Origin of the sequence: Pseudomonas spartinae, assembly GCF_965197125.1 — a bacterium.
GTDB lineage: Bacteria > Pseudomonadota > Gammaproteobacteria > Pseudomonadales > Pseudomonadaceae > Aquipseudomonas > Aquipseudomonas composti_A.
Genome location: NZ_CBDAMB010000003.1, coordinates 167,268 through 222,211 on the forward strand (window position 1 = coordinate 167,268; position 54,944 = coordinate 222,211).

Consider the following 54,944-nt stretch of genomic DNA (forward strand, 5'->3'; position numbering starts at 1 on the left):
ATCTTCGTCAAAGGCAGCCACTACGGGATCACCAGTATCGCCGGGATCTTCTACCCCAGCGCGATTCGCGCCAATGGCGCTGGCTGGGCCGCCTCGGTGGGCAAGGTCGGTTCGATTCTCGGCCCCTTGCTGGGTGCCTATGTACTCAACAGCGGTCTGCCGGTGGTCAGAAGCTTCGCCATTCTGGCCCTGTGCCCGGCAGTGTTGGCGCTGTGTGCCTTCTGCGTGGCGCGCATCTACCCACATGGCGAGACCAGCATCGAGCCAGCCGACAACGGCAAGAGAGTCACCCCGGCCACCACGCGGTAGGGAGATGATGGCCCTTGTTCCGGCGAAGTGATGGAAGCGATCACGGTGTCCGGCATCGACTACATCATCTTTTTCTACAACCCCAACATCAACTCGCAGAAGGAATACCTGCTGCGCAAGGACGAGAACGTCCGTTTTACTGAGCAGCACGGTGTGCCGTTCAACCAGTCGCACGGCGCGATTTCCCAAGCAAAGCAAACAATAGAACCGGTTGGCGACGAGGCGCCCGCAATCATTCAGAACGTCAGAAAAACTCGCTCTAGCGTCACCCGGCGCTATGGGCGGGTTGTGGCGTATGCGCATACCGACATCTATCAGCGAGAAAGCCACTCGTTTATTCGCCTTGACGTTCTTAGGCAGGGCAAGCAGCCATAACCTCGCACAGTGAGAGCAAATCACGTTTTCGCCGTAATGGCATGAGCGCTTTAGCGACGCTTTTGATCATGAGGGCAGCTAATGATCGGGTGAAATAAGATCAGTTCTGTTCAAGCAGCGCGCTACCTAAAATGCAGTCCTCCCTGCTTCCAGCAGCACAGAAAAACCAATCTGAACCCTGAAGCGTCAAAACGAACTCAGGGCTGTATTGAATATTAGGTCGGTTCGAGATGAGTCAAGAATTTACATTTACCGTAAAAAGTATTCGCTTTGATGAGAACTACCAGCCATCAGACAGTACCCGCCTCACTACAAATTTTGCCAACCTGGCCCGCGGGCAGTACCGTCAAGATAACCTGCGCAACGCGCTAAGGATGATTGACAATCGTTTCAATGCCCTGGCGCAATGGGATAACTCTCAGGGTGATCGTTATTCCGTTGAGCTCGACATTATCTCCGTCGAAATGAATGTCAGCTCCGAGGGTAATGACAATACCTTTCCTGCGATTGAGGTATTGAAAACCAGCATTTTCGATAAAAAAACCAACAAGCGTATAGAGGGCGTTGTCGGCAACAACTTCTCCTCTTACGTTCGGGATTATGACTTTAGCGTGCTGTTGCTGGAGCACAACAAAAGCCAACCAACATTCGGCATTCCAGACGGCTTCGGTGACTTGCACGGAAAGCTTTTCAAGCATTTTGTTAATTCTGAAGCTTACAAGCAGAACTTCAGCAAGCCGCCTGTTATCTGCCTCAGCGTGTCGGACAATAAAGTCTATCGTCGCACTGAGAATCAGCACCCTGTACTTGGGTTTGAATATCAACCCAATGAGTCATCCTTGACGGAAAGCTACTTCAAGAAGATGGGCTTGCAGGTTCGTTACTTCATGCCTTCCGGCAGCGCTGCGCCATTAGCATTTTATTTCTTTGGTGATTTGCTCAATGACTACACCGCCCTTGAGTTGATCAGCACCATCAGCACTATGGAAACGTTCCAAAAAATTTACCGCCCAGAAATCTATAACGCCAATGCTCCAGCCGGACAACGCTATCAGCCGAACTTGAAGAACCTAGATCACTCGTTGACTCGCGTGGTTTACGACCGCGAAGAGCGTAGCCGACTGGCCATTGAGCAGGGCCGATTTACAGAAGAGCATTTCATCAAGCCTTACCAAGCCGTTCTTGAACAATGGTCCGCTAGCTGCGGCCTCTGATTTACCAGAATACAAGGTTGTCCATAATGAATAAATTATTGCCTACGTCGACTGCCGGCAGCTTGCCCAAACCCTCCTGGCTTGCGCAGCCAGAAACGCTTTGGTCTCCCTGGAAACTGCAAGATGAAGAACTGACTGAAGGTAAGCAGGACGCGCTGCGTTTGTCGCTGCAAGAGCAACAACAAGCAGGTATCGATATCGTCAGTGATGGTGAACAGTCTCGCCAACATTTCGTCACTACTTTTATTGAGCACCTCGACGGCGTCGATTTCGAGAAGCGTGAGACCGTTAGAATCCGCGACCGCTATGACGCGAGCGTGCCATCGGTTGTAGGAGCAGTCAGTCGCTCAAAACCTGTGTTTGTTGAAGATGCCAAGTTTTTGCGTCAGCAAACCAAGCAGCCCATCAAATGGGCTCTGCCTGGCCCCATGACCATGATCGACACGCTTTACGACGGGCATTACAAAAGCCGTGAAAAGCTGGCGTGGGAATTCGCCAAGATTCTCAATCAGGAGGCCAGGGAACTGGAAGCGGCAGGCGTTGACATCATCCAGTTCGACGAACCTGCATTCAATGTGTTCTTCGACGAGGTCAATGACTGGGGTATTGCTACGTTAGAACGAGCTATCGAAGGACTGAAGTGCGAGACGGCCGTGCATATTTGCTATGGCTACGGCATCAAGGCCAATACTGACTGGAAGAAGACGCTCGGCTCAGAGTGGCGCCAGTATGAAGAAATCTTCCCCAAACTGCAGAAGTCGAACATCGACATCATCTCGCTGGAGTGCCAGAACTCACGCGTGCCGATGGAGTTGCTCGAACTCATTCGCGGAAAGAAAGTGATGGTCGGTGCCATTGACGTGGCAACCAACACCATCGAGACACCTGAAGAAGTGGCCAACACTCTACGCAAAGCGCTTCAGTTCGTAGACGCCGACAAACTTTGTCCTTGCACCAACTGCGGCATGGCACCACTGCCTCGTCGAGTTGCCAGAGGCAAGCTGAATGCATTGAGTGCCGGCGCAGAGATCGTCCGCCGAGAGCTCTCCGCCTAACAGCTGAGCCAACACCGGAACACTGGATGAAATATGGCCTGTCGCAACTGATCGACAGGCCATACTTTCAAAGTAGCAACACTTGATAATAGCAAGTTACTTCAGGTTCTCCCCAGCACGTTCGAGTAGCACCTAATATTCAGGCTTTACCATGTCACTCCCTTGCAATGCAATCGAACCATTGCGCTTTCGCGAAGCGCTCGGACACTACGCATCCGGTATCACGGTCATTACATCGATTATCGACAATGAGCCGCTCGGTTTCACTTGCCAGTCGTTCTACAGCGTCTCGATGAACCCGCCACTGGTCTCATTCAGTGTAATGGCCAACTCATACAGCTACCCCAAAATTCGCCGGGCAGGTCGATTTGCAGTCAACATCCTGTCAGGCGAACAGGCCGAAATATCCAATACCTTCGCTCGACAAGGCGCTGACAAGTGGAACGACGTAGAGTGGCACGCATCACCACTGGGCAATCCAATCATTGGCGATAGTCTGCACTGGCTAGATTGCGAGATTCACGCCGAGCATGTTGCCGGCGATCATCTGATCGTGATTGGTGAAGTGAAAGCGTTGCACGTTCAAGAAAATGTGGCTGCACGTCCTTTACTGTATTTTAAAGGGCGATATTGTGATCTTTTGATGCCTACCGAATAAACTGCAGCCTCGGATAATAACGACGTCCCCATCGAGATAACACTGCAACTTCTATAGCAATTACCTCCCCGAGATATCACCACCTCAAAGTATTATTCAGCCCTGACCATGGCGGGGGCGTTCTCGTACATGTGGCTTTGCTAAGGCATGGGAATAGCATGTCCGCTACGATCAAAAATGACTTCTGGCAGGTCATGGCTCAGTGTCTCGAGCTCTTGATTCGGACGACAAGAGCCTGCTCAACGAAGCACCGCGCGACACTCTCAAGCTGTTGACCACTTATCGCTTGCAGTCCGTTCCGCAACTGAAGGTCGGTGGCGATGTGCGTTGGCAGGGTGAGGATTACTACTAGCGCTCCGGGCCGAACAACGCCCTTGACGAGCATTGCTACAGCGCCATAGGTGCGCGCGGCTGGTACGGCCCCCCGCGCAGCCTGACAACAACGTTGACACACCCTCGAAAACCTCTCCAGCCAAGATGGCTCCAGACTTCACTTGGTAGCGAGGCACGGCAACGTTATTTCTCAGCGATATCAGCTATCTCGTCTTGTATGTGCTTTTGGGGTTTTGCTTTTCTACGTTGTGCCTGTCCGCGCTGCCGTCTGGCTTGTTGCTTCGCATGTAGAGCCTGAGAAGCGCTCACCATACCAACTGCCTGGCCACTCAAGTCAAAGCGCGGAGCATTCTCCGTCATGCATGCCCAGTATCGACTTCCTCGACACCAGGTTGCGATACCTGCTTTGAGCTGGTCACTGGATATTCCGAGCAACTCCAGATGCTGTTCAGCATCCTTGAGGATTCCCTCTTTCAAGGGAACCTTGGGAGCAGGACTAACGGGGAAAGCCCCGGGAAAGTGCTTCTGCAATCGCCAGATTGCCTCCACCGAAGGATCATGCTCACGAGACGCGCTCTGGGGAGTTGGCTTCTGTACACGCGTTTTTTTGCTATCGGTCTTTACCGATTCACTTTCGGCACGCAGTCGGTCGCGTAGCTCAGCTAGTTGCTCAAAACCCATCGTTCAATTCACTGCTTCATAGTTGATTAGTGGCCCAAGATTATCTCATACGATTTTTTGCTACATGCCAAACCCGCTCAGACTAGTTACCACCAGATGAAAAACTACTAGCCCACCTACAACGCTGATCACCTGCATGGCGCCTTCCTGGAGCTGCAGGGCACACAGCTCCAGACCAAGGTCATGAGCCACGACTTTAGAGCTATGCAGTGATCTGAGAACAGGACCTGGTCCTGATTCGCATCTGCGGCAAAAAGTGTTCTGCAGCGAAGGTGATTGGCTGTGGCAAAGGTTCAAATGCGCTGAACCTAGAGACGACAGTGGACAACCACAAACAAAAAAACCGGCCAAGAGTGCCGGTTTAGATGGGTTTCATAGACTTATACGAGACAGCTATAAACAGATGAATGGTGCCGAAGCCGGACTCGAACTGTTAGCCGAAAGCGCCGTATTTACTTGGATTGCCACTTACAAAACCCAAGCCATATACCTAAGCGTATACCTAAAACCGAAAGTACCCCCTGCTCGCCCTGCAAAATCGATCACTTTCTGACCACCCTTTTTTTAGCGTTCGTGGTCATCGTGAAAGCGCGCCTCAATACCTCTCCGACTTATCCCCTGGTCGTATAGTCAGAGCGACCATCATGGTGGCACTATGCAACCTTTTCAGGCATGGAGGTCGGAATGCATAACTCCCATCAGAACATCGCGTCACTCGCAACCAAGGCCCTGCTGGCACTGATCGCTGCCATTACGATTACCGGCTGTGCAACCAAGAAAGACTTCTATGCGATGGGCGGTAGCCGCGCCGACGGCACGGTCGACATGGCCTATGACTTCCGCCAGTTCGAATCCCCGGTGGTTAATCCCGCTCAGGCCCAATCAATCGCGAAGTCGAAGTGCCGAGTTTGGGGCTACAACGACGCCGAGGCATTCGGCGGCATGACACAGAACTGCCATCAGCGTGACGGATTCGGGACTTGCGTGGCTGGCCAGGTCGTCCACACCTACCAGTGCATCGGAAACCTCAACGAAGCCGCGCAGGCCAAACCCGTTAACACTCAAGCACCCGCCTCGCTATCGGGCGCCCTGTCAAAAGACCAATGGCAACAGCAACAACTTCAGCAACTCAAGAGCGAGACAGGCCTGTCCTATGAGGAGTACACCAGCCGGTATCGTCAGATCATGGGGCAGTGACGGACAGCCCTTCCCGCCCCCGACGTGCAAGGCGGCATAATGCGCAAATTTATCCTCCTCTCAGCTTTTCTATTCCGTTCCTGGGGCGCGCTCATTAGCGAGCATACGAAGAGCGCAAGCAGCACAAATTAGGGGAGCACGAAGCCTAAGCTCGCGACAGCGGGCTGTGGCATGACAAGGAACCGGTTGCGCCCGGTAGTGGAGGAAGAGATGGCGCTGTGCCATGCTTCTTTTCAGGAAAATGCCACAGACTGCGCCTGAGATGCAGGTAGCGCAGAAAGCTTCAATGAATACATCCAGATGAACCTCAAGGGAATTTCAAGCAGATGCAGCTGCTATCAGTAACGGATTGCGAATCCTTCCTTAGAGCACTCGACTTGATCGAGCATGGTCAAGATTCGGTCAGAATCTCTTTCGATGGATGGCCAAATTTCGATGTAAAGATCAACGGCGATCGCTACCACAGCACAATGACATCGAAGCTCATGCAGGGCTTCATCTCCTATCAGGAGGAGGTGCTAAGATCGTACGCAGAGATAAGGTACGGGACATCTTCGCTTCTGCGGCTCACAAATGAAGAGAAGGCATCCCTAGAGATTGTCTTTAAAATCGCTCAAGGAAGCACGGAGGGTGATGGGAATCTTGATGGCATTGCTAATCGTCTGCTGGACAAGATCCCGTTTCACAAGATGACGCCACGACAAGTCGCTCTTTGCTTAGCTCTTACCATTGGCTCGGTAGCTGGCTATTTCGTGTTCTCAGAATGGCAGGATACTGTACGAGAGCAGCAAAGGTTTGAATCCCAGGCGCAAACAGAATCCCACTACGAGCGTCTATTTGAGAGGTTCACGGAAGCACTGACATCGCCAGAAACGCCGACCGAAGCTCGTCGCGTACATGAGCATACCCAGGAGGGTTACAAAGCTATTTTTGCCGGCGCACCTGACGCAGACTCTGCGAGCATTCAAGGTAAGCGCTTTTCGCAAGATCAGATGCACGAGATCACCTCCAGAGAATCCCCATCAAGGCAACGGATTGAGCGGCGAGACGATCTGATCATTGAATCAATCAAGCGCACGCCTGAGTATCTGACACTGACCCTTAGGCTTCCGGAAGAAGAAGCAACATTCACTGGCCGTATTGATCTCATGTCGTTTACCCCAGAGTCACTGCCCGAAGTATTTGATGCGTTTCGGGACAGTACACCCATAAGGTTTTTCCACTTTGCGACCATGGAAGCCGGCGGGATAGTCAAGACTCAGGTACTCGCCATTGATCGGAATACAGAGTCAGCGCAGTTAGCTACTGAGCCATTGCAATCAGAACCATTTCTGACAAATTAGTAACAAGCCCGGCCAAGCGCTGGGCTTTTCGTTTCAGGTGCAATCGTTTGCACTATCCTCCCAAGGCTTGCCACAACGGTACACTGCTAGCCGTCCTGACATACCTCAAACATCCATACCGCACCGCATCTGCGCCATGGTCAGGGCCTGAGCTATCCACGTCTTCGATGCGCTTCTGATCGCGGGCAAGGGTTGGCAGCGTCTCCCAGAGGTAGCTGCAGGATCGGCTGATGTAGAGACCTGGCTTATCAACCTGGCCAGCATCGGCGAGTAGCCGGCGCATGATGTTCCAGCCGGTGATACGGTCGGCCTTCTTGGCAGGGTCGAAGCGCACCCCGCAGCGCGAGAACTCGTCCGCAATCGAGCCGGCCGCATGGCCTCCTTTCGCAAAGATCGCATCATCGGCAACGCCGGTGGGCTTGATCTGCCAGCGCTTGCACATCGAGATGATTTCCTCGGCCAGGATTGGCACCGTCCAGTTCAAACCAGCATTCGGGTTGTCTCGCTTGCAAGTAGCCAGCTCGTCGACCAGCACCAGGCTGTCGCGAGGGTAGAACTTGCCATCAGGCCCAACACCACCTGGCGACTTGGCAACCACATAGGTAGCGCTGGGCGCGCTGCTGCCGAAGTCGTGTGTGAGGTAAGTCGTCCACCCATGCGGAATGTGATCCCACGGGTCTACCGCGTTCCGGCTTTCGTCCAGGACACTCGCGAAGTAGGCGCCGCGGTTCACCGCCCAATCACCGGTTGACCATGCCCGCAGCAGCTCCGGGTCATCCGGGCATGCTGACTCCAGCTGATCCTTGTACTGCTCGGTATCGATAAAGCGGTTGCTGTCGAAGGTCGATGGCGCATAGACCCATTGGCGCTTGCTCTTGGGCTCGAGGAACGGTTTCCAAGGCGCTGTGGTGAAGACGTAGCGCTTGGCCAGCCAGTAATGTCCAGGGCCGCCAGGGTTGGCCGCGATGATCATGCGAATCGGCATGTCCTTCGGGCCGCGCAGGTTCGAGCGCATCAGATCAAGCAAGTCAGGGGTCGGGTACTGGCCGGCCTCGTCCACCAGCAGCAGCGTGAAAGATCGGCCCTGGTACTTGGTGTAGTCGGCGTGGCTTTCGAGCTGGCCAAGCTCCAAGTAACCGCCATTCGGGAAGCGCCAGACGTGCTCGGCGGCGTTATAGCGTGCCGCAGTGCTGTAGACCGTTCCGAACAGCTCACGACAGACCAGCTCGAAATCGGACAGGCCCTTGTAGGTGCGCCGCAAGTAGAGGATCCGCGCCTTTTCACCGTACTGCTCGACATGCCGTAAACACAGCAGCGCCAGCCCATAGGACTTGCCACCTCCCCGGCCGCCGCCACAGAAGACGTCCAGCTCCTCGGGCAGCAGCATCAAGCGCTCTTGGAAGCCATTGAACTCAATCATGCCCACGCTCCCCACCGCGAGGTGTTACGTCTTTCGTGAAGTCTTCCAGTTTCATCGCACCGGGCATCTCGAATACCACGCTGACGCGGTTGGCGATTTCCGCCTGGTCACCCTCGCGATAGCCGTGGCGGGCCTTCAGCAGGAATATCGCCGCAGCGACATTTCCGCCCTTGGTGGCACTGTCGAACAGAGCGGTGAACAGCGCGTTATGCTCACGCTCCCTCCCCTCGTCTATGGCCTGTTTCAGCTCAGGATAGAGTTCTAGCCATTTGTTCAGGGTTTCAACCGTGGTGCCCAGCCGATAGGCCAGGCCCTTCTTGTTGTACCCGGCTGCGGCCAGCTCGAGCAGCTTTTCAGCAGCATCGCGCGGCGGTTTCTTACGGGTTCCCGTGTACCCGCGAAGGTCTTTCTTCTCGCTCATCAGCGCTAGGCTCCCGGCTTGAATTGGCCCTGGTGCTTCTCTGCCAGCAGCCCCAGGATCACGGCGAAAGACTTCATGAGGGGCGTGTAAAGCTGCCCCCTCGCGTCGAATAGGTGCTTCAGGTATTCATCCCTCACTACCTGCAATTGACGGTCATCTAGCAGGCCTTCAGGCAGTTGAAAATTGCTCTGAACCTGCTGATCAATCCCCAAGTAGTAAGCGCCCAGCTCTTCGAGGATCGGCCCATGGTGGCGCTCTGCGACACCCTGAGCCCGCAGCATATCCACGAACCCAGGCCGGATAGCTCGCCATGACCTTTCGACGTTTCCTGGCATCGTCAGAACCTGGCCCATCACACGTACCTCGCCGACGATTGAACAGCCTGGGCGATCTGCCTGGCTGCTGTTGCAGTGGCTTGGCGGGCCTCCTTAGCATTGGTGATGCCAGGGAAATTCATCTGCTGGATGTTCACGGACGGGGCGCCCATCATTTTCGCCGTATCCTCTCTGCCCGTGATGTTTGCCGGCCCGCGTACCAGTTCAGGGCCGCGCTCGCCGACAATGCCCCAGCTATTGGCCGGCAAGAATCCGCCCTTGTCGAACTTGGGTAATGAGCTGAGCCAACTCGAATAGGCGCTTCCCGTGTAGCCAGATATTGAAGCGCCGGCCGCAGCGGATCCGGCAGGGCCGCCGAAGTAGGACGCTGCAGCGTTCAGACCCATACCCAGCAGACTGGAAAGTCCGCCTTTGCCATCACCGCCGCCGATGGCAAACGCTACAGCCTTGCGCGCTTCGATCCTGATCAGGTCAGCAATGACCGAGTTAGCAAACTCGGCAAAGCTGGCCTTGCCAGTGGTGACGAACTGAACAATCTGATCTTCCAGCCCCTGGAACGCGTTGCCTGCAGCATCAGCAAAGCCGGCGGACAGGTCATTGGCGCTGTCGATGTAATCCTCTGTCGCCTGCCTGATGCCGCTAACTGCGTCGCCACGCGCTACGGCTTTCTTCTTCTCGCCCTCTTCGACAATGGCGATTTCCTGCAGCATCGCAGCGCGCAGAGCATCGACGCGCGTTTGGTAGGCCTCAGCACTCAGCGCCGATGACGTGCCCTGCGCCCGGGCCAATTCTTCAAGCCGGCGGGCGTACTCAAACTCCAGTTGGTTCAGGTCGCGCAGTGTTTGCGCGCGGCGTCCACCTACGCCGATGGACTCAATTTCGATGTCTATCGCATTGCGTCGGGCGCTCACCTGATCGCGTAGCGCTGCTGTGTATTGCTCAGTACCTTGCGACTCCTGCTTAACCTTCTCGATCTGCTGGAGCCGGTCTAGCTCTTCCTGCAGGCTGATCAGATTTTCCTTTCGCGGGCCGGCCAGGGCTGCAAGTTCGCCGTTTTCCAGGTCGTAGCGAAGCTGAGCGGCGCCGGTCGTTTCGCCAAACAGCGCGATCTGACGTGCAAGGCCCTTCTCGGTGGTGTCGTACAGTTGCTGGAGGCGTTCGGCTGCTTGTGCGGCTTCCTTCGCGGCTTTGCTGGTACCGGTACCGCCGCCTAGCTCGATGTTGCGGCCTAGCAGGCGCTTGCGTAGCTCCTCGATTTCTTTCTCTGTTCGAGCGCGCTGCTCCTGCCTGGCCTTGCGTTCGTCCTCGAAACGCTTCTTTGCAGCCTCGCCGGCCTGAATCGAAGCGTCTCGCTCCTGAAAGATGGCGTCGATGGATTCCTGGCGGGTCTGCGCCAGAATTTCGACCTCTTGTCGCACGCCGCTGTATGCGCTTTTCACTGCGTCCAGACCATTGGGAATCGCCGCGATAGCGGCACCCAGGGCCTGTACCTGATTCACGTTGTTGTCGATCAGGCTGGCGATTTCTACGGTGGCCACGCGCACGGCTGCGCGCAGATCAGCCGGAATGTTCTTGAACTCGAAGACATAGGCAGACGCGGCCGACTTGCTGTCGTCTTCGAAGTCGCCCAACAGGTCGCTGATGATGTTGAAGGTGGCCGAAAAGTCGCCTGAGATGTTATCCAGCTCGCGCCCCCAAATCGCAGCGGATTGGATGATGGGCAACGTCAGCGCACCGGAGTCGATCAGATTGGATATGGAACTGATGGTGTTCGAAAAGGCCAGGCTAGAGCCGGTGGCCTTGTCGATTTCGCCTATGGCCTGGGTGAGGCTGTTCCCTAGTTGGGTCAGCGACTGTGAGGCGGTTTTGACCGAGCGGCCAAACAGTTGGTCTACGGCGTCGCCCTGCTTGATGATCGCTTGCGCGATTGCGTCAGCAGTCAGGAGCCCATCAGCCCCCAGCTTGCGCAGTTCGCCAACGGTCACACCCAGGCCGTCTGCGATGGCCTTGGCGAGAGGCGGCGCGGCCTCCAGAACGGCGTTCAGTTCCTCGCCGCGCAGCTGACCGGACGCGAAGGCCTGGCCCAACTGAACCAAGGCACCGGACGCCGCTGCCGCGCTGCTGCCACTGATGGCGAGAGTCTTGTTGACCGTATCCACGACGGACACGATCTCGTTCGCCGACAGCCCCAGCTCCTGCGAGTTTGCCGCGATGCGCTGGTAAAGCTCGGCGGTGGCGGCCAGGGGCTGGCGGGAGTCCTGCGCAATGTCGAAAACAGCAGCCTGCGCCGCTATCAGCGATTCGGTGTTGGTGGTCACCAGCCGGAGCCGGTTGGTCAGCGTCGTGTAGTTCTCAGACGCCTGGGCAATCTCCCTGGCACTGATCACAGCGGCCAGGGGACCGGCCAGGCGCCGGAACGCGCCAGTAAGCTGGTTTGTTGCCGATTCGGTGCGCCCAACAGTGCGCCCGAGCCGGTCAAGGTCACTATCCGTCGCCCGCACCTGGCGGCTGTCGACGCTGACCACTAATCGCGCGTATTCGCTCATATCAAAGCCTATTCCTGGAGACGGCCAGGTCGACTATGCGGCGCACCCTGGCGAAGTTACGCCGCACCATGCCGGCGGGAGATTGCATTGAACGCCCGTTTTCCAGGCCTTCGATGTAGGGCAGCGAGTTGGACAAGAAGACCTCACGGCCTGCTAGTTCTGGCGTCTCGGATATAACCTCAGCGATTGCCAATGAACCGTCTGGATCATCCCGTTCTATCTCTTCCTGAGCCGGCAAGCCGACTTGGGTAATCCAGTTTCCACGAGCGCGGCCGGTGTCGACGGGCGTGTCGCGGATCACGCCCGAGAACAGATCGATAGTGGCCGTCCGCACGATCTTGTTATGGGTTTCCTTGATCTTGCGAATGGCCGCTTCCATTTCGTCTTCGAAGCTCATGGCAGATCACCTATCGCTTGGGCTCGGTTTCCATGCGCTTACGCATCAGCGCCACCTGCTTGGAGTCAAAGCCGAAAATGTCGAAGCCATGGGCGACGGGCTCATATGGCGACCTGATCAGCGTTCGAAGTATCGCTTCGGCTTTCCAGCCAGAGACGCGCCCAGCGATGCCGGCAACATGAGCCAGGCCACGACGCGACGTTTCGACCAAACGCCGGTCGTTGTCGATGGTGTGGGCGGTGACAGGATCTGCAGCGCGCTTTGCCCCTTTCCAGGTTTCAGCGACGACCTTGGTTTGCCAGTCCAGCAATGCCAGCGGCGCAGGCGCGCGCATTAGAGCGATCATCAGGCGCTCATGCTTGCCAGGATCGGTCTTTACCTCATCCAGCAACTTGGTTTGCTTATCGATCTTCATGGAGCGCCACCAATCACGAATCTCGCGGTCTTCAATTGCAGCAACTGCGTTGCCCGGATCGATGGTTGGGAAGGCGTAAAGCCTCGCCTCCATGTTCGCGATGGTGCCCTCGAACATCCGCACCTGACCCGCTGCCGCAGCAATGCGGCTAACCATATCGGTCTTCACGGGCTCTGATTTTTGATCGATACCCAGCGCGGAAAGAGTCCCGTCTTGGCTGATGCTTTTCAGCTTGTCGAAATTCTCTGCAGCGAGAGAAATGGAGTTATTGAGGATCTGAATCGGGTAGGACGCAAAGTCATCATCAGAAATGGCTGGCAAACCAAAGCGGTGGCCGCCCTCGAATGCGACCTCGGTACCGTTGTCGTTTCGAACAATCTCAAAGCTCATGCGTAGGCTCCTGCAGGTGCGGGAAATAGCGGTTTGTTTTCGGCGAGCGCCACCAGCAAGGCCGTGGCCTGGATATCGCCTTGATCAGCAGCGGCACGTAGGCGTACCCAGGCTGCTTCCAGTTCGCGACGGGTTGGCCTGCATTGGCGCCCGCGTTGCGGTTTGTTCATCGTCGATATCTCCACTCGTGAAGATGGCGTTTCTGCCAGATTTGGCCAAATTAGCCTTAATTAGACCTAATATGTATATCCATACAGTATTTGTCACTACCGTACGTCGGAATCAGGCCAGCGCCATTGGGCGGCCTCCAAGGCTTCTTGGCGGCTCATGGGTTCACCGATCATCACGCAGATGACCTTCCCCTCCAGGAGCACGCGCCAATTACTCGAGCGCATCTGGCCGTCATTGGCGGCCAGCTCTGCGAGCAGCTCCAGGCGGTGCAACTTGATGTATTGGCGGTCGTCTTCGGTCAGCTTGCTGGCCGGGGAAACGACCAGGCGCTTCCCGGATACGCGGGCAGAAAATCCGTGTTCGGTGAGGTAATCGATGGCAGCCATCACACTACCTCCGAGTCGGATTCGTCGAAGACCGCCACTTCACCCCGAAGACCGCCATTCAAAACTGTGGCGGTCTTCGATGATTCTTGGCGGTCTTCGACCCCGAGTTGCCATACCCAGCCCTCTTTCATGCCGATCTTGACGGCATCAACCCCCAGGGACTTCTTGGCTCGTTCGATGGTGCGCCAGGCATACCCAGCACCATTTGCATCGGCTTTAACCTGTTTCACCGGCACAGGCCCACCGGCGAGAAGGTCGAGTAAGAAATGCTCGGCATCTTCATGCTCACTACGCTGCTCATCGCCGGCACTCTCGACTTCGGCCAGGATCTCCCGCGCACTACCTTCGATCCTGTCGCCCCAAAGCACGCGGGTCGTCTCGATGCCGTCGCCGACGGTGCAAGGCTCGATCACATACCCCACGCCGCCCTGGTCGTCGGCGATGTTGGATTTCGCCCGGGCCAGGACGCGAACGTCAGAATCCTCCTGCTTGGCAGCGACCAGCACTGCGCGAGCCAGGGCGCCAAACGCCTGGCTACCAATCACGCGATCAGCCGGTGACGAAGCGCCGCTGCCCTTGCTGAAGTGACTGATGCCCAGCACGGCGCACTGATGCGCTTCGGCGAAGTCGACCACCGATTGCAGGGAGCGGCGAACCTCATTGGCGCGGTGCATGTCGCCCTTGACCACGTTCACAACCGGGTCGAGCAGCAGCAGAGAAGCGCCGCCGATCTGCTCCACGGCATCACGCAACAGGTCGAAGTCTGCGGCCGGGTCGAAGGGCTCACGCTCACCGGCAGAGTTCACACGCCCTTCGATGATGTGGACGCGGGCCAGGTCGGCACCCGCTGCCATAAGTCGCGGCACCAGGGTGTCAGCCGGATCATCCTCGGACGACCAGATCAAGGCATTTCCTGGCTCTGAGCAAACCTCACCATCAGGCCAACGGCCGCAGTTCGTCACCGTGCCGATCAAGCCAATCGCCAATGTAGTCTTGCCGCTACCACCAGCACCGGCCAGAACGGTCAGCTTTCCTCGTGCGACCCAACCAGGCCAGAGCCAGCGAATGGCAACCGGCTTGATGGTCGATGCTGGTGTCAGCTCAGCTCGCCAGAGGCGCTTCATGGGTTCCGGTACCGGGAGGGTTACAACGCCCTCCCACTCTTTGGCAAACCGATCACCGCCGCTCATGCAGTCACCCCCAGGCGCTGCTTGGCCAGCTCGAAGCGAGCTTGATCGTCTGCGCTAAGCCGGCTGCCGCTCTGCTGCATCGACAGGCCGATCTGGTAAACGGTGCGCTCATGCTCAACCGCTGCCTTGCTTGGCCCTCGGCGAGTGGCTTTTTCACCAGGGAACAGATCACGCAGCTCAAGGCCAATGGCGGCGGTGATATCCGCAGAGCTGCAGCCAGCCCAGCAGTGCAGCAGCACCTTGCCGTCCTCAGCCTCGCGGATACTCAGACTCGGGTCTTTGTCCACATGGGCCGGGCAGCAAGCCTTCCACTTGTTGGCACCGGCAGGCCGCACCTTGTCGAGTCGAGGCAGTAGCTGATCAATTGGATTGGCCATCTTCAGCCTCCAGTTGCTCGCGCAGGGTCGTCGTGACGTGAACGATTTCCTTGTTCTGCTCGTGGTATTCCTCGATATCGATCAGGCCACTCAGCAGCAGTGCATCCGCGCAGCCGGCGCCGACGTAGGCGGCAAGAACCAGGTCATCGAGCGTCTTCGCGGCGCCGATCTGCTTCAGGCTTCGGCTGAAGATCTGGTTTGGAGTAAGCACTTTCTTAGGGCCGAGTTTGGCCACCGGCACATTGGCGCCGTTTTTCGTAGTCATGGTTTAGGCCCTCAGTTGTGCGAGGCGGTGACGCGCTTTGGCGTTATCCAGAGAAAGCGCTTTGCCACAGTCGCCCATCCAGCCACCTTTCTCGGTGTGAAAATGGGAGGTTGGGAAAGCAGCGATCACCCGAGTCATAGCTCGCTGCGCCTCTTCGGCAGTGGCGAAAGGGCCGCATACTCCATAGGGATACCGAGGGCTGCCGTCTTCCTGAACGTAGTGGAACAGCGTGAAGCCGTGATGCTTGGCGAAGTTCTTCATGGCTCAGCCCTCCGACTCGACGGGTTCGAAGCGAGTCGCGCCGTTACGCATGGCACGCAGCCCCAACATAGCAGCGCGGGCGACCGCATCAGCGAAACCAAGCTCCAGGCAAGTGACATGGCCGCCCATGTCTATGATTGCTGCCTTGATCGCTTCGAACGCCTCCGCTTCATCACAGGAAGCGAGTTGGGCAATTTCAACATCCATGAACGCGACGCCTTTTGCCCAATCACCAGCAGAGCCTGGGTTGCCGGCCGGCCAGTTGCTCATGCGACCACAGTCATCGCGCCCTGTGAAACTGAGGTCGTCTCGACTGGAGATCATCGGTTTTCCACCAGTCAGATCGATCAAGTGAAAACTGTGAAATGGGCTGTAGGTAGGACGAACGTGACGGGGTGATTGCTTATTGCGCATGGCGCACCTCCTGAGCTTCGAGGGCACGAGCGCGCTGCATGGCTTCGTTGTAGCGAGCCAGGCGGACAGACAGGGAGGAATTGCCGCGCAAAGCAGCGAAGGCACGAGCCTTCCAGGCAGCGGCATGAGACGCAGACGGATTGAGGGTGTGTTTCATGGGTGGGGCTCCAACTTGACTTGTGGAGCTGCCACGAACCGTCGCCAAACGATTATGGGTGGCAGCCGTGCGCAGGTTGGCGAACCGGGCAAGTTGGCACCCGGCAGACCCGAGGGTCTCCCACGCACGGCCACCATAGAGCGGCATTGCAGACACAAAAAATGCGCCAGCAATGGTCTTGGGGCGCATGTGCGCCAACTTGTAGTTCGGGTCGCCAAACCCGGCCACGGGATTTACCGTGACGGACAAACGATAGCCCTGAGTCGCGGGAAGCGCAAGCGCGATCATGCCGCGTCCCTCTCTGCCAGCTTTGCGTCTTGGTACGCGGCAATCTCTGTCGCGACGAAGAAGGTACGGGCAGAGCGAGCGCTGCCGTCTTTGACCGGTTTGGGGAAGTTGGGGTCGGATGCCATCAGCTTGTACAGCCCGGAGCGCGACTTGCGCAGCAGGCTGCATACCTCGCCGAAGGTCAGCAGTTGCGCCAGGCCGGCTGTCTGACGCTGGGGGTCTTGCATGGGAGTAGTTGTGTGCATCGCCGTGTCCTCAGATGTTCGACGATACTTACGGTATGCCTCAATTTCCCTGCCTTGAATTCCCGCTGCGCGCAGTGGGTACCTGCTGCGCGCAAGTAGGAGGAGGCGTATTGATCAGGGCATTTCTAGCTGCTTTGGGAGAACCAAATCCTAGGCCAGCCCACTCTTGCTCGGCGCAAATGTCTCTCGACTGGTACTTTCCAGTTGCCCAAATTTCTTGGATCTGCGCCTTCAGATCCCTGCTTCCGCCTGGCTTACTATGTCGAGCATCGGCGGCTTTCTTGGCGGAAGAACTGCGCACTTGCTGCTTGAGCTCATTGATCGCCTGGTCGATAGAGGCTGCATCATGCCTCGTGGTTATGGCCAACCGCGCTGAATCCAATCCCACCAAATACATTGCTACAAGGGACTGTCTAATAGCCTCTTCATCAAAGGTGCCGTCAGAATTCTTCCAACCGATCTGAAGTGTCCCTGCAACCATATTCAGGAGGTCTAGCGCTTGATTCTGGATCTCGCTGTCCCCTTGACTGGCCTCGATGACCTTTCCCGCCTGCAAACCGCATGACCTAAGCAACTCGCCAGGATTGCAGGATGGAGTTTCACTGCTGGTCAGCCACTCCAGAGGATCAAATCCCAATTTTGTCTGGTTATCTTCCGGATCCTTTTCCATCTTCATGCTCGCTTCATCCCTACCACATTCACGCCCTTCTCCTCAGGATGAGCGAAGTCATACGGCGTAACGTGCTGCTCCCTGTTGGCATCGAGGTAATCGGCCCACCACTGCACCATTAGCCGGCGCTCTTCCAGGTGTTCCGCCTTGTGAATGTAGGCGGCACGCACGCTGTTGCGCTCTTGGTGGCTCATCTGCCGCTCGACAGCCTCTCTACTCCACAAACCCGACTCAACCAACGCCGAGCACGCCATAGCGCGGAATCCATGGCCACAGACCTCGGTCTTGGTGTCGTAGCACATGCGGCGCAGTGCGGCGTTTACGGTGTTCTCGCTCATGGGCTTGTGGTGGTAGTGATCACCTGGGAACAACAGCTCATAGCGGCCGGACAGTTGGTCAACCTGGGCAAGCAGATCCAGGGCCTGGCGGCTCAGGGGTACGAGGTGCGGGGTACGCATCTTGGCGCCGCGGCTAGAGTGCTTCACGCCGTCGATAGCCTCACGCTCGGCCGGGATCGTCCACAGGCTGTTGCGTGAGTCAACCTCTTGGCGACGAGCAAAGCGCAGCTCACTGGAGCGGATGAAGACCAGCAGCGTTAGCCCTACGGCGAGCCGGGTCAGCGGGCGCCCCTTGTAGTCGTCGATACGCTGCAGCAGCTCGGGCAAGCGTTCCAGGGGCAATGCGGGCCTGTGAGCAGCCTTGCGCGTGGCAGTGACACCCTGCAGGTCACGGGCTGGGTTGCTATCGATATGCCCATGCTGGACCGCGTAGCGCATGATGCCGTCGATGTACTGACGCAGCCGGCCGGCTAGCTCGAGGTGGTCATTCTTCTCAGCGGTCTTCAGGGGCTGGATCAGGTCGCGAACCTTCAGATCGGCGACCGAGCGATCACCCAGCACCGGGAACAGGTGTTGCTCCAGGCGGGTCAGCACCTTGGCGGCGTGATCCTTCGACCACTTGCGGGCACCTGCTGCGTGCCACTCCAGGCCCACCGCCTTGAAGGTGTTGGTGGTTGCAGCGACTGCAGCAGCCCTCACCTGCCTGGCGTTCTCGATGGGGTCTACGCCATTGGCCAACAGCTCCAGCGCCTCAGCACGACGCACCCGGGCAGCCTTCAGGCTCAGGGCTGGATAGCTGCCGAAAGTGGCCAGCCCGCCCTTCCCGCTGGGCCTGGTGAACTTGAAGCGCCAGACCTTGCTGCCGTTGGCCTTGACTAGCAGGAACAGGCCCTGGCCATCGAACAAGGTGTAATCCTTCTCGCGCGGCTTGGCGGCCTCGCACTTGGCGTCAGAGAGCGGAGTTACGGTGCGTGCCATGGGTATACGATCCTCAATCGAACCGACGTATACCCAAACGTATACCTAAAATAGGTATATGTACAGACGCATGCGGGAACATACGGGCACAAAAAAACCGGCTACAGAGGCCGGTTTAATTGGGTTTCAGAGTCATATGGGAACATCTGAAATCATGTCAATGGTGCCCGAAGCCGGACTCGAACCGGCACGCCCTTGCGAGCGAGAGATTTTAAGTCTCCTGCGTCTACCGATTTCGCCATTCGGGCGGTAGCGCTGTGCGAAGGCCGGACTATATACAGCCCTCCACGTCCTCGCAAGGCATGCAAAGGCCGCCAGGGAGAATGAAAAAGGCCTCGTAAATCATGGATCTACGAGGCCTTTTAGATTGGAGGCTGAGGTCGGAATCGAACCGGCGTTCACGGATTTGCAATCCGGTGCATAACCACTCTGCAACTCAGCCATGAAGCAAACGAGCCGCCTTGGCGACTCGTGTAAATCTGGAGCGGGAAACGAGACTCGAACTCGCGACCCCGACCTTGGCAAGGTCGTGCTCTACCAACTGAGCTATTCCCGCTTGTCTTGTCGACGGGCGCCATTCTATAGAATCGAATCGCGCCGTCAACCCTTTGATTCAAAAATACTTATTTCTTTTCCGAGGTGGTGCTCAGGTGCGGCCAGGCGGCCAGCAGGTACTGCAGCATGGACCACAATGTCAGCACCGCGGCAACTACCAGCAGTACGTATCCGAATACGACCCAGAAGGTGAACACCGGCGGATTGCCCAGCAGGATGACCAGCGCCAGCATCTGCGCTGCGGTTTTCCACTTGCCAAGGTTGGACACGGCAACATGCGCCCGAGCGCCGATCTCGGCCATCCACTCACGCAGAGCGGATACGACGATCTCGCGACCGATGATGATCGCCGCAGCCAGCGTCAGCCAGAGATTGGAGTGCTCTGCCGCCAGCAGTACCAGCGCGACCGCCACCATCAGCTTGTCGGCCACCGGGTCGAGGAAGGCACCGAAAGGCGTACCCTGCTCCCAGCGACGCGCCAGGTAGCCGTCGAGCCAGTCGGTCACGGCGGCAACGGCGAAGACTCCGCTGGCAGCCCAGTAACTCCAGGAGAACGGCAAATAGAACAGCAGGATGAAGACCGGGATCAGTGCGACCCGGAGCACGGTAAGCAAGTTGGGGATGTTCATCGGCACAACTAGGCTGCGAGGTGAGCGGGCATTCTACTCGCTGTGCAGAGTGTCATAAATCAACTCGGCGAGCTTTTTACTGATTCCTGGTGCTTTGGCGATTTCTTCAGCACTGGCACGGGACAATTCCTGCAGACCGCCAAAGTGATTGAGAAGCTCGCGTCGCCGTTTCGGGCCGATCCCTGCCACTTCCTCGAGCGTCGAGGTGCGTCGTGTTTTGCCACGACGTGCTCGGTGCCCGGTAATCGCGAAACGGTGCGATTCGTCGCGTATCTGCTGAATCAGGTGCAATGCCGGCGAATTGCCTGGCAAGGTGAACTCGTGCTCGGCGTCATTCAGATAGAGCACTTCCAGGCCAGGCTTGCGCGTCGTCCCCTTGGCTACGCCAAGCAGAATCAGATCCGGCACCGCCAGCTCCTGCAGCACCTCACGAGCCATGGCCAGCTGCCCCTTGCCGCCATCCACCAGCAGCACGTCAGGCAGCTTGCCTTCACCATCCTTGATCTTGCTGAAGCGCCGGGTCAGCGCCTGGTGCATTGCAGCGTAATCGTCGCCAGCGGTAACGCCCTCGATATTGAAGCGGCGATAGTCGGACTTGAGCGGACCTTCAGGGCCGAATACCACGCACGAAGCCACCGTTGCCTCGCCACTGGAGTGACTGATATCGAAGCACTCCATGCGCTGCGGCGGTTCGTCCATTTCCAGCACGGTGGCCAGCGCATCGAAACGCTCGGCGAGGTGCTGCCGGTTGGCCAGGCGTGCCGCTAGCGCCTGCTCGGCGTTGGTCACGGCAAGTTGCTGCCAGCGGGCACGCGTGCCGCGTACGCGCAAACTGATGCTGAGGCTGCGACTGCGCAGCGACTCGATGGCCTCGATCAGCGTGGCGAAGTCCTCGTGCTGCACGTTGACGATCAGTTCGCTGGGCAGGTCGCGTTCGGCGTTGCCCAGGTAGTACTGGGCGAGGAAAGCCATCAGCACGTCACCACTCTCCTCTTCGATCGCCACCTGCGGGAAGAAATTCTTGCTGCCCAGCACGCGGCCGCCACGCACGCTGATCAGGTGCACGCATGCGCCGCCTGGAGTGAGCATCACCGCGACCACATCGACGTCGCCAGTGCCGCCTTCCATGCTTTGCTGGTCCTGTACCCGGCGCAGCATGGAAATCTGGTCACGCAGTTCAGCCGCGCGCTCGAACTCCAGGGCCATCGAGGCCTTCTCCATACTGACCGAGAGTTCTTCGCTCAGCGCATTGCTGCGGCCATCGAGGAACATCACCGAATGGCGCACGTCCTCGGCGTATTCTTCCGGACTGACCAAACCGACACAGGGACCCTTGCAGCGTTTGATCTGGTACTGCAGGCAGGGGCGCGTGCGGTTCTTGTAGTAGCTGTCCTCGCACTGGCGAACCAGGAAGGTCTTCTGCAGCAGGCTCAGGCTCTCGCGAATGGCCAGCGCACTGGGATAAGGCCCGAAATAGCGCCCCTTGGCCTTCTTCGCTCCCCGGTGAATGCCAAGGCGCGGAAAGTCACCGTCGGAGAGAAACACGTAGGGATAGGATTTATCGTCGCGCAGCAGAATGTTGTACGGCGGCCGCCACTCCTTGATCAAGGTCTGCTCGAGCAGCAGGGCCTCGGTCTCGTTGGCGGTGATGGTGGTTTCGATCTGCGCGATGCGCGCGACCAGGGCTGCGGTCTTCGGTGCCTGGCCGGTCTTGCGAAAATAACTGGAGAGACGCTTCTTGAGGTTCTTCGCCTTGCCCACGTAGAGCAGGCGGGCCTCGCTATCGAACATGCGATAGACGCCCGGGCGACCACTGCAGGTCGCCAGGAAGGCACTCGGATCGAATTGGTCGGACATTATCAGCTGACGGCGTCGACCATGCCGTGGCGAACCGCGAGCAGAGCCAACTCGACGTCGCTGGTGATGGAAAGCTTCTCGAAGATGCGGTAGCGGTAGGTATTGACCGTCTTCGGCGACAGGCACAGCTTGTCCGAGATGTTCTGCACCTTGTGGCAGTTGGCGATCATCAGAGCGATCTGGATCTCGCGCTCGGACAGCAGGTCGAATGGCGAGCCATTGCTCTGCGGCTGGAAGGATTTGAGCGCCAGTTGCTGAGCGATTTGCGGGTCGATATAGCGCTGCCCGGCAAATACGAGGCGAATGGCCTGCACCATTTCATCCAGCGCCGCGCCCTTGGTCAGGTATCCGGCAGCCCCGGCCTGCAAAAGGCGCGTCGGGAACGGATCTTCCTCGCACACAGTAACGGCAACGACCTTGATGTCGGGATGGCTGCGCATCAGCTTGCGGGTGGCTTCGAGGCCGCCGATGCCGGGCATCTTGACGTCCATCAGGACGACATCGGGCTTGAGTTCGCGGACCTTGAGCAGCGCTTCTTCGCCAGTGCAGGCTTCACCTACGACTTGCAGACCGTCGATATCGGCCAGCATGCGGGTGATGCCCGTGCGAACCAGATCGTGATCGTCGACCACCAGGACCCTAATCAATCGCCACCTCGTTGCACCTAATCAGCCACCGCGCAGTGACGGTGAGGTTGAACTTGCCGGTCACCTTAGCAAAAAGCCAGGGGCTGACCTAGCTTGGCGCACGGCAGTCAAAAAGCAAGCGCCAGATTAAGGTCAGAAATTGCGTCAAGGCAATTAGAGAATTGGCGGAAGCGGTGAGATTCGAACTCACGGATAGTTGCCCATCGACGGTTTTCAAGACCGTTGCCTTAAACCACTCGGCCACGCTTCCATATTCTTGAGTGCGGAGACTGCCTTACACAACCTCCGCAGCGGTGCGGGCGGCAATCTTACCGGAACGCAACACGCTGTCAAACTCTCTGTCTTGGCACCTCGCCTGGCTCTGTTATGATCGGGACCATTCGGATATCGGAAACCTTGTGCCACAGGAGCGTCGCCATGCAAGAGCAAGACTACGTACTAAATCATTCGCAGGCCGACCAGCTGGAAGTCAGCAAGGTTCTGCGCAATACCTATGGCCTGCTGGCCATCACCCTGGCCTTCAGCGGACTGGTCGCCTTCCTCAGCCAGCGCGCCAATGTGGCCTACCCGAACTTCTTCGTGGTGCTGATCGGTTTCTACGGCCTGTTCTTCCTCACCTACAAACTGCGCGACTCCGCCTGGGGCCTGGTCTCCACCCTCGCCCTGACCGGTTTCATGGGTTACACCCTCGGCCCGATCCTCAACCGCTACATGGGCATGGCCAACGGCGCTGAAGTAATCAGCTCGGCCTTCTCCATGACCGCGCTGGTGTTCTTTGGCCTGTCCGCCTACGTGCTGACGACCCGCAAGGACATGAGCTTCCTCAGCGGCTTCATCACCGCCGGTTTCTTCGTCCTGCTTGGCGCCGTTGTGGCCAGCTTCTTCTTCCAGATCAGCGGCCTGCAACTGGCGATCAGCGCTGGCTTCGTGCTGTTCTCCTCGGTCTGCATCCTGTTCCAGACCAGCGCCATCATCCATGGCGGCGAGCGCAACTACATCATGGCCACCATCAGCCTGTACGTATCGATCTACAACCTGTTCATCAGCCTGTTGCAGATCTTCGGCATCATGGGCGGCGACGACTGATAACGCTTCGTTCCCCTTAAGCCCGCTTCGGCGGGCTTTTTCTTGCCTGCGTGTTCACCTGCTCTGCAGTGATTCTTTGTCTGCCGCGCACCCTGGCCTTATCATTGGCCCAGTTTTGCCTCGTCGGACGCCCCATGAAGTTTGCCATTGCCCTGTTCGCCGCCCCTCACCTGCCCGCCTCGCGTCGCGCCTTGCGCTTTGCGCAGGCAACATTGGCCGGCGGTCACGAGATCGTCCGCCTGTTCTTCTATCAGGACGGCGTGCACAGTGCCGCCAGCAACGTGGTCAGCCCGCAGGACGAGCTGGATCTGCCGCGTGAGTGGCGCGAGTTCGTCACAGCCAACGAACTCGACGCTGTGGTCTGTATCGCTGCAGCCCTGCGTCGTGGCGTGCTCAATGCCGAAGAAGCGCAGCGTTATGCCAGACCGGCCGCCAACCTGGAGGCGCCTTGGGAGCTCTCCGGTCTGGGTCAACTGCATGAAGCCGCGCAACAGGCCGACCGCCTGATCTGCTTCGGAGGTCAGTGAATGAGCAAGTCGCTGTTGATCATCAGCCGCCAGGCGCCTTGGAGCGGCCCTGGTGCGCGCGAGGCGCTGGATATCGCGTTGGCCGGCGGCGCCTTCGACCTACCCATCGGCATGCTGTTTCTCGATGACGGCGTGTTCCAGCTCAGCACCGGCCAACAACCCGGCCAGCTGCAACAGAAAGATCTCGGAGCCAACCTGCAGGCTCTGCCGATGTTCGGTGTCGAGGCGCTGTATGCCAGCCAGCGCAGCCTGAGCGAACGCGGCCTTGGCAACAGTGAACTGAATCTGGCGGTACAGCGGCTCGACGACAGCGCGCTGACCGCCCTTCTCGACCGCTACGATCAGGTGATCACCCTCTGATGGCCACCCTGCATGTTCTCTCTCACTCGCCGTTCACCGATAGCCGCCTGGCCAGCTGCCTGCGCCTGCTGGGTGCAGGCGATGCGCTGCTGCTCACTGGCGATGCGGTCTACGCACTGCAGCCCGGCACCACCAATCTGCAGGCACTGCAACTGATGCCCGCCAGTGTCGCGCTCTATGCCCTTGACGAAGACCTTGCCGCGCGCGCCCTGCAGGCGCCCGAGCGCGCCGAGGTCGTCGGCTACCCGGAGTTCGTCGAGCTGTGCACCCGCTACGCCAAGGTCAACAGCTGGTTATGAGTGCCCTCAACGTCGCCGGACGTGACATCGCCCTGGACAAGGACGGCTATCTGGTCGACCTGCAGGACTGGTCGCGCCCCGTAGCCGAGGCCCTGGCCGCCGCAGAACAACTGCAGCTGAGCGATGAGCACTGGGAAATCCTCGACCTGCTGCGCGCCTTCTACGCGGAATTCCAGCTGTCACCGGCCAACCGCCCACTGATCAAGTACGCAGCCCTGAAACTCGGCACGGACAAAGGCAACAGCCTGCATCTCAATCGCCTGTTCAAGGGCACACCCGCCAAACTCGCGGCCAAGCTCGCCGGCCTGCCGAAACCGACCAATTGCCTATGAACCTGATCACCCCCGCCGAACACCCCTTCGCGCAGTTCGTGCGCATTCTCGGCAAGGGCAAGCGCGGCGCCCGCGGCCTGACGCGCGAGGAAGCCCGTGAAGCCATGGGCCTGCTGCTCGATGGCAAGGTCGAAGACACCCAGCTTGGAGCCTTTCTGATGCTGCTGCGGCACAAGGAAGAGAGTGCCGAGGAGCTTGCCGGCTTCACCGAAGCCATCCGCCCACGCCTCAAGGCCCCTTCCATTCAGGTCGACCTGGACTGGCCCAGCTATGCCGGCAAGAAACGTCACTTGCCCTGGTACCTGCTGGCCGTCAAGGCACTGGCCGCCAGCGGCGTGCGCATCTTCATGCATGGCGGTGGCGCCCATACTGCAGGGCGCATGTACACCGAACAGTTGCTGGAGCAACTGGACATTCCCTGCTGCCACGACTGGCAGGCGGTGGAACAATCGCTCGATGAACAGCACCTGGCCTACAGCTACCTGGGCGACTGGATGCCGGCGCTGCAGCGCATGATCGACCTGCGTAATACCCTGGGCCTACGCTCGCCGATCCATTCCCTGGCGAGGGTGATCAACCCGCTCGGCGCGCGCTGCGGGCTGCAAAGCATCTTCCATCCCGGTTATCAGGCCGTGCATCGCGAAGCCAGCCGCCTGCTGGGCGATCACGCCATCGTGATCAAGGGCGAAGGCGGCGAGATCGAGGCCAATCCGGACGGCACCTGCCACCTGCATGGCACGCTTGGCGGTGAAGACTGGGACGAAGAATGGCCAGCGCTTTCAGCGCAACGCCATGTCAAACCCGAACGACTCGAGCCGGCCATGCTGGGCGCCTTCTGGCGCGGCGAGCACGATGATGCCTACGGGCGCCTGGCGGTAATCGCCACCATGGCCATCGCACTGCGCGGGCTGGGCCTGGGTCGCGAAGAGGCGTTCCAGCAAGCCCAACTGCGTTGGGACGCGCGCCTTCAATCTAGTCAGCCGATTATTTGAGCCAGCATTTTCCACCTTTCAATCGAGTTCATAACGCTAGACTCCAGGTTCATTCAAAACGGAGGCAAGCGTTATGGGCTTGTTGATCGATGGACGCTGGCACGACCAGTGGTACGACACCGGCAACAGTGGCCGCTTCCAGCGCGAGAGCGCACAACGTCGTAACTGGGTGACTGCCGACGGCAGCGCCGGACCAAGCGGCGATGGCGGTTTCAAGGCCGAGGCCGGGCGCTACCATCTCTACGTTTCTCTGGCCTGCCCCTGGGCTCATCGCACGCTGATCCTGCGCACGCTCAAGGGGCTCGAACCTTTGATCGATGTATCGGTGGTGAGCTGGCTGATGCGTGAACAGGGCTGGACCTTCGACCGCGACTTCGGCTCCAGCGGTGACCACCTAGACAGCCTGAGCTACATGCATCAGCGCTATACCACCGATGACCGCCACTACACCGGCCGCGTCACCGTGCCCGTGCTGTGGGACAAGCAGACCGGTGGCATCGTCAGCAACGAATCGGCGGAAATCATCCGCATGTTCAACAGCGCGTTCGACGAACTCAGCGGTAACGGCCTGGACTTCTACCCCGAACCGCTACGCGAGCGTATCGACCAGTTGAACGAGCGCATCTATCCGGCGGTGAACAACGGCGTTTACCGTGCAGGCTTCGCCACCACCCAGCAAGCCTACGAAGAGGCCTTCGACGAACTGTTCGCCATGCTCGATGAGCTGGAAACCCTGCTGGGCGAAAACCGCTACCTGGCTGGCGAATACCTGACCGAGGCAGACATTCGCCTGTTCACCACATTGATTCGCTTCGATGCCGTCTATCACGGGCATTTCAAATGCAACCAGCAACGTATCGAGGACTACCCGAATCTGTCCAACTGGCTGCGCGAGCTGTATCAGTGGCCAGGCATCGCCGAGACGGTGGACTTCACCCATATCAAATCGCACTACTACGCCAGCCACGCCACCATCAACCCGACTGGCGTGATTCCCAAAGGGCCACAGCAGGATTTCACTCGCGCGCATGATCGCCAGCGCCTGCCGGGTAAAGGCGTGTTCCAACGCTAGCTAGATTGGCGGATATTCTGACTGAAGCCTCGACAAGGAGGCTTCAGCCGCTGGCCGTCAGATGCTGTTCTGAGCGCCTTCGAACCAGGCCAGCTTGTCGCGCAGGGTAACCACTTCGCCGACGATCACCAGGGTCGGTGCATGCACTTCGTGCTCGGCCACCAGCTGTGGCAGCGTCTCCAGGGTGCCGGTGAAGACACGCTGATTCTGCGTCGTGCCCTGCTGCACCAGTGCCGCTGGCGTGTCGCCCGAACGGCCGTGAGCAATCAACTGCTCGCAGATCCCCGGCAACCCCACCAGCCCCATGTAGAACACCAGGGTTTGCCCGGGCGCGACCAGATCCCGCCACGGCAGGTTGCTGCTGCCATCCTTGAGGTGGCCGGTGATAAAGCGCACCGATTGCGCGTGATCGCGATGGGTCAGCGGAATACCTGCGTAGGCTGCACAGCCGGAAGCGGCAGTAATGCCTGGCACGACCTGGAAGGGAATATCCTCGGCGGCCAGTTGCTCGATCTCCTCACCACCCCGACCGAAGATGAATGGGTCGCCCCCCTTCAGACGCAGCACACGCTTGCCCTCGCGAGCCAGGTCGACCAGCAACTGGTTGATCTGCTCCTGCGGCACCGCATGATCTGCGCGGCGCTTGCCGACGTAAATGCGTTCGGCATCACGACGGCACAGCTCGATGATGGAGGGCGCCACCAACCGGTCATAGAGCACCACGTCGGCTTGCTGCATCAGGCGCAGGGCCCGGAAAGTCAGCAGATCAGGATCACCCGGGCCGGCGCCGACCAGATACACTTCACCCAGCGCACGCGGCGCAGCGCCGGCCACACGGGCCTCCAGCAGACGCTCGGCCTCTTCCGGCTTGCCGGCAAATACGCTCTCGGCGATCTGCCCCTGAAAGACGTCCTCCCAGAACACACGGCGCTGCTGCACGTCGGGGAACAGCTGCTTGACCCGCTCCCGGAAACGCTTGCCCAGGTTGGCCAGTTGGCCGTAGGTAGCCGGAATCCAGGTTTCGATCTTGGCGCGGATCAGGCGTGCCAGCACCGGCGCGTCGCCGCCGCTGCTGACCGCGACGATCAGCGGCGAGCGATCGACGATGGCCGGGAAGATCACGCTGCACAGCGCCGGCGCGTCCACCACGTTGACGGGGATGCCCAACGCCTGGGCATCGCTGGAAATCTGCGCATTGAGCGGCACGTCGTCGGTCGCCGCGATGACCAGCGCCACGCCCTGCAAATCACTGCTCGCATAGCCACGCAGGAAGATGCCATCCGGGCCGGCCAGCGCCTGCAGCTCGCTGCGAATCTCCGGGGCGACCACGCGCAGACGAGCACCGGCATCGCTCAACAGGCGCGCCTTGCGCAGCGCGACCTCACCACCGCCGATCACCAGTACCGGGCGACCCTGCAGCTTGTGGAACAGCGGAAGGAATTGCATCAGATCAGCCTCATCAGAGGTCGGTCGCAGAGTGCGCATGTCGCACCCCGCACCCATTGAAACGGGGCAGTTGCCCGCGCCCCGTTTTATGCGTCGTGATGGCCTATCAGCCGATCACTTCGATGCCGCCCATATAGGGCTTCAGAACTTCGGGCACGCGAATGCTGCCGTCAGCCTGCTGGTAATTCTCCAGCACCGCCACCAGGGTACGACCCACCGCCAGACCGGAGCCGTTGAGCGTGTGCAGCAGCTCCGGCTTGTTGGTTTCCGGGTTGCGGTAGCGTGCCTGCATGCGGCGCGCCTGGAAGTCGCCGCAGTTGGAGCAGGAAGAAATCTCGCGGTACTTGTCCTGGCTCGGCACCCAGACTTCCAGGTCGTAGGTCTTCACCGCAGAGAAGCCCATGTCACCGGTGCACAGGGCCAGCTTGCGATACGGCAGTTCCAGCAGTTGCAGGACGCGCTCGGCGTTGGCCGTCATGCCTTCCAGGGCCTCGAAGGACGTGGATGGCTCGACGATCTGCACCATCTCGACCTTGTCGAACTGGTGCTGGCGGATCATGCCGCGCGTATCGCGACCGGAAGCGCCCGCCTCGCTGCGAAAGCACGGCGTGTGGGCGACGAACTTCAGCGGCAGCTGTTTGGCATCGAGAATTTCGCCCGCGACGATATTGGTCAGCGACACTTCGGCGGTCGGGATCAGGTACAGGTCGGCCTGGTCTTCACGGCCAATCTTGAACAGGTCTTCCTCGAACTTCGGCAGCTGGCCGGTGCCCTGCAGGGCCGGCGCCTGTACCAGGTAGGGGGTGTAGGCTTCTTCGTAACCGTGCTCGCCGGTGTGCAGGTTGATCATGAACTGCGCCAAGGCGCGATGCAGGCGAGCGATAGGCCCGCGCAGCAGGGCGAAACGCGCGCCGGAGAGCTTGGCAGCGGTTTCGAAATCCAGCCAGCCATGCTGCTCGCCGAGAGCGACGTGATCCTTGATCTCGAAATCGAAGCTACGCGGCGTGCCCCAGCGCGCCACCTCGACGTTACCGTCCTCATCAGCGCCGACCGGCACGGATTCGTGCGGCAGATTGGGAATGTTCAGCAGCAGGTTATCCAGTTCGTTCTGGATGGCGTCCAGCTCACGCTTGCCGGCCTCCAGATCGCTGCCCATCTGATCGACTTCCGCCAGCAGCGGTGCGATATCCTCGCCACGCGCCTTGGCCTGGCCGATGGACTTGGAGCGGCTGTTGCGCTCGGCCTGCAGTTGCTCGGTGCGCACCTGCACCGACTTGCGCTGACTCTCCAGGGCCTCGAAGCGGGCGACGTCGAGAGCGAAGCCACGGGTGGCAAGGCGCTCGGCGATTTCGGTGAGTTGCGTGCGGACGAGTTTGGAATCGAGCATGTTCAGGTCTCAATACATCGGCGAAAAAAGGTTGCGGCCACCAGCGTGACGCGGGTTGCCGAGTGTAAAGCTTTAGCGGGTCAGGATGCCAATCGGGCCAGGCTCAGACCGGCCCAGGCGGCCAGCAGCCCGCCAATGATACTGAATGCCAGGTAACCGAGGGCCTCGGGCGCGCGACCGCCTTCGATCAGTTTCATGATTTCCAGGCTGAAGGAGGAAAAGGTGGTGAAGCCACCCAGTACGCCGGTAATCAGCCCGGTACGCAGCTCCAGTGGCAGATCGGTACGGGTCAGGAACAGGCCTGACAACAGACCAATCAGCAGGCAACCGATGATGTTGACCGCAAAGGTGCCCAGGTAGAAATGCCGTGGCCAGTTACCGGCCACCCAACTGGCCACCAGAAAACGCATGACAGAGCCAGCCGCGCCCCCCAGGGCGACGGCAAGCGCTACACGAATCATGGCTTTCTCCTTTGCCTGGAGCTGCTGGCATCCAGGTTGCGCAAGTGCTGCAGCTTGTCGCGGATCTTCAGCTCGAGGCCACGCGGTACTGGCTCGTAATACTGGCGCGACTGCAGATTTTCAGGGAAGTAATCCTCGCCGGCAGCATAGGCATCGGGCTCGTCATGAGCGTAGCGGTATTCATCGCCGTAACCGAGCTGCTTCATCAGCTTGGTCGGGGCGTTGCGCAGGTGCAATGGCACCTCCTGCGAGCCTTGCTCGGCAGCATCACGCATGGCCGCCTTGAACGCGGTGTATACGGCATTGCTCTTCGGTGCGCAGGCGAGATAAACAATGGCTTGAGCCACGGCCAACTCGCCTTCCGGACTGCCCAGGCGCTCTTGCACATCCCAGGCATTGAGGCACAGCGTCAACGCGCGCGGATCGGCGTTGCCGATGTCCTCGCTGGCCATGCGCACCACACGACGGGCGATGTAAAGCGGGTCGCAACCACCGTCGAGCATGCGCGCATACCAGTACAGGGCGCCGTCAGGGCTGGAGCCACGTACCGACTTGTGCAGCGCGGAAATCTGGTCGTAGAAGGCTTCGCCACCCTTGTCGAAACGACGGCGGCTATCGCCCAAGAGGTTCTGCAGCAACTCCACGTCGATCTCGCCATCGTCCTCGGCCAGGTCGGCGGCGTTTTCGAGGAAGTTGAGCAAGCGACGGCCGTCGCCATCGGCAGCGGCCAGAAGAATCTGAAAGGCCTCGTCCGGCAGGCTCAGATGGCGCTCGCCCAGGCCTTTCGGGTCGCTCAACGCACGCTTGACCAGCTTGCGCATCGCCGCCTCGTCGAGGCTTTTGAGTACGTAGACACGCGCCCGCGACAGCAGCGCGTTGTTCAGTTCGAACGACGGATTCTCGGTGGTCGCACCGATGAAGATCAGCGTGCCGTCTTCCACATAGGGCAGAAAAGCGTCCTGCTGGCTCTTGTTGAAGCGGTGCACCTCATCCACGAAAAGAATCGTGCGCCGGCCGTATTGCGCCGCATGCTGCTGAGCCACCTCGACGGCCTGGCGGATCTCCTTGACCCCGGACAGCACTGCGGAGATGGTCTCGAAATGGGCGTCGGTGACCTTGGCCAGCAAGCGTGCCAGGGTGGTCTTGCCCACGCCTGGCGGCCCCCAGAAGATCATCGAGTGCAAAGCGCCCTGTTCCAGCGCCTCGCGCAGCGGCTTGCCTGGCCCGAGAACATGCTCCTGCCCGACGTACTCGTCCAGACTGGTTGCACGCAAACGCGCAGCCAGGGGCTGCGCGACGGGTTGGCGGCCGAACAGATCCACGCGTTACTCCTGGATGACGTCCGCGCCTTCCGGAATGTCGAAGGTGAACTGGTCGTTATCGACCGGCTCGTTCATCTTCACATTGAGGAACAGGATATTGGTGCGCTGGCCAATGCTGTCGATCAACTGCATGTCGTTGAGCACGCGGTTACGGAACGACAGGCGCAGGCTGTCGAACAGGCTGTCCTTGGCCTTGGGCTTGAGAATGAAGTCGACCACGTTACCGCCTTCCTTGTAGTCGATATCGAAGTTCTCGCGAATCTGCGATACGTCACCGGACAACAGCAGCGCCGGCGTGTGAGTCAGACGCTGGTCGAGGGTCTGAATGGTGACCTGCTCGAGATCCGGGTCATACAGCCAGACTTTCTCACCATTGGACACCAGCAGTTGCTCCATCGGCTGGTCGGTGTGCCAGCGGAACATGCCCGGACGCTTGAGCAACAGCTCCCCCGCGGTTTCCTGCAGCTGGGTGCCGCTGGCATCGAGGGTCAGCTGGGAAAAACGCGCACTGATGGTCTGCGCCTGGCTGAGCAGTTCGCTCAGTCGCTTGGTGGCCGCGTCTTCATCAGCCTGGGCAGTCAGCAGGGTAAAGCTCAGAGCAGCCAGCATCAGCAGGCGAATAACACGCATATAAACCCCTTGAGTCCGTATGAGAATGGCGAGGCGACTCCGCACCTCGCATTGCCCGGCAACGCTTGGTTGCCGTGAAGTTCTGTAGACCGCTAATTCAGCGTTTTGTCCGCGACGCAACCTCTTCAGTCGCGAGAAGAACCGGGCGCAAGCACTTCGCGTGAGCCGTTGGTATTCATCGAGCTGACCACGCCGGCCATTTCCATCGCCTCGATCATCCGCGCGGCGCGGTTGTAGCCGATCTTCAGCTTGCGCTGCACGGCGGAAATCGACGCGCGACGACTTTCCAGCACGAAGTTGACGGCTTCGTCGTACAGCGGATCTTCCTCGCTGCCCTCGCCGCCTTCACCACTACCGCCGCCTTCGAAGCCGCTACCGCTCTCCTCGACACCGGCAAGAATGTCTTCGTTGTAATCCGGCGCGCCACGCAGCTTCCAGGCTTCGACCACGCGATGCACTTCATCATCCGAGACGAACGCACCGTGAACACGAATCGGCAAGCTGGTGCCAGGCGGCATGTAGAGCATGTCACCGTGCCCAAGTAGCTGCTCGGCGCCACCCTGGTCGATGATGGTGCGCGAGTCGATCTTGCTCGATACCTGGAACGCCATGCGGGTCGGGATGTTGGCCTTGATCAGGCCCGTGATCACGTCCACCGAAGGGCGCTGGGTGGCGAGAATCAGGTGAATGCCCGCCGCACGTGCCTTCTGGGCGATACGCGCGATCAGCTCTTCGACCTTCTTGCCGACGATCATCATCATGTCGGCGAATTCGTCGACCACGACCACGATGGTCGGCAGCGGCTTGAGCAGCGGAGCTTCGTCTTCCATGCTTTCGCGACGGAACAGCGGGTCAGCCAGTGGCTCGCCAGCTTCGATGGCGTCCTTGACCTTGCGGTTGAAGCCCGCCAGGTTGCGCACGCCCATCTTCGACATCAGCTTGTAGCGGCGCTCCATCTCGGCAACGCTCCAACGCAGGGCATTGGCCGCCTCCTTCATGTCGGTGACCACCGGGCAAAGCAGGTGCGGAATGCCCTCGTAGATCGACAGCTCGAGCATTTTCGGGTCGATCATGATCAGCTTGGCGTCTTCCGGGCTCGACTTGAACAGAATCGACAGAATCATCGCATTGACGCCCACCGACTTACCGGAACCAGTGGTACCGGCCACCAGCAGGTGCGGCATCTTGGCCAGATCGGTGATAACCGGCTTGCCGCCAATGTCATGCCCCAGCGCCAGGGTGACCGGCGACTTGGCATCGTCATACTCGGGCGTCGACAGCACTTCGGAGAAACGCACGATCTGGCGGTTCTCGTTGGGAATCTCGATACCGACGGTGGTCTTGCCGGGAATTACCTCCACGACCCGCACGCTGGTCACGGCCAACGAACGCGCCAGATCCTTGGCCAGGTTGGCGATGCGACTGACCTTGACCCCGGCGGCTGGCTGGATTTCGTAGCGCGTGATCACCGGGCCCGGGTGGATCGAATCCACCGTGACCTCGACGCCGAACTCCTTGAGCTTGATTTCCAGCAGGTGGCCGACGCCCTTGAGCGACTCAGGCGAGTACTCGACCTTCTTGGCTTCCGCCGGGTCGAGCAGGGAAATCGGCGGCAAGGTGCCCTCCACCGCGCTGTCGACGAACAGCGGCGCCTGTTTTTCCTTCTGCACGCGCTTGCTCGGCTCTGGCGCCTTGGCCACCGGCGGCGGCGCGATGACCGGGGCCGGACGCTTCTCGCGTTCGCTCATGTGCTTGCTCAGCGACTCTTCGCGCTCGAGCAGACGCTCCTTCACCTTGGCCTGTTCACGGCGGTCGGAAACCACCGGCGCAGCCACCTCGGTCACCCGATCATCCAGCTCGCGCAGCTGAATCCTCATCTGCTTGCGCTCGCTGCGTGCATTCCACCAGCCGGTGATGGCGCCGTGAATCAGCTCGATCAGATCGAGGGTGATCTTGCCCGTCAGGTCCATCACGCGGAACCAGGACAGATCGGTGAAAACGGTCAAACCAAACAGGAACAACGCCAGGAACACCAACGTGCTGCCCTGCACGTTCAGCGCGTGCACGGCCAGGTCGCCCAGACTGGCACCAAGCATGCCTCCGCCCGAGCCCTGCATACCGGCGGCGGCGGCGAAATGGATGTCGCCCAGCGCAGCGCCGGAAAGAATCAGGAATACCAGGCCGATGCTGTGCCAGGAAAACAGCCAGCCGTTCCAATGCCAGGGCTCGTTGCGTGTGCGAAATACCTGCCAGGTCTTGGCTGCCAACAAAAGCGGGAAGATGTAGGCGAAGTAACCCAGCGCACCAAACAGCGCACTGGAGAGCCAGGCGCCAATGCTGCCGCCGGCGTTGATGATGCGCTCGACCTGCACACTGTTGTCCCACGCCGGATCGGCGACGTTATAGGTCAACAGTGCCATCAGCAGGTACAGGCACATAGCGCCCAGGGCGATCAATGCGCCTTCCTTCAGTCGATACTGAAGCTTCTGACGCCAGTCGGTGATCTGGGTGGTGGAATTCTTCAAAACAGCCATTTCCTGCGCCCTTGGCGCGTCCATCTGATGGTTAACCGCGAAGCGGCCTATTGTAGGGCCAGCCTGACGCCGAGGCCAATTGCCAAGCTCCCGCACCCACCCCGCTTCGGTGTAGCATAGCCGCCAGCAGCTTCCATGCGGCCCAATTGGAGCACGCATTCTCTTTTGTGACAAAGGCTTATGGGGTTTTTTTATGAGCGAAGTCAAGCATTCCCGCCTGATCATCCTGGGTTCCGGCCCTGCCGGTTACAGCGCCGCCGTTTATGCCGCGCGCGCCAACCTCAAACCCGTTGTCATCACCGGCATCCAGCCTGGCGGCCAGCTCACCACCACCACCGAAGTGGACAACTGGCCAGGTGACGTCGAAGGCCTCACCGGCCCGGCCTTGATGGAGCGCATGCAAAAGCATGCCGAGCGCTTCGATACCGAGATCATCTACGACCACATCCACACCGCCGAGTTGCAGAGCCGCCCCTTCGTGCTCAAGGGCGACAGCGGCACCTACAGCTGCGATGCACTGATCATCGCGACCGGCGCCAGCGCCCAGTACCTCGGCCTGCCATCGGAAGAGGCCTTCTCCGGCAAGGGCGTTTCCGCCTGTGCCACCTGCGACGGCTTTTTCTATCGCAACCAGGTGGTGGCCGTGATCGGTGGCGGCAATACCGCCGTGGAAGAAGCACTGTACCTGTCGAATATCGCCAAGGAAGTGCACCTGGTGCACCGCCGCGACAAACTGCGCTCGGAGAAGATCCTGCAGGACAAGCTGTTCGACAAGGTCGAGAACGGCAACATGCGCCTGCACTGGAACCACACCCTGGACGAAGTACTCGGCGACCAGACTGGCGTGACCGGCGTGCGCCTGAAAAGCACCCTCGATGGCAGCACCCAGGAACTGCCACTGGCAGGCGTATTCATCGCCATCGGCCACAAGCCCAACACCGAGCTGTTCGTCAATCAGCTGGAGATGCATGACGGCTACCTGAAGATCAAAGGCGGCAGCGAAGGCAATGCCACCGCCACCAGCATCGAAGGCGTTTTCGCCGCCGGCGACGTGGCCGACCACATCTATCGCCAGGCCATCACCTCGGCCGGCGCAGGCTGCATGGCGGCGCTGGATGTCGAGAAATTCCTCGACGGCAATTGATGGCATAAGGGCGAGCGCCATCGCTCGCCCTCCCCTCCTCCGCTGGACTAGCGCACATGCTGACCTGGCTGCAACGTGACTCACTGCAGTTCCCGCCCCTGGCGAAAGCCATGCGCGAACCCAATGGCCTGCTCGCCGCCGGCGGCGACCTGAGCGCCGATCGCTTGATCAGCGCCTACCGCCACGGCTGCTTCCCCTGGTTCGACGATGGCCAGCCGATTCTCTGGTGGTCACCCGATCCGCGCACGGTGCTGTTCCCCGAGGAACTGCACGTTTCTCGCAGCCTGGCGAAACTGCTCAGGCAAAACCGTTATCGCGTCACCTTCGACCAGAACTTTGCAGCCGTGATAAAGGCCTGCGCCGAGCCACGCGCTTACGCCGATGGCACCTGGATCACCCGCGACATGCAGGACGCCTACCTGCAACTGCATCAACGCGGCATCGCCCATTCCGTGGAGGTCTGGAACGAGGACGAGCTGGTTGGCGGACTCTACGGCCTGGCCATGGGCCAGCTGTTCTTCGGTGAATCCATGTTCAGCCGTGCAGACAACGCTTCGAAGGTCGGTTTTGCCACCCTCGCCGGCAAACTGCGAGCGTGGGGCTTCGTGCTTATCGACTGCCAGATGCCCACACAGCACCTGCATAGCTTCGGCGCCAGAGCCATAGCGCGTGCCACATTCGCCGAATACCTGCAGCGTCATCTCGATCAGCCCAGCGCGGCAGACTGGCTCGCCTAGTCGAGCGGCCAACCCTGACATACACTCTTAGTCAGGTTCTCGCGAGACACTGCCATGACCGAGCTGGCCCGCCTGAAGTTCTACGCCACTCAGCCCCATCCATGCAGCTATCTGCCGGAAGAGCAGGCCACCACCCTGTTTCTCGACCCCAGCCAGCCCATGGATGTGCTGGTCTATGCCGAATTGTCGGAACTCGGCTTCCGCCGCAGCGGCGATCATCTCTACCGCCCCCACTGCCAGCAATGCACCGCCTGCATTCCAGCACGCATCCCGGCCCCCCCCTTCAAGGCAAGTCGCCAGCAGCGCCGCATTCTCAAACGCAATGAAGACATTGCCGTGCGCTGCGTACGCCCGGCATTCACCGAGGAGTACTACGCGCTCTACGTGCGCTACATCGAGCAGCGCCACGCCGACGGAGACATGTACCCCCCGAGCCGCGACCAGTTCTCGACCTTCCTGGTACGGGACCTGCCATTTTCACGCTTCTATGAGTTCCGCCTGCAAGGCAGGCTGGTCGCCCTCGCCGTCACGGACCTTTTGCCCAACGGCCTTTCGGCCGTCTACACCTTCTACGACCCAGCCGAAGAGCGTCGCAGCCTCGGCCGCTTCGCCATCCTCTGGCAAATCGGCGAAACCGAGCGCCTGGGACTGGAGGCTGTCTATCTCGGCTACTGGATCAAGAACTGCCGCAAGATGAACTACAAGACCCAGTACCGCCCGATCGAACTCTTCGTCAATCAGCGCTGGACACGGCTTACCTAGGCACTCGGCCATCAGGCCAGACGCTCGACAATCCAAGACCCTTGGCGCAGCACCCTGTTTTCGGGCACAATGCACGCCGCTTTTGCCTGGCGCCAGTTGCACCGGGCCATTTCCTGGATACCGAGGGCTTTACTGCATGTCGAAAGAAGACAGCTTCGAAATGGAAGGCACTGTCGTCGACACCCTGCCCAACACCATGTTCCGCGTGGAGTTGGAAAACGGGCACGTCGTTACCGCGCACATCTCCGGCAAGATGCGCAAGAACTACATCCGCATTCTCACTGGTGACAAGGTGCGTGTTGAGCTGACACCTTATGACTTGAGCAAAGGCCGCATCACCTACCGCGCCCGTTAAGCCAAGCACCAAACGAAAACGCCCGGCATAAGCCGGGCGTTTTCGTTGGCTCACTGAAAGCCACCGGGGCCTTCAGTGATGCCTGAAGCATCCGATCAGGCGACCTCCGCCGCCGTCTCGAATTCGAAGCTGGGCTCGCCATCCTCGATGTCGACATGCACCACGCCGCCATGCTCGGCCAGCTCGCCGAAGAGAATTTCCTCTGCCAGCGGACGCTTGATCTTGTCCTGGATCAAACGTGCCATCGGCCGTGCACCCATCATTACATCGTAACCACGCTCGGCCAGCCAGCTGCGCGCCGCATCGCTGACCTCCAGCGTGACACGCTTGTCTTCCAGCTGCGCCTGCAGTTCGGTGAGGAACTTGTCGACGATGCTCTTGATGGTTTCGTGAGTCAGGCGACCGAACTGGATGATGGTATCCAGGCGGTTGCGGAACTCTGGCGTGAAACTCTTCTTGATGACTTCCATGGCATCGGTGGAGTGATCCTGCTGAGTGAAGCCGATCGAGGCACGCGAGGCAGTTTCCGCCCCGGCGTTGGTGGTCATGATCAGGATCACGTTGCGGAAATCCGCCTTGCGCCCGTTGTTGTCAGTCAGCGTGCCGTGGTCCATCACCTGCAGCAGCAGGTTGAAGACTTCCGGGTGCGCCTTCTCGATTTCATCGAGCAACAGCACGCAATGCGGTTGCTTGGTGATTGCTTCGGTCAGCAGGCCGCCCTGATCGAAACCGACATAACCGGGCGGGGCACCAATCAGACGCGAAACGGTATGGCGCTCCATGTACTCGGACATGTCGAAACGCACCAGCTCGATACCCATGGCCTTGGCCAGCTGCCGCGCCGCCTCGGTCTTGCCCACGCCAGTCGGGCCGGCGAACAGGAAGGAACCGACCGGCTTGTCCGGCGCCTTGAGACCGGCACGCGACAGCTTGATTGCAGTCGAGAGCGAGTCGATGGCCGCGTCCTGACCGAAGACGGTGAGCTTCAGGTCGCGCTCCAGGTTGCGCAGCAGCTCCTTGTCGGAACTGGAAACATGCTTCGGCGGAATACGCGCGATCTTGGCGACGATGTCTTCGACCTGGGCGACCTCGATACGCGACACCCGCTTGTCTTCCGGTTGCAGGCGCTGGTAGGCGCCCGCCTCGTCGATCACGTCAATGGCCTTGTCCGGCATGTGCCGGTCATTGATGTAGCGCGCAGCCAGCTCAGCCGCTGCGCGCAGGGCCTCGTCGCTGTACTCGATGTGGTGATGCTGCTCGAAGCGGGCCTTGAGCCCCTTGAGAATGCCGACGGTATCCTCTACCGAGGGCTCGACCACGTCGACTTTCTGGAAGCGTCGCGCCAGCGCGCGATCCTTCTCGAAGATGCCACGGAACTCCTGGAACGTAGTGGAGCCAATGCAGCGAATGTCGCCAGAGGACAGCATCGGCTTGAGCAGGTTGGACGCATCCATGACCCCGCCCGACGCGGCGCCAGCACCGATGATGGTGTGGATCTCGTCGATGAAGAGGATGGCATGGGGACGCTTGCGCAGCTCGTTGAGCAGCGCCTTGAGGCGCTTCTCGAAATCGCCGCGATACTTGGTGCCTGCCAGCAGCGCACCGAGATCCAGCGAATACACCACGCTGTCGGCCAGCAGATCCGGCACCTGCTCGTCGACGATGCGCTTGGCCAGGCCTTCGGCGATGGCGGTCTTGCCGACACCGGCCTCACCGACCAACAGTGGGTTGTTCTTGCGCCGACGGGCGAGAATCTGCGCAACGCGCTCGACTTCATGCTCACGCCCGACCAGCGGATCGATCCGCCCCTGACGAGCCAGTTCATTGAGGTTGCTGGCGTAGGCATCCAGCGGATTGCCGGACGCAGAGGACTCACCGCCCTCCTCATCCTGCATATCCTGATCGCTTTCATGCTGATCGCCATGCCCCGGCACCTTGGAGATACCGTGGGCGATGTAATTGACCACATCGATGCGAGCCACGCTCTGCTGCTTGAGCAGGAACACGGCCTGGCTTTCCTGCTCGCTGAAGATCGCGACCAGCACATTGGCGCCGGTCACTTCGCGCTTGCCGGAGCTCTGCACGTGGAATACCGCACGCTGCAGAACACGCTGAAAACCGAGCGTCGGCTGGGTTTCGCGTTCTTCATCGTGTTGGGGAATCAGTGGCGTGGTGGAGTCGATGAACTCCTGCAAATCATGGCGCAGCTTGTCGAGATTGGCCCCACAAGCCCTTAAAACGCTGGCCGCCGCTTCGTTATCCAGCAAGGCGAGCAGCAGGTGCTCGACCGTCATGAATTCATGACGCTTGGCACGGGCCTCCTTGAAAGCCAGATTGAGGGTGACTTCGAGCTCTCGGTTCAACATAGCTTCACCTCATACCCAAGTGGCCGGCGTTAACCGTCCTTCTCTATTTCACAGAGTAGCGGATGCTGGCTTTCTCGCGCGTACTGATTGACCTGCATCGCCTTGGTCTCCGCAATATCGCGAGTGTACACACCACACACCGCACGCCCCTCTGTATGGACGGCGAGCATGATCTTGGTCGCCAGCTCCCGATTCATGCCGAAAAACGTTTCAAGCACTTCGACGACGAAATCCATCGGCGTGTAGTCGTCATTGAATAGGACCACCTTGTACATCGGTGGTGCCTGCAATGCTGGCTTGGATTCCTGAACAGCAATACCAGAGGAGTCATCCTCATGCTCTGCCGGGTGATCCTGATTGAATGTTAGTCGAATCTGGCTGCTTGCATGCATGCTGAAATCAGAGGTTCAGGGCCGGGCGAACGGGGATGCTAGAGGGAGTTTGACTGAGTTCTCAGCCATCCGCCGTATAGCCTTGACTAACGGCAAAAGGGTGTTACAACAAATGAATACCCATAAGCGGGTATCAGGGATTCCACGCCTTCGCCCAGCCTGGTCGGTAAATGCGTGGAATCGAAGTGGATGATACTCCAGAGATGGAGTTCTTTGCAGAGGGATATCAGCATGCTCAGCGGTAAGGTCAAGTGGTTCAACAACGCCAAAGGCTATGGATTCATCCTGGCCGATGGCCGAGATGAGGACCTGTTCGCCCACTACTCGGCCATCCAGATGGAAGGTTATAAAACGCTCAAGGCCGGCCAGCCGGTCCGCTTCGAGATCGTGCAAGGCCCCAAAGGCCTGCATGCCGTCAATATCAGTGCGGTTACCGCCAATCAGAACGCCCCAGTGGCCGTACCCCAGGCGCAGAGCATCGCGAGCACTGTCGAAGTCTGAGCATCCTGGCAAATCGCCACGAAAAGGCCGGTCATATGACCGGCCTTTTTTTCATGCTGACGATCGGTCAACTGATCACATGTGGCTGATCATCGCATCGCCGAATTCGGAGCAGGACAGCAACTTCGCCCCCTCCATCAAGCGCTCGAAGTCATAGGTCACGGTCTTGGCCGCAATAGCCCCGTTGGTGCCCTTGATGATCAGGTCCGCAGCCTCGGCCCACCCCATGTGACGCAGCATCATCTCCGCCGAGAGAATGACCGAGCCTGGATTGACCTTGTCCTGACCGGCGTATTTCGGCGCCGTACCATGAGTTGCCTCGAACATTGCCACGGTGTCGGACAGGTTGGCGCCGGGCGCGATGCCGATGCCACCGACTTCGGCTGCCAGGGCGTCGGACAGATAGTCGCCATTGAGGTTGAGCGTGGCGATCACGTCATATTCGGCCGGGCGCAACAGGATCTGCTGCAGCATGGCGTCGGCGATCACGTCCTTGACCAGGATATTCTTGCCAGTGCGCGGATTCTTGAATTGCATCCACGGGCCGCCATCGAGCAGCTCGGCCGCGAATTCCTCACGAGCGATCTCGTACCCCCACTCCTTGAAGGCACCTTCGGTGAACTTCATGATGTTGCCTTTATGGACCAGGGTCACCGAGCTACGGTCATTGTCCACGGCGTACTGCAACGCCTTGCGTACCAGACGCTTGGTGCCCACCTCGGAAACCGGCTTGATGCCAATACCGCACATGTCCGTGAAGCGAATCTTCTTGACGCCCATTTCCTCGGTGAGGAACTTGATGACTTTCTCGGCCTCGGGGCTGCCAGCTTTCCACTCGACACCCGCATAAATGTCTTCGGAGTTCTCGCGGAAGATCACCATGTCGACGTCACCCGGCTTCTTCACCGGGCTCGGCACACCTTCGAACCAGCGTACCGGGCGCAGGCACACATAAAGGTCGAGCTCCTGGCGCAGGGCCACGTTGAGCGAGCGGATGCCACCACCCACGGGCGTGGTCAGCGGCCCCTTGATCGAGACGACGTAATCACGCACGGCCTCAAGGGTTTCCTTCGGCAACCAGGTGTCCTGATCGTAAACCTGGGTGGCCTTCTCGCCGGCATAAACCTCCATCCAGGAAATCTTGCGGGCGCCACCATAGGCCTTCTCCACCGCGGCATCGACCACCTTGATCATCACCGGGGAGATATCGGCACCGATACCGTCACCCTCGATGAACGGGATGACCGGATTGTCTGGAACGTTCAGCGACATATCGGCATTGACGGTGATTTTGTCACCGCTGGCTGGCACCTGGATCTTTTGGTATCCCATTGCTGGACTCCATCTTGTGGTTAGACAGTGCACTCCCGAGAGTAGCGCAAACCTCCAACCTCAGACACATCTGCAAAGGTCTTATTCAACTGGGCATTCTGCGACGAGGCGTCGCAGTGATATACTGCTTAGGTGACTAACGAGTCATAAGGGGCGGCCTGTCCGGAACCGGATAGCAGCCTCTTGAAGCCGGCGGTGAAACACCATCGTCCGCCGGTTCGAAACGTTCGACACTCTACGGGTGCATCCAACATCACCGCGGCGAGTCCTCGACCGGCTCCACCATCCTGGAGTTCGCGCCACACGCGCAGGTCGAGTTTCTATGCGCGCTCAGCAAAGAAGAGAGTTAACGCTAAATGTCCACCCCTTCGAAGATCATCTACACCTTCACCGACGAAGCCCCGGCCCTTGCCACTTATTCGCTTCTGCCCATCGTGGAAGCCTTTGCCGCCTCGGCTGACATCTCCGTTGAAACCCGCGACATCTCTCTTGCTGGACGGATCCTGGCAAGCTTTGCCGACCGCCTCGACGCTGACAAGCGCATCGATGACGACTTGGCCAAACTGGCCGAGCTGACCCTGCAGGCCGATGCCAACATCATCAAGCTGCCGAACATCAGTGCTTCCGTTCCTCAGCTCAAGGCCGCCATCGCCGAGCTGCAGGCTCAGGGCTACGGCATCCCCAACCTCCCGGAAGACCCGCAGAGCGAAGAAGACAAGGACGTTCGCGCCCGCTACGCCAAGATCCTCGGCAGCGCCGTGAACCCGGTTCTGCGCGAAGGCAACTCCGACCGTCGCGCCCCGGCCGCGGTCAAGGCCTACGCCCGCAAGCACCCGCACAGCATGGGCAAGTGGAGCATGGCTTCCCAATCCCACGCCGACTACATGCGCGGCGGCGACTTCTTCTCCAGCGAACAATCGATCACCATGGCCAATGCCGGTGACGTGCGCATCGAGTTCGTCGGCAAGGACGGCAAGGTCGAAGTCAAGAAGCAACTCGCCCTGCAGGAAGGCGAAGTCTTCGACAGCATGTTCATGAGCTGCAACAAGCTGCGCGCCTTCTTCGAGAAGACCCTGCAGGACTGCAAGGACACCGGCGTGATGTGGTCCCTGCACGTCAAGGCGACCATGATGAAGGTCTCCCACCCGATCGTCTTCGGCCACGCCGTCAGCGTTTACTACAAGGACGTGTTCGACAAGTACGGCGAGCTGTTCAAGGAACTGGGCGTCAACCCGAACAACGGCATCAGCAGCGTCTACGACAAGATCAAGTCGCTGCCGGCCTCGCAGCAGGAAGAAATCCTCCACGACATCCACGAGGTTTACGCCCATCGCCCGGAAATGGCCATGGTCGACTCGGTCAAGGGCATCACCAACCTGCACATCCCGAGCGACGTCATCGTCGACGCCTCGATGCCGGCGATGATCCGCAACTCCGGTCAGATGTGGGGCAAGGACGGCAAGCAGAAAGACACCAAGGCCGTCATGCCTGAGAGCACCTACGCTCGCATCTACCAGGAAATGATCAACTTCTGCAAAACCAACGGTGCGTTCGACCCGACCACCATGGGCACCGTGCCGAACGTTGGCCTGATGGCGCAGAAAGCCGAAGAGTACGGCTCCCACGACAAGACCTTCGAAATGACCGCTGACGGCACCATGCGCGTCGTGGCTGCCGACGGCACCGTGCTGATGCAGCACGAAGTCGAAGCCGGTGACATCTGGCGCGCCTGCCAGACCAAAGACGCCCCCATCCGCGACTGGGTCAAGCTGGCCGTCACCCGCGCCCGTCAGTCCGAAACCCCGGCCATCTTCTGGCTGGACCCTGAGCGCGCTCACGACCGCGAACTGCAGAAGAAGGTCGAGCTGTACCTCAAGGACCACGACCTGACCGGCCTGGACATCCGCATGATGGGCTACAACGAGGCCATCCGCGTATCCATGGAGCGCATGATTCGCGGCCAGGACACCATCTCGGTGACCGGTAACGTTCTGCGCGACTACCTGACCGACCTGTTCCCGATCATGGAGCTGGGCACCTCGGCCAAGATGCTGTCCATCGTTCCGCTGATGGCGGGCGGCGGCATGTACGAAACTGGCGCCGGCGGTTCGGCTCCCAAGCACGTACAACAGCTGGTCGAAGAGAACTACCTGCGCTGGGATTCCCTGGGCGAGTTCCTGGCCCTGGCCGTATCGCTGGAAGAAACCGGCATCAAGACCAATAACGCCAAGGCCAAGGTACTGGGCAAGACCCTGGACCAGGCCACTGGCAAGCTGCTGGACAACAACAAGTCCCCGGCACGCAAAGTCGGCGAGATCGACAACCGCGGCAGCCACTTCTACCTGGCCATGTACTGGGCGCAAGCCCTGGCCGAGCAGAATGACGACGCCGAGCTGAAAGCTCACTTCGCACCGCTGGCCAAGCAATTGACCGAGCAGGAAGCGACCATCGTTGGCGAACTGGCTGCCGTACAAGGCAAGCCGGCGGAAATCGGTGGCTACTACCGCTCCAACCCTGAGTTGACCAGCAAGGTGATGCGCCCGAGCGCCACCTTCAACGCCGCTCTGAACGCACTCAATGCCTGATAAGGCCTAGGTGCAACAACAACCCCGGCTTTATGCCGGGGTTGTTGTTTGTGGGGCGGCGCTTTCGCAAGCAGCGCCCGCGCCTACACAATCCTGCAACATGATTGTTTTTCTGGAGCAACCCAAATGCAGTGGCAACCCCACATCACCGTCGCCACGGTGATCGAAGACCAGGGCCGCTTTCTCTTCGTCGAAGAGCTCAAGGCCGGCCGCATGGTGCTCAACCAGCCGGCCGGACACCTGGAGGCCAATGAATCGCTGCGCGAAGCCGCGCTGCGCGAAACGCTCGAGGAAACCGGCTGGGAGGTGGAGCTCACCGCCCTGCTCGGCATCTATCTCTATACCGCACCGAGCAATGGCGTGACCTATCAGCGCGTCTGCTTCATCGCCCGCCCCGTGCATCACGACCCGGAGCGCGAGCTGGACAGCGATATCAGTGGCATCACCTGGCTGACCCGCGACGAGCTGGCCGCCCAACCCGAGCGCTGGCGTAGCGAGTTGGTGTTGCAGTGCGTGGATGACTACCTGGCCGGCATCAGCGGGCCGCTTCAGTTGCTACGTGACTGAGCGCTACCCATCGGCAACCCGGAAACGCCTTGCCACGCCGCGCGGGTTTTCATCGCGGCGACGGCCCCCGGCTTTCTGGTAAACTCGACGGCTTTTCAGGCTTCACTCGCAGATTCCCATGCAAGCACCTAGCACCCAACGCGTGATCGTCGGCATGTCCGGCGGCGTCGACTCGTCCGTTTCCGCCCTGCTGCTGATGGAACAGGGCTACCAGGTCGAAGGCCTGTTCATGAAGAACTGGGACGAAGACGACGGTACCGAGTACTGCACCGCCATGGATGACCTGGCCGACGCCCAGGCCGTATGCGATCGCATCGGCATCAAGCTGCACACCGCCAACTTCGCGGCAGAGTACTGGGACAACGTGTTCGAGCACTTCCTCGCCGAGTACAAGGCCGGACGCACGCCGAACCCGGACATCCTGTGCAACCGCGAAATCAAGTTCAAAGCCTTTCTCGACTATGCCCTGTCGCTCGGCGCCGACCTGATCGCCACCGGTCACTACGTGCGTCGCCGTGACATCGACGGTCGTACCGAGCTGCTCAAGGGCCTGGACCCGAACAAGGACCAGAGCTATTTCCTGCACGCCGTCGGCGGCGAGCAGATCGCCAAGACTCTGTTCCCGGTCGGCGAACTGGAAAAACCACAGGTGCGCGCCATTGCCGAGAAATACGAGCTGGCCACCGCAAAGAAAAAGGACTCGACCGGCATCTGCTTCATTGGCGAACGCCGCTTCAGCGACTTTCTCAAGCAGTACCTGCCGGCTCAGCCGGGCGACATCGAAACCACTGAAGGCCAGGTCATCGGCCGTCATCATGGCCTGATGTACCACACCATCGGCCAGCGCCAGGGGCTGGGTATCGGCGGCCTCAAGGACGCCAGCGATGATCCCTGGTACGTGCTGCGCAAGGACCTGAAGCGCAATGTGCTGATCGTCGGCCAGGGCAACGAACACCCCTGGCTGTTCTCCCGCGCCCTGCTCGCCTCGGACATCTACTGGGTCAACCCATTGGACCTGAGCGCCCCGCGGCGCCTGAGCGCCAAGGTGCGCTACCGCCAGAGCGACCAGCAATGCACCCTGGAGAAGACCGAGAACGGCTACCGCGCCGTGTTCGACGAGCCGCAGCGCGCCGTCACTCCCGGCCAGTCCGTGGTGTTCTACGACGGTGAAGTGTGCCTGGGTGGTGGCGTGATCGAAACCGCCGAGGCTTGGTACGAGGATGCCAGATGAGCCCGACACAGGAGCAACTGGTCGCACTTGGCGCCGTCTTCGAAGCCGCCTCGCTGGCAGACAAGATCGCCCGCACCGGCCAGATCAGCGAAGCCTCGATGGGCTGCATGCTCGGCAGCCTGCTGGTGCGCGACCCGAAAAGCACGCTGGATGTATACGGCGGCGACGACCTCAATCTGCGTGACGGCTACCGCGCGCTGATCAGCTCGCTGGAGCGCAACCCCTCAGCCCTGCAACGCGAGCCACTGCGTTATTCGCTGGCGATGATCGGCCTGGAGCGGCAACTGGACAAGCGCGACGACATGCTGCAGGTGATGGGCAGCCGACTCGACCAGATCCAGCAGCAGGTCGAACATTTCGGCCTGGTCCATGACAACGTCATCGCCGCCTGCGGCGGCCTGTATCAGGACACCATCAGCACCTTCCGCCAGCGCATTCAGGTGCATGGCGACATGCGCTTTCTGCAACAGCCGAACAATGCCGCGAAGATCCGTGCCTTGCTGCTCGCCGGCATCCGCTCGGCGCGCCTGTGGCGCCAGCTCGGTGGCCATCGCTGGCAACTGGTATTCAGCCGCAGCAAGCTGCTCAAAGAACTCTACGAGCTGACGCGAAGCTGACCATGGAACCCGCCAGCCGCAGCGTCAAACCCCTTCAGGGTGCCCTGCTGCTGGCGCTGTCGGCTTTGCTGTTCGCTTTTACCGGCGTCGGCATCCGCGAGATATCCACCAGCGTCAACAACGAGTCGGTGGTGTTCTTCCGCAACCTGGTCGGCGTGCTGTTCTTCCTGCCCTTGCTGCTGGTGCGTGGCGTTCGCCCCTTGCGCACGTCGCGCCTGAAATCACACCTGTGGCGCACCACTTATGGCCTGGCGGCGATGTACTGCTTCTTCTACGCCATTGCCCACCTGCCACTGGCCGATGCCATGCTGTTCACCTACTCGGCGCCGGTATTCACCCCTCTGATCGCACACTTATGGCTGAAGGAACCGCTGACCCGGCGCATGCTGGTCAGCAGCCTGATCGGCCTGTGCGGCGTGCTGCTGGTCGCCAAACCCAGTGCCGCGCTCTTCGAGGGAGCTGCACTCATCGGCCTGGCAGCCAGCCTGCTGGCCGCCTTTGCCTTCGTCTCCATCCGCGAAATGAGCGACAGCGAGCCGGCCACGCGCATCGTGTTCTATTTCTCGCTGTTCAGTGCGCTATTTTCGGCCATCCCGCTGACCTGGAGCTGGCAACCGCTGGACGCCCATCAGCTTGGCTGGTTGCTTGGCATCGGCCTGCTGGCCACCGCCAGCCAGATCATCATGTCGCGTGCCTACGGCCTGGCGCCGCCCGGGCTGATCGGCCCCGTCGCCTACCTGGCCATCGTCTTCGCCGGCCTCATCGCCTGGCTGCTCTGGCGTGAGACACCAGACACCCTGTCGCTGCTCGGTGCGGCGCTGATCTTTGCCGCCAGTCTGTTATCGGTCGCAAGGCGCAGGGCATAGGCGGCCAAACGCTGGTTTTCATGTATGATATGCGCCCTTTTCGTCAGAGGCCGTCCCGGCAACTGGGCGAGCGCCAGCCCCAATCGGAGCCGACGCGATGCACGGTGACCCAGGATGGCTTTTCAGCCCGACAGCCCGAGAACGCCTACATGCAGTTTTCCTCGCTCACCGCGGTTTCCCCCGTCGACGGCCGCTACGCCGGCAAAACCAGCGCCCTGCGCCCCATCTTCAGCGAATATGGTCTGATCCGTAGCCGCGTACTGGTCGAAGTGCGCTGGCTGCAGCGCCTGGCGGCCCACGAGGGCATTCCGGAAGTCGCGCCCTTCTCCGCCGAAGCCAACGCCGTGCTCAACGAGCTGGCCGAGAATTTCGCCGTCGAGCACGCCGAGCGCGTCAAGGAAATCGAGCGCACCACCAACCATGACGTCAAGGCCGTGGAGTACCTGCTCAAGGAGCAGGCCGCCAAACTGCCGGAGCTGGACAAGGTCAGCGAATTCATCCACTTCGCCTGCACCAGCGAGGACATCAACAACCTGTCCCACGCCCTGATGCTGCGCGAAGGCCGTGACAGCGTGCTGCTGCCGCTGATGAAGCAACTGGCCGATGCCATCCGTGAACTCGCAGTGAAATTCGCCGACGTACCGATGCTGTCGCGCACCCACGGCCAGCCGGCCTCGCCGACCACCCTGGGCAAGGAACTGGCCAACGTCGTCTACCGCCTGGAGCGCCAGATCGCGCAGGTCGCTGCCGTGCCGCTGTTGGGCAAGATCAACGGCGCCGTGGGCAACTACAACGCCCACCTGTCGGCCTACCCGAGCATCGACTGGGAAGCCAACGCCCGCCAGTTCATCGAAGGTGACCTGGGTCTGAGCTGGAACCCCTACACCACCCAGATCGAGCCGCACGACTACATCGCCGAGCTGTTCGATGCCATCGCCCGCTTCAACACCATCCTGATCGACTTCGACCGCGACGTGTGGGGCTACATCTCCCTCGGCTACTTCAAGCAGAAGACCGTGGCAGGCGAGATCGGCTCCTCGACCATGCCGCACAAGGTCAACCCGATCGACTTCGAAAACTCCGAAGGTAACCTGGGTATCGCCAACGCGATCTTCCAGCACCTGGCCAGCAAGCTGCCGATCTCCCGCTGGCAGCGGGATCTGACCGACTCCACCGTGCTGCGCAACCTGGGCGTCGGCTTCGCTCACAGCGTCATCGCTTACGAGGCAAGCCTCAAGGGAATCAGCAAGTTGGAGCTCAATGTTCAACGCATTGCTGAAGACCTGGACGCCTGCTGGGAAGTGCTCGCCGAGCCGATCCAGACCGTGATGCGCCGCTATGCCATCGAGAACCCGTACGAGAAGCTCAAGGAGCTCACTCGCGGCAAGGGCATCAGCCCCGAAGCCCTGCTGGCCTTCATCGACGGCCTGGACATGCCAGCCGCTGCCAAAGAAGAGCTCAAGCAACTGACCCCGGCGCGCTACATCGGTAACGCCGTGGCCCAGGCCAAACGCATCTGAGCGACACCAGCCTCGAGGACGCCCGGCTGAGCCGGGCGTTTTTGTTTTAAGGTTTTTATCTATTTCAAGGGCTTACTGATGAATCCTGATACTCCGCTGCAATTGCTGGGTGGCCTCACAGCCCGTGAATTCCTGCGCGACTACTGGCAGAAGAAGCCGTTGCTGGTGCGCCAGGCCATTACCGACTTCGAAAGCCCGATCAGCCCGGACGAACTGGCCGGCCTGGCCCTGGAAGAAGAAGTCGAATCGCGCCTGGTGATCGAGCACGGCGAACGCCCTTGGGAACTGCAGCGCGGCCCGTTCAACGAAGACACCTTCCAGGACCTGCCCGAGCGCGACTGGACGCTGCTGGTGCAAGCCGTCGACCAGTTCGTCCCGGAAGTGGCTGAACTGCTGGAAGACTTCAAGTTCCTGCCCAAGTGGCGCATCGACGACCTGATGATCAGCTTCGCCGCCCCCGGTGGCGGTGTTGGCCCGCATTTCGACAACTACGACGTATTCCTGCTGCAGGCTCATGGCCATCGCCGCTGGCAGATTGGCCAGATGTGCGATGCCGACAGCCCGCTGCTCCCCCACGCCGATCTGAAGATCCTGGCCCAATTCGAACCAACCGATGAATGGGTGCTGGCACCTGGCGACATGCTATACCTGCCGCCATGCCTCGCCCACTGTGGCACCGCTGAGGATGATTGCATGACCTATTCCGTGGGCTTCCGCGCGCCAAGCGCCGCTGAAGTACTGACCCATTTCACCGATTTTCTCGGCCAGTTCCTGCCCGACGAAGAGCGTTACAGCGATGCCGACATCCAGCCGAGCGAGGATCCCAACCAGATTCAGCGCGACGCCCTGGAGCGCCTCAAGACCCTGCTCAACGAGCACATGAGCGATGAGCGCCTGCTGATGACCTGGTTCGGCCAGTTCATGACCGAGCCCAAATACCCGGAGCTGGTCGCCGGTATCGAAATCGAGGAAGAAGACTTCCTCGGCGCCCTGGAAGACGGCGCGATCCTCATCCGCAACCCCAGTGCACGCATGGCCTGGTCGGAAGTCGGTGAAGATCTGGTGCTGTTCGCCAGCGGTCAGAGCCGCCTGGTTTCGGCCCGCCTGCGCGAGCTGCTGAAGCTGATCTGCAGCGCCGATGCGCTGCATGTGGAAAACCTCGGCGCCTGGCTGGCCGACGACGAGGGGCGTACCCTGCTGTGGGAACTGGTCAAGCAAGGCAGCCTGGGATTTGCCGATGAGTGAGATCACTGTCCGTGTTGCGGACTGGCATAAGGACAATGCCGAGCTTCGTCGTATCCGCGACAGCGTTTTCGTCGCCGAGCAATCGGTGCCGCCGGAACTGGAGTGGGACGCCGAAGATACCGACGCCGTGCATTTTCTCGTCGAGGAAGGCGATTATCCGGTCGGTACCGCGCGCCTATTGCCCGACGGGCATATCGGCCGCGTTTCGGTACTCAAGGACTGGCGCGGCCTGAAAGTGGGCGAAAAACTGATGCAAGCCGTGATTGCCGAAGCGGAAAAGCGCGGCCTGCATCAGCAAATGCTCACCGCTCAGGTGCACGCCACGCCGTTCTATGAAAGGCTAGGCTTCAAGATTGTCAGCGACGAGTACCTCGACGCCGGCATTCCGCACGTGGACATGGTGCGCACCAGCCAGTAGAGAGCCAGATGAACGACAAAGACGCCCCGGTCGAACCGATCGATACGCCAGACCCCATTGAGCTGGCGGCCATCGAATTCGAGTCGCCGGGGCGTTTTGCCGTGCATAACCCCGAGCCCATCACGACGGATGCGGCGCAATGGGAGCCAGCTCCCTTCATCCTCGGCCAGCATCAGCACCTGGAGCGCTTCAGTAAGCCGCAGGAGGCGCGCGCTCATGTACTGGCACTGATGCAGCAGGCCCAGCGCAATCTGTGCCTGTACAGCGACGATCTGGAACCCTGGCTCTATCATCACGACAGCGTGCAGCAGGCCTGCACCCGTTTTCTGCTCAGCAGCCCACGGGCGCGCCTGCGTATTCTGCTGCGTGACCCGACCCGTGCCGTGAAGGAAGGCCATCGCCTGCTCGCCCTGTCGCGCCGACTGTCCTCCAACCTACATATCCGCAAGCTCAACCCGGACTACGCCAGTGACGAACTGGCCTTCCTGATCGCAGACGACAGAGGGTTGTTCTTGCGCCCGGAGCTTGACCAACAATCCGGCTACGCCCTGTACAACGACCCGGCGCGCGTGCGCCAGCGCCAGGCCCAGTTCGATCAGGCCTGGGACACCAGCATCACTGACCCTGACTTGCGGAGCTTCCTGCTATGACCCTGCGCACGCTGTTCGCCGCCCTGCTTCTCAGCCTGTGCCTGCCGCTGCAAGCGGCCACCGAGGTAATCCCGCTGAACTACCGCACCGCCGACGATGTGCTCGGCGTGGTGCAGTCGATGATCGGCAACGAGGGCAAGGTCAGCGCCTATGGCAACCAGCTGATCGTCAATGCGTCACCGGCCAAGATCGGCGAAGTGCGCGTTTTGCTGCAGCAACTCGACACCCGTCCGCGCCGCCTGCTGATTACCGTGGAAAGTGTCGACAGCAACTACCAGAACGACCGTGGCTACCGCGTCGACGGCACGATCAGCGCCGGCAATGCCGAGGCTCAGGTCGGCCGTGGTGAAGTCAATGGTCGCGACCAGGTGCGCATCATCCGCCGCAGCACCGACAGCCGTGGCGGCGGCACCCAGCAGGTACAGGCGACCGAAGGCTATCCGGCGCTGATCCAGGTCGGCCAGAGCGTGCCGCTGACCACCACCAGCACCGGACCTTATGGCCAGGTCTACCAGGACACCCAGTACCGCGACGTCACCCGCGGCTTCTACGTGACCGCCAGCCTCACCGGCGAGCTGGTGCATGTGTCGATCAGCAGCCAGCGTGATCGAATCAATGACCATCGCCCCGGCGTAATCGACGTGCAAAGCACCGATACACGAGTCAGCGGCCGTCTCGGTGAGTGGATCAGCCTCGGCGGCGTCAGCGAGGAGACCAGCTCCAGCGGCCGCGACGTATTGCGTCGGCACACCACCCAGGGCCGCGAAGACATGTCGCTGCGCCTGAAGGTCGAAGCGCTCGACTAACCCCCCCGACCAAAGTCGAACCCCGCTCTCCCCACAAGCACTATGGACAAGTCGCGAAACCCGCGAAACGCCTGAAACGCCCGCCACACGGGCTGCAAAGCGTGACCGACCGGTCGGCGACTGAATATGTAGTAGTTTAAAAAAACCACTACAAAACGTTTGACGAAGCTTTTCCCCAGAGGCATGATGGCCTCGCTCCCGCTAGCCAGGGGTCCTGAAAAGGATCTCCAGATCGCCGACGAAGTACTTCGTAGCGATCCGTGTCCCAACAGCCCACAAGGCCGTACGACGAGGTTGCGACTGGAACGAAGTTGTCCTGAGGGACGGGGAAGCGTTTAGCGTCAGACAGCTCCAACACAGCAGGTGCCCAAGGTTTCCACGAGCCAACCGGCCCATGCGACGTTGTCGAACTGTTCGCCACATCCCCCTCCTCGCGGTCAATCCTCGCCCCAGCCGTTTACTTGCCGTCAAAGTGGAAGCCTCCCGCAGCCGCTGCATCCGTGCACGCCTTGCGTGGGTAGTCGGTGCTCAACCAACACATTTTTTGAAGGATTGACCATGTCCGCATATCAAAACGACATCAAGGCTGTAGCCGCTCTGAAAGAGACGTTCGGCAGCAGCTGGAGCGCTATCAACCCCGAGTCCGTCGCCCGTATGCGCGCTCAGAACCGCTTCAAGACCGGTCTGGAAATCGCTCAGTACACCGCCGACATCATGCGCAAGGACATGGAAGAGTACGACGCCGACTCCTCCGTCTACACCCAGTCGCTGGGTTGCTGGCACGGCTTCATCGGTCAGCAGAAGCTGATCTCGATCAAGAAGCACCTGAAGACCACCAACAAGCGCTACCTCTACCTGTCCGGCTGGATGGTTGCGGCCCTGCGCTCCGACTTCGGCCCGCTGCCGGACCAGTCGATGCACGAGAAGACTGCCGTCTCCGATCTGATCGAAGAGCTGTACACCTTCCTGCGTCAGGCCGACAGCCGCGAACTGGACCTGCTGTTCACCGCGCTGGACGCCGCTCGTGACGCTGGCGATCACGCCAAGGCTGCCGAGATCCAGAACCAGATCGACACCTTCGAGACCCACATCGTCCCGATCATCGCCGACATCGATGCTGGCTTCGGTAACCCGGAAGCCACCTATCTGCTGGCCAAGCGCATGATCGAAGCTGGCGCCTGCTGCATCCAGATCGAGAACCAGGTTTCCGACGAGAAGCAGTGCGGCCACCAGGACGGCAAAGTGACCGTTCCCCATGCCGACTTCCTCGCCAAGATCGCTGCCGTTCGCTACGCGTTCCTCGAACTGGGCATCGACAACGGCGTGATCGTCGCACGTACCGACTCCCTGGGCGCCGGCCTGACCAAGCAGATCGCCGTGACCAAAGAGCCGGGCGACCTGGGCGACCTGTACAACAGCTTCCTCGATTGCGAAGAAGTGTCCGCTGCCGACCTGGGCAACGGCGACGTCGTGATCAACCGCGGTGGCAAGCTGCTGCGTCCGAAGCGCCTGCCGTCCAACCTGTTCCAGTTCCGCAAGGGCACTGGTGAAGACCGCTGCGTACTGGACTGCATCACCAGCCTGCAGAACGGCGCCGACCTGCTGTGGATCGAAACCGAGAAGCCGCACGTTGGCCAGATCAAGGCCATGGTTGACCGCATCCGCGAAGTCATCCCGAACGCCAAACTGGTCTACAACAACAGCCCGTCCTTCAACTGGACCCTGAACTTCCGTCAGCAGGTGTTCGATGCGTTCGCCGCCGAAGGCAAGGACGTTTCCGCCTACGACCGCGCCAAGCTGATGAGCGTCGAGTACGACGAGACCGAACTGGCTCAGGTTGCCGACGAGAAGATCCGCACCTTCCAGCGCGACGGTTCGGCTCACG

Annotated in this window: 60 protein-coding genes, 4 tRNA genes and 1 pseudogene (2 of these 65 cut by a window edge); 31 read left to right on the plus strand and 34 right to left on the minus strand. The window is 60.1% G+C overall.

The genetic code is table 11. The features are described 5' to 3' along the window. The 6 genes and pseudogenes from ACN8M7_RS08120 to ACN8M7_RS08145 form a co-directional block, all read left to right on the plus strand. Positions 1–309: the 3' portion of an MFS transporter gene (locus ACN8M7_RS08120; RefSeq protein WP_061239327.1), read on the plus strand. The gene continues 150 nt to the left of window position 1, outside the view; 309 of the gene's 459 nt are visible here — the last part of the coding sequence; its start codon lies beyond the left edge, outside the window; the stop codon is at positions 307–309. 21 nt (positions 310–330) lie between these two features. Then, a pseudogene (locus ACN8M7_RS08125) lies at positions 331–684 on the plus strand (epoxyqueuosine reductase QueH); the annotation flags it as partial. Positions 685–914: 230 nt separating this feature from the next. Next, positions 915–1,898, plus strand: a complete 984-nt coding sequence (locus ACN8M7_RS08130; protein WP_490260421.1) for a DUF1852 domain-containing protein — start codon at positions 915–917, stop codon at positions 1,896–1,898. 26 nt (positions 1,899–1,924) lie between these two features. Further along, positions 1,925–2,953, plus strand: a complete 1,029-nt coding sequence (locus tag ACN8M7_RS08135; RefSeq protein WP_061239324.1) for a methionine synthase — start codon at positions 1,925–1,927, stop codon at positions 2,951–2,953. A gap of 151 nt (positions 2,954–3,104) precedes the next feature. Then, entirely contained in the window at positions 3,105–3,611 is a 507-nt protein-coding gene (locus tag ACN8M7_RS08140; protein ID WP_490260422.1) for a flavin reductase family protein, read from the plus strand. A gap of 202 nt (positions 3,612–3,813) precedes the next feature. After that, positions 3,814–3,963 carry a hypothetical protein gene (locus ACN8M7_RS08145; protein WP_490260423.1) on the plus strand — a complete coding sequence of 50 codons (150 nt, stop codon included), beginning with the start codon at positions 3,814–3,816 and terminating at the stop codon, positions 3,961–3,963. Positions 3,964–4,127: 164 nt separating this feature from the next. On the opposite strand, the gene ACN8M7_RS08150 is transcribed toward ACN8M7_RS08145, so the two are convergent. Then, positions 4,128–4,625 (minus strand): ProQ/FinO family protein, encoded by a 498-nt coding sequence (locus ACN8M7_RS08150; protein WP_082768054.1) that lies wholly within the window; start codon positions 4,623–4,625, stop codon positions 4,128–4,130. 684 nt (positions 4,626–5,309) lie between these two features. Here ACN8M7_RS08150 and yecR point away from each other — a divergent pair. Next, a complete protein-coding gene (yecR, locus tag ACN8M7_RS08155) occupies positions 5,310–5,822 on the plus strand; it encodes a YecR family lipoprotein (RefSeq protein ID WP_490260424.1) in 513 nt (170 codons plus the stop codon). Positions 5,823–6,148: 326 nt separating this feature from the next. Next, on the plus strand, positions 6,149–7,165 hold the full coding sequence (locus ACN8M7_RS08160) for a hypothetical protein (protein WP_179527741.1): 1,017 nt from the start codon (positions 6,149–6,151) through the stop codon (positions 7,163–7,165). 52 nt (positions 7,166–7,217) lie between these two features. Here the strand turns inward: ACN8M7_RS08160 and ACN8M7_RS08165 are convergent, their stop codons facing one another. The 24 genes from ACN8M7_RS08165 to ACN8M7_RS08280 form a co-directional block, all read right to left on the minus strand. Then, positions 7,218–8,585 (minus strand): phage terminase large subunit, encoded by a 1,368-nt coding sequence (locus ACN8M7_RS08165; RefSeq protein WP_490260425.1) that lies wholly within the window; start codon positions 8,583–8,585, stop codon positions 7,218–7,220. Continuing rightward, positions 8,578–9,006, minus strand: coding sequence for a hypothetical protein (locus ACN8M7_RS08170; RefSeq protein WP_490260426.1), 429 nt, complete (start codon positions 9,004–9,006; stop codon positions 8,578–8,580). The genes ACN8M7_RS08165 and ACN8M7_RS08170 overlap by 8 nt, the downstream gene beginning before the upstream one ends. Before the next feature lie 5 nt (positions 9,007–9,011). Next, on the minus strand, positions 9,012–9,359 hold the full coding sequence (locus ACN8M7_RS08175) for a hypothetical protein (RefSeq protein WP_490260427.1): 348 nt from the start codon (positions 9,357–9,359) through the stop codon (positions 9,012–9,014). After that, positions 9,359–11,887, minus strand: a complete 2,529-nt coding sequence (locus ACN8M7_RS08180; protein WP_490260428.1) for a phage tail tape measure protein — start codon at positions 11,885–11,887, stop codon at positions 9,359–9,361. Before ACN8M7_RS08180 ends, ACN8M7_RS08175 begins: the two co-directional genes overlap by 1 nt. A 1-nt stretch (position 11,888) precedes the next feature. After that, positions 11,889–12,284 carry a hypothetical protein gene (locus ACN8M7_RS08185; protein ID WP_490260429.1) on the minus strand — a complete coding sequence of 132 codons (396 nt, stop codon included), beginning with the start codon at positions 12,282–12,284 and terminating at the stop codon, positions 11,889–11,891. Between the two features lie 10 nt (positions 12,285–12,294). After that, positions 12,295–13,089 carry a hypothetical protein gene (locus ACN8M7_RS08190; protein WP_490260430.1) on the minus strand — a complete coding sequence of 265 codons (795 nt, stop codon included), beginning with the start codon at positions 13,087–13,089 and terminating at the stop codon, positions 12,295–12,297. After that, the gene (locus ACN8M7_RS08195) at positions 13,086–13,259 is read right to left on the minus strand and encodes a hypothetical protein (RefSeq protein ID WP_276486872.1); all 174 of its coding nucleotides are present in this window, start codon (positions 13,257–13,259) and stop codon (positions 13,086–13,088) included. The genes ACN8M7_RS08190 and ACN8M7_RS08195 overlap by 4 nt, the downstream gene beginning before the upstream one ends. Positions 13,260–13,355: 96 nt before the next feature. Then, a complete protein-coding gene (locus tag ACN8M7_RS08200) occupies positions 13,356–13,646 on the minus strand; it encodes a hypothetical protein (RefSeq protein ID WP_490260431.1) in 291 nt (96 codons plus the stop codon). Beyond that, positions 13,646–14,770, minus strand: a complete 1,125-nt coding sequence (locus ACN8M7_RS08205; protein WP_490260432.1) for an AAA family ATPase — start codon at positions 14,768–14,770, stop codon at positions 13,646–13,648. The genes ACN8M7_RS08200 and ACN8M7_RS08205 overlap by 1 nt, the downstream gene beginning before the upstream one ends. Before the next feature lie 62 nt (positions 14,771–14,832). Then, entirely contained in the window at positions 14,833–15,213 is a 381-nt protein-coding gene (locus tag ACN8M7_RS08210) for a virulence-associated protein E (RefSeq protein ID WP_490260433.1), read from the minus strand. Next, on the minus strand, positions 15,197–15,478 hold the full coding sequence (locus tag ACN8M7_RS08215) for a hypothetical protein (protein WP_490260434.1): 282 nt from the start codon (positions 15,476–15,478) through the stop codon (positions 15,197–15,199). Before ACN8M7_RS08215 ends, ACN8M7_RS08210 begins: the two co-directional genes overlap by 17 nt. Positions 15,479–15,481: 3 nt before the next feature. Then, a complete protein-coding gene (locus ACN8M7_RS08220; RefSeq protein ID WP_490260435.1) occupies positions 15,482–15,739 on the minus strand; it encodes a hypothetical protein in 258 nt (85 codons plus the stop codon). 3 nt (positions 15,740–15,742) lie between these two features. Continuing rightward, positions 15,743–16,153, minus strand: coding sequence for a hypothetical protein (locus ACN8M7_RS08225; protein WP_490260436.1), 411 nt, complete (start codon positions 16,151–16,153; stop codon positions 15,743–15,745). After that, the gene (locus ACN8M7_RS08230; protein ID WP_490260437.1) at positions 16,143–16,310 is read right to left on the minus strand and encodes a hypothetical protein; all 168 of its coding nucleotides are present in this window, start codon (positions 16,308–16,310) and stop codon (positions 16,143–16,145) included. Before ACN8M7_RS08230 ends, ACN8M7_RS08225 begins: the two co-directional genes overlap by 11 nt. Positions 16,311–16,594: 284 nt before the next feature. Beyond that, complete coding sequence (locus ACN8M7_RS08235; RefSeq protein WP_490260438.1) at positions 16,595–16,843, minus strand: helix-turn-helix transcriptional regulator; 249 nt, start codon at positions 16,841–16,843, stop codon at positions 16,595–16,597. 40 nt (positions 16,844–16,883) lie between these two features. Next, positions 16,884–17,519: a hypothetical protein gene (locus tag ACN8M7_RS08240; protein ID WP_490260439.1), complete on the minus strand. Its 636-nt coding sequence runs from the start codon at positions 17,517–17,519 to the stop codon at positions 16,884–16,886. Continuing rightward, a complete protein-coding gene (locus tag ACN8M7_RS08245; RefSeq protein ID WP_490260440.1) occupies positions 17,516–18,829 on the minus strand; it encodes a tyrosine-type recombinase/integrase in 1,314 nt (437 codons plus the stop codon). The genes ACN8M7_RS08240 and ACN8M7_RS08245 overlap by 4 nt, the downstream gene beginning before the upstream one ends. A 161-nt stretch (positions 18,830–18,990) precedes the next feature. Further along, positions 18,991–19,077 (minus strand) — tRNA-Leu (locus ACN8M7_RS08250). Between the two features lie 120 nt (positions 19,078–19,197). Beyond that, a tRNA-Cys gene (locus tag ACN8M7_RS08255) sits at positions 19,198–19,271 on the minus strand. A 38-nt stretch (positions 19,272–19,309) separates the two neighbouring features. Continuing rightward, a tRNA-Gly gene (locus ACN8M7_RS08260) sits at positions 19,310–19,385 on the minus strand. A gap of 67 nt (positions 19,386–19,452) precedes the next feature. Next, positions 19,453–20,013, minus strand: a complete 561-nt coding sequence (gene pgsA, locus ACN8M7_RS08265; RefSeq protein ID WP_490260441.1) for a CDP-diacylglycerol--glycerol-3-phosphate 3-phosphatidyltransferase — start codon at positions 20,011–20,013, stop codon at positions 19,453–19,455. 33 nt (positions 20,014–20,046) lie between these two features. After that, on the minus strand, positions 20,047–21,870 hold the full coding sequence (gene uvrC / locus ACN8M7_RS08270; protein WP_490260442.1) for an excinuclease ABC subunit UvrC: 1,824 nt from the start codon (positions 21,868–21,870) through the stop codon (positions 20,047–20,049). 2 nt (positions 21,871–21,872) lie between these two features. Further along, positions 21,873–22,517: a response regulator transcription factor GacA gene (gacA, locus tag ACN8M7_RS08275; protein ID WP_061239320.1), complete on the minus strand. Its 645-nt coding sequence runs from the start codon at positions 22,515–22,517 to the stop codon at positions 21,873–21,875. A 162-nt stretch (positions 22,518–22,679) separates the two neighbouring features. Next, positions 22,680–22,767 (minus strand) — tRNA-Ser (locus ACN8M7_RS08280). A gap of 167 nt (positions 22,768–22,934) precedes the next feature. Here ACN8M7_RS08280 and ACN8M7_RS08285 point away from each other — a divergent pair. From ACN8M7_RS08285 to ACN8M7_RS08315, 7 genes are all read left to right on the plus strand, one after another. Beyond that, a complete protein-coding gene (locus ACN8M7_RS08285) occupies positions 22,935–23,603 on the plus strand; it encodes a Bax inhibitor-1/YccA family protein (protein WP_490260443.1) in 669 nt (222 codons plus the stop codon). 134 nt (positions 23,604–23,737) lie between these two features. Beyond that, positions 23,738–24,130, plus strand: a complete 393-nt coding sequence (gene tusD, locus ACN8M7_RS08290) for a sulfurtransferase complex subunit TusD (protein ID WP_490260444.1) — start codon at positions 23,738–23,740, stop codon at positions 24,128–24,130. Beyond that, complete coding sequence (gene tusC / locus ACN8M7_RS08295; RefSeq protein ID WP_490260445.1) at positions 24,131–24,490, plus strand: sulfurtransferase complex subunit TusC; 360 nt, start codon at positions 24,131–24,133, stop codon at positions 24,488–24,490. It abuts the gene before it with no gap. Next, on the plus strand, positions 24,490–24,789 hold the full coding sequence (gene tusB / locus ACN8M7_RS08300) for a sulfurtransferase complex subunit TusB (protein ID WP_490260446.1): 300 nt from the start codon (positions 24,490–24,492) through the stop codon (positions 24,787–24,789). The genes tusC and tusB overlap by 1 nt, the downstream gene beginning before the upstream one ends. Further along, positions 24,786–25,121, plus strand: coding sequence for a TusE/DsrC/DsvC family sulfur relay protein (locus ACN8M7_RS08305; protein ID WP_490260447.1), 336 nt, complete (start codon positions 24,786–24,788; stop codon positions 25,119–25,121). Before tusB ends, ACN8M7_RS08305 begins: the two co-directional genes overlap by 4 nt. After that, on the plus strand, positions 25,118–26,113 hold the full coding sequence (locus ACN8M7_RS08310; protein WP_490260448.1) for a glycosyl transferase family protein: 996 nt from the start codon (positions 25,118–25,120) through the stop codon (positions 26,111–26,113). Before ACN8M7_RS08305 ends, ACN8M7_RS08310 begins: the two co-directional genes overlap by 4 nt. 73 nt (positions 26,114–26,186) lie before the next feature. Beyond that, positions 26,187–27,185, plus strand: coding sequence for a glutathione S-transferase family protein (locus ACN8M7_RS08315; protein ID WP_490260449.1), 999 nt, complete (start codon positions 26,187–26,189; stop codon positions 27,183–27,185). A gap of 57 nt (positions 27,186–27,242) precedes the next feature. Here ACN8M7_RS08315 and cysG read toward each other — a convergent pair whose 3' ends face one another. The 6 genes from cysG to ACN8M7_RS08345 all read right to left on the minus strand — a co-directional run bounded on the left by cysG (position 27,243) and on the right by ACN8M7_RS08345 (position 34,965). Continuing rightward, positions 27,243–28,631, minus strand: coding sequence for a siroheme synthase CysG (gene cysG, locus ACN8M7_RS08320; RefSeq protein ID WP_490260450.1), 1,389 nt, complete (start codon positions 28,629–28,631; stop codon positions 27,243–27,245). 106 nt (positions 28,632–28,737) lie between these two features. Next, positions 28,738–30,018: a serine--tRNA ligase gene (gene serS / locus ACN8M7_RS08325; protein ID WP_061239311.1), complete on the minus strand. Its 1,281-nt coding sequence runs from the start codon at positions 30,016–30,018 to the stop codon at positions 28,738–28,740. A gap of 80 nt (positions 30,019–30,098) precedes the next feature. Beyond that, positions 30,099–30,479, minus strand: coding sequence for a fluoride efflux transporter CrcB (gene crcB, locus ACN8M7_RS08330; RefSeq protein ID WP_490260451.1), 381 nt, complete (start codon positions 30,477–30,479; stop codon positions 30,099–30,101). Beyond that, on the minus strand, positions 30,476–31,801 hold the full coding sequence (locus ACN8M7_RS08335) for a replication-associated recombination protein A (RefSeq protein WP_490260452.1): 1,326 nt from the start codon (positions 31,799–31,801) through the stop codon (positions 30,476–30,478). The genes crcB and ACN8M7_RS08335 overlap by 4 nt, the downstream gene beginning before the upstream one ends. Before the next feature lie 3 nt (positions 31,802–31,804). Then, positions 31,805–32,431 (minus strand): outer membrane lipoprotein periplasmic chaperone LolA, encoded by a 627-nt coding sequence (gene lolA / locus ACN8M7_RS08340; protein ID WP_061239308.1) that lies wholly within the window; start codon positions 32,429–32,431, stop codon positions 31,805–31,807. Between the two features lie 125 nt (positions 32,432–32,556). Further along, a complete protein-coding gene (locus ACN8M7_RS08345) occupies positions 32,557–34,965 on the minus strand; it encodes a DNA translocase FtsK (protein WP_490260453.1) in 2,409 nt (802 codons plus the stop codon). Positions 34,966–35,158: 193 nt separating this feature from the next. Between ACN8M7_RS08345 and trxB the strand changes: the two genes are divergently transcribed. The 4 genes from trxB (at position 35,159) to infA (ending at position 37,963) form a co-directional block, all read left to right on the plus strand. Next, a complete protein-coding gene (gene trxB / locus ACN8M7_RS08350; protein WP_490260454.1) occupies positions 35,159–36,109 on the plus strand; it encodes a thioredoxin-disulfide reductase in 951 nt (316 codons plus the stop codon). A gap of 56 nt (positions 36,110–36,165) precedes the next feature. Further along, positions 36,166–36,846, plus strand: coding sequence for a leucyl/phenylalanyl-tRNA--protein transferase (gene aat, locus ACN8M7_RS08355; protein WP_490260455.1), 681 nt, complete (start codon positions 36,166–36,168; stop codon positions 36,844–36,846). Between the two features lie 54 nt (positions 36,847–36,900). Then, a complete protein-coding gene (locus ACN8M7_RS08360) occupies positions 36,901–37,608 on the plus strand; it encodes an arginyltransferase (RefSeq protein WP_490260456.1) in 708 nt (235 codons plus the stop codon). Positions 37,609–37,744: 136 nt separating this feature from the next. Beyond that, positions 37,745–37,963: a translation initiation factor IF-1 gene (gene infA / locus ACN8M7_RS08365; protein ID WP_002553999.1), complete on the plus strand. Its 219-nt coding sequence runs from the start codon at positions 37,745–37,747 to the stop codon at positions 37,961–37,963. 95 nt (positions 37,964–38,058) lie between these two features. On the opposite strand, the gene clpA is transcribed toward infA, so the two are convergent. Beyond that, complete coding sequence (gene clpA / locus ACN8M7_RS08370) at positions 38,059–40,329, minus strand: ATP-dependent Clp protease ATP-binding subunit ClpA (RefSeq protein ID WP_061239303.1); 2,271 nt, start codon at positions 40,327–40,329, stop codon at positions 38,059–38,061. A 29-nt stretch (positions 40,330–40,358) separates the two neighbouring features. Beyond that, the gene (gene clpS, locus ACN8M7_RS08375; RefSeq protein WP_003460431.1) at positions 40,359–40,721 is read right to left on the minus strand and encodes an ATP-dependent Clp protease adapter ClpS; all 363 of its coding nucleotides are present in this window, start codon (positions 40,719–40,721) and stop codon (positions 40,359–40,361) included. A 231-nt stretch (positions 40,722–40,952) separates the two neighbouring features. Here clpS and cspD point away from each other — a divergent pair, with 231 nt between their 5' ends. Beyond that, positions 40,953–41,222, plus strand: a complete 270-nt coding sequence (gene cspD / locus ACN8M7_RS08380; protein WP_490260457.1) for a cold shock domain-containing protein CspD — start codon at positions 40,953–40,955, stop codon at positions 41,220–41,222. Between the two features lie 75 nt (positions 41,223–41,297). On the opposite strand, the gene icd is transcribed toward cspD, so the two are convergent. Further along, positions 41,298–42,554, minus strand: coding sequence for an NADP-dependent isocitrate dehydrogenase (icd, locus tag ACN8M7_RS08385; protein WP_490260458.1), 1,257 nt, complete (start codon positions 42,552–42,554; stop codon positions 41,298–41,300). A 356-nt stretch (positions 42,555–42,910) separates the two neighbouring features. On the opposite strand from icd, the gene ACN8M7_RS08390 reads away from it, so the two are divergent. From ACN8M7_RS08390 to ACN8M7_RS08440, 11 genes are all read left to right on the plus strand, one after another. Continuing rightward, complete coding sequence (locus ACN8M7_RS08390) at positions 42,911–45,139, plus strand: NADP-dependent isocitrate dehydrogenase (RefSeq protein ID WP_490260459.1); 2,229 nt, start codon at positions 42,911–42,913, stop codon at positions 45,137–45,139. Between the two features lie 126 nt (positions 45,140–45,265). Then, on the plus strand, positions 45,266–45,706 hold the full coding sequence (locus ACN8M7_RS08395; protein ID WP_061239299.1) for an NUDIX hydrolase: 441 nt from the start codon (positions 45,266–45,268) through the stop codon (positions 45,704–45,706). 118 nt (positions 45,707–45,824) lie between these two features. Then, positions 45,825–46,937 carry a tRNA 2-thiouridine(34) synthase MnmA gene (gene mnmA, locus ACN8M7_RS08400; protein ID WP_490260460.1) on the plus strand — a complete coding sequence of 371 codons (1,113 nt, stop codon included), beginning with the start codon at positions 45,825–45,827 and terminating at the stop codon, positions 46,935–46,937. Beyond that, a complete protein-coding gene (gene hflD, locus ACN8M7_RS08405; protein ID WP_061239297.1) occupies positions 46,934–47,554 on the plus strand; it encodes a high frequency lysogenization protein HflD in 621 nt (206 codons plus the stop codon). The genes mnmA and hflD overlap by 4 nt, the downstream gene beginning before the upstream one ends. A gap of 2 nt (positions 47,555–47,556) precedes the next feature. Next, entirely contained in the window at positions 47,557–48,420 is an 864-nt protein-coding gene (locus tag ACN8M7_RS08410; RefSeq protein WP_061239296.1) for a DMT family transporter, read from the plus strand. Positions 48,421–48,569: 149 nt separating this feature from the next. Then, complete coding sequence (purB, locus tag ACN8M7_RS08415) at positions 48,570–49,940, plus strand: adenylosuccinate lyase (protein WP_490260461.1); 1,371 nt, start codon at positions 48,570–48,572, stop codon at positions 49,938–49,940. 78 nt (positions 49,941–50,018) lie between these two features. Further along, a complete protein-coding gene (locus tag ACN8M7_RS08420; RefSeq protein ID WP_490260462.1) occupies positions 50,019–51,185 on the plus strand; it encodes a ribosomal protein uL16 3-hydroxylase in 1,167 nt (388 codons plus the stop codon). Further along, entirely contained in the window at positions 51,178–51,603 is a 426-nt protein-coding gene (locus ACN8M7_RS08425; RefSeq protein WP_061239293.1) for a GNAT family N-acetyltransferase, read from the plus strand. The genes ACN8M7_RS08420 and ACN8M7_RS08425 overlap by 8 nt, the downstream gene beginning before the upstream one ends. 8 nt (positions 51,604–51,611) lie before the next feature. Next, the gene (locus tag ACN8M7_RS08430; RefSeq protein ID WP_490260463.1) at positions 51,612–52,253 is read left to right on the plus strand and encodes a DUF7931 domain-containing protein; all 642 of its coding nucleotides are present in this window, start codon (positions 51,612–51,614) and stop codon (positions 52,251–52,253) included. After that, positions 52,250–53,059 carry a secretin N-terminal domain-containing protein gene (locus tag ACN8M7_RS08435; RefSeq protein ID WP_490260464.1) on the plus strand — a complete coding sequence of 270 codons (810 nt, stop codon included), beginning with the start codon at positions 52,250–52,252 and terminating at the stop codon, positions 53,057–53,059. The genes ACN8M7_RS08430 and ACN8M7_RS08435 overlap by 4 nt, the downstream gene beginning before the upstream one ends. 558 nt (positions 53,060–53,617) lie before the next feature. Further along, on the plus strand, positions 53,618–54,944 hold the 5' portion of the coding sequence (locus tag ACN8M7_RS08440) for an isocitrate lyase (protein WP_061239290.1). Its footprint extends 269 nt past the window's final position; 1,327 of the gene's 1,596 nt are visible here — the first part of the coding sequence; the start codon lies at positions 53,618–53,620; the stop codon falls past the right edge of the window.

Bases quoted from the DNA above. Each gene is read 5' to 3' on its own strand.
- ACN8M7_RS08140 (WP_490260422.1), top strand. From the start codon at position 3,105: ATGTCACTCCCTTGCAATGCAATCGAACCATTGCGCTTTCGCGAAGCG.
- trxB (WP_490260454.1), top strand. From the start codon at position 35,159: ATGAGCGAAGTCAAGCATTCCCGCCTGATCATCCTGGGTTCCGGCCCT.
- ACN8M7_RS08195 (WP_276486872.1), bottom strand. From the start codon at position 13,259: ATGAACAAACCGCAACGCGGGCGCCAATGCAGGCCAACCCGTCGCGAA.
- ACN8M7_RS08160 (WP_179527741.1), top strand. From the start codon at position 6,149: ATGCAGCTGCTATCAGTAACGGATTGCGAATCCTTCCTTAGAGCACTC.
- uvrC (WP_490260442.1), bottom strand. From the start codon at position 21,870: ATGTCCGACCAATTCGATCCGAGTGCCTTCCTGGCGACCTGCAGTGGT.
- ACN8M7_RS08135 (WP_061239324.1), top strand. From the start codon at position 1,925: ATGAATAAATTATTGCCTACGTCGACTGCCGGCAGCTTGCCCAAACCC.
- ACN8M7_RS08285 (WP_490260443.1), top strand. From the start codon at position 22,935: ATGCAAGAGCAAGACTACGTACTAAATCATTCGCAGGCCGACCAGCTG.
- tusC (WP_490260445.1), top strand. From the start codon at position 24,131: ATGAGCAAGTCGCTGTTGATCATCAGCCGCCAGGCGCCTTGGAGCGGC.
- mnmA (WP_490260460.1), top strand. From the start codon at position 45,825: ATGCAAGCACCTAGCACCCAACGCGTGATCGTCGGCATGTCCGGCGGC.
- aat (WP_490260455.1), top strand. From the start codon at position 36,166: ATGCTGACCTGGCTGCAACGTGACTCACTGCAGTTCCCGCCCCTGGCG.
- cspD (WP_490260457.1), top strand. From the start codon at position 40,953: ATGCTCAGCGGTAAGGTCAAGTGGTTCAACAACGCCAAAGGCTATGGA.
- ACN8M7_RS08305 (WP_490260447.1), top strand. From the start codon at position 24,786: ATGAGTGCCCTCAACGTCGCCGGACGTGACATCGCCCTGGACAAGGAC.
- ACN8M7_RS08130 (WP_490260421.1), top strand. From the start codon at position 915: ATGAGTCAAGAATTTACATTTACCGTAAAAAGTATTCGCTTTGATGAG.
- ACN8M7_RS08420 (WP_490260462.1), top strand. From the start codon at position 50,019: ATGAATCCTGATACTCCGCTGCAATTGCTGGGTGGCCTCACAGCCCGT.
- crcB (WP_490260451.1), bottom strand. From the start codon at position 30,479: ATGATTCGTGTAGCGCTTGCCGTCGCCCTGGGGGGCGCGGCTGGCTCT.
- ACN8M7_RS08235 (WP_490260438.1), bottom strand. From the start codon at position 16,843: ATGCACACAACTACTCCCATGCAAGACCCCCAGCGTCAGACAGCCGGC.
- purB (WP_490260461.1), top strand. From the start codon at position 48,570: ATGCAGTTTTCCTCGCTCACCGCGGTTTCCCCCGTCGACGGCCGCTAC.
- ACN8M7_RS08430 (WP_490260463.1), top strand. From the start codon at position 51,612: ATGAACGACAAAGACGCCCCGGTCGAACCGATCGATACGCCAGACCCC.
- ACN8M7_RS08175 (WP_490260427.1), bottom strand. From the start codon at position 9,359: ATGGGCCAGGTTCTGACGATGCCAGGAAACGTCGAAAGGTCATGGCGA.
- ACN8M7_RS08165 (WP_490260425.1), bottom strand. From the start codon at position 8,585: ATGATTGAGTTCAATGGCTTCCAAGAGCGCTTGATGCTGCTGCCCGAG.
- ACN8M7_RS08205 (WP_490260432.1), bottom strand. From the start codon at position 14,770: ATGAAGCGCCTCTGGCGAGCTGAGCTGACACCAGCATCGACCATCAAG.
- ACN8M7_RS08245 (WP_490260440.1), bottom strand. From the start codon at position 18,829: ATGGCACGCACCGTAACTCCGCTCTCTGACGCCAAGTGCGAGGCCGCC.
- ACN8M7_RS08185 (WP_490260429.1), bottom strand. From the start codon at position 12,284: ATGAGCTTCGAAGACGAAATGGAAGCGGCCATTCGCAAGATCAAGGAA.
- hflD (WP_061239297.1), top strand. From the start codon at position 46,934: ATGAGCCCGACACAGGAGCAACTGGTCGCACTTGGCGCCGTCTTCGAA.
- ACN8M7_RS08310 (WP_490260448.1), top strand. From the start codon at position 25,118: ATGAACCTGATCACCCCCGCCGAACACCCCTTCGCGCAGTTCGTGCGC.
- tusD (WP_490260444.1), top strand. From the start codon at position 23,738: ATGAAGTTTGCCATTGCCCTGTTCGCCGCCCCTCACCTGCCCGCCTCG.
- ACN8M7_RS08360 (WP_490260456.1), top strand. From the start codon at position 36,901: ATGACCGAGCTGGCCCGCCTGAAGTTCTACGCCACTCAGCCCCATCCA.
- ACN8M7_RS08150 (WP_082768054.1), bottom strand. From the start codon at position 4,625: ATGGGTTTTGAGCAACTAGCTGAGCTACGCGACCGACTGCGTGCCGAA.
- ACN8M7_RS08170 (WP_490260426.1), bottom strand. From the start codon at position 9,006: ATGAGCGAGAAGAAAGACCTTCGCGGGTACACGGGAACCCGTAAGAAA.
- ACN8M7_RS08200 (WP_490260431.1), bottom strand. From the start codon at position 13,646: ATGGCTGCCATCGATTACCTCACCGAACACGGATTTTCTGCCCGCGTA.
- ACN8M7_RS08345 (WP_490260453.1), bottom strand. From the start codon at position 34,965: ATGGCTGTTTTGAAGAATTCCACCACCCAGATCACCGACTGGCGTCAG.
- infA (WP_002553999.1), top strand. From the start codon at position 37,745: ATGTCGAAAGAAGACAGCTTCGAAATGGAAGGCACTGTCGTCGACACC.
- ACN8M7_RS08210 (WP_490260433.1), bottom strand. From the start codon at position 15,213: ATGGCCAATCCAATTGATCAGCTACTGCCTCGACTCGACAAGGTGCGG.
- ACN8M7_RS08215 (WP_490260434.1), bottom strand. From the start codon at position 15,478: ATGACTACGAAAAACGGCGCCAATGTGCCGGTGGCCAAACTCGGCCCT.
- clpS (WP_003460431.1), bottom strand. From the start codon at position 40,721: ATGCATGCAAGCAGCCAGATTCGACTAACATTCAATCAGGATCACCCG.
- pgsA (WP_490260441.1), bottom strand. From the start codon at position 20,013: ATGAACATCCCCAACTTGCTTACCGTGCTCCGGGTCGCACTGATCCCG.
- ACN8M7_RS08395 (WP_061239299.1), top strand. From the start codon at position 45,266: ATGCAGTGGCAACCCCACATCACCGTCGCCACGGTGATCGAAGACCAG.
- clpA (WP_061239303.1), bottom strand. From the start codon at position 40,329: ATGTTGAACCGAGAGCTCGAAGTCACCCTCAATCTGGCTTTCAAGGAG.
- ACN8M7_RS08315 (WP_490260449.1), top strand. From the start codon at position 26,187: ATGGGCTTGTTGATCGATGGACGCTGGCACGACCAGTGGTACGACACC.
- icd (WP_490260458.1), bottom strand. From the start codon at position 42,554: ATGGGATACCAAAAGATCCAGGTGCCAGCCAGCGGTGACAAAATCACC.
- tusB (WP_490260446.1), top strand. From the start codon at position 24,490: ATGGCCACCCTGCATGTTCTCTCTCACTCGCCGTTCACCGATAGCCGC.
- ACN8M7_RS08230 (WP_490260437.1), bottom strand. From the start codon at position 16,310: ATGAAACACACCCTCAATCCGTCTGCGTCTCATGCCGCTGCCTGGAAG.
- ACN8M7_RS08240 (WP_490260439.1), bottom strand. From the start codon at position 17,519: ATGAAGATGGAAAAGGATCCGGAAGATAACCAGACAAAATTGGGATTT.
- ACN8M7_RS08225 (WP_490260436.1), bottom strand. From the start codon at position 16,153: ATGCGCAATAAGCAATCACCCCGTCACGTTCGTCCTACCTACAGCCCA.
- lolA (WP_061239308.1), bottom strand. From the start codon at position 32,431: ATGCGTGTTATTCGCCTGCTGATGCTGGCTGCTCTGAGCTTTACCCTG.
- ACN8M7_RS08390 (WP_490260459.1), top strand. From the start codon at position 42,911: ATGTCCACCCCTTCGAAGATCATCTACACCTTCACCGACGAAGCCCCG.
- ACN8M7_RS08190 (WP_490260430.1), bottom strand. From the start codon at position 13,089: ATGAGCTTTGAGATTGTTCGAAACGACAACGGTACCGAGGTCGCATTC.
- ACN8M7_RS08180 (WP_490260428.1), bottom strand. From the start codon at position 11,887: ATGAGCGAATACGCGCGATTAGTGGTCAGCGTCGACAGCCGCCAGGTG.
- ACN8M7_RS08435 (WP_490260464.1), top strand. From the start codon at position 52,250: ATGACCCTGCGCACGCTGTTCGCCGCCCTGCTTCTCAGCCTGTGCCTG.
- ACN8M7_RS08410 (WP_061239296.1), top strand. From the start codon at position 47,557: ATGGAACCCGCCAGCCGCAGCGTCAAACCCCTTCAGGGTGCCCTGCTG.
- serS (WP_061239311.1), bottom strand. From the start codon at position 30,018: ATGCTCGATTCCAAACTCGTCCGCACGCAACTCACCGAAATCGCCGAG.
- ACN8M7_RS08425 (WP_061239293.1), top strand. From the start codon at position 51,178: ATGAGTGAGATCACTGTCCGTGTTGCGGACTGGCATAAGGACAATGCC.
- yecR (WP_490260424.1), top strand. From the start codon at position 5,310: ATGCATAACTCCCATCAGAACATCGCGTCACTCGCAACCAAGGCCCTG.
- ACN8M7_RS08220 (WP_490260435.1), bottom strand. From the start codon at position 15,739: ATGAAGAACTTCGCCAAGCATCACGGCTTCACGCTGTTCCACTACGTT.
- cysG (WP_490260450.1), bottom strand. From the start codon at position 28,631: ATGCAATTCCTTCCGCTGTTCCACAAGCTGCAGGGTCGCCCGGTACTG.